The organism is Mucilaginibacter sp., from assembly GCF_028288185.1.
In the GTDB taxonomy this organism is placed as follows: Bacteria; Bacteroidota; Bacteroidia; order Sphingobacteriales; family Sphingobacteriaceae; genus Mucilaginibacter.
The window spans coordinates 115,344-173,014 of the sequence record NZ_JAQBOF010000027.1 but is presented as its reverse complement, the minus strand read 5'-3'; the positions used below and the strand labels follow the sequence as shown (position 1 = coordinate 173,014).

At 39.0% G+C, this 57,671-nt stretch carries 44 protein-coding genes (2 of these 44 cut by a window edge); 22 read left to right on the top strand and 22 right to left on the bottom strand.

Features of this window, described 5'->3' with window-relative positions; all coding sequences use genetic code 11:
* Window positions 1-787: the 5' portion of an OmpA family protein gene (locus JWQ34_RS11075; protein ID WP_299357322.1), read on the bottom strand. Its footprint begins 599 nt before the window's first position; 787 of the gene's 1,386 nt are visible here — the first part of the coding sequence; its start codon is at window positions 785-787; its stop codon lies off the left edge, out of view.
* A 369-nt stretch (window positions 788-1,156) separates the two neighbouring features.
* Here JWQ34_RS11075 and JWQ34_RS11070 point away from each other — a divergent pair, with 369 nt between their 5' ends.
* From JWQ34_RS11070 to JWQ34_RS11055, 4 genes are all read left to right on the top strand, one after another.
* A complete protein-coding gene (locus tag JWQ34_RS11070; protein ID WP_299357321.1) occupies window positions 1,157-2,362 on the top strand; it encodes an MFS transporter in 1,206 nt (401 codons plus the stop codon).
* A gap of 98 nt (window positions 2,363-2,460) precedes the next feature.
* Entirely contained in the window at window positions 2,461-5,487 is a 3,027-nt protein-coding gene (locus JWQ34_RS11065; protein ID WP_299357320.1) for a glycosyl hydrolase, read from the top strand.
* 12 nt (window positions 5,488-5,499) lie between these two features.
* Window positions 5,500-6,927 carry an arabinose isomerase gene (locus JWQ34_RS11060; RefSeq protein WP_299357319.1) on the top strand — a complete coding sequence of 476 codons (1,428 nt, stop codon included), beginning with the start codon at window positions 5,500-5,502 and terminating at the stop codon, window positions 6,925-6,927.
* Between the two features lie 206 nt (window positions 6,928-7,133).
* Window positions 7,134-7,511 (top strand): LiaF domain-containing protein, encoded by a 378-nt coding sequence (locus tag JWQ34_RS11055; RefSeq protein ID WP_299357318.1) that lies wholly within the window; start codon window positions 7,134-7,136, stop codon window positions 7,509-7,511.
* Window positions 7,512-7,535: 24 nt separating this feature from the next.
* Here the strand turns inward: JWQ34_RS11055 and JWQ34_RS11050 are convergent, their stop codons facing one another.
* The 3 genes from JWQ34_RS11050 to JWQ34_RS11040 are packed head-to-tail and all read right to left on the bottom strand — an operon-like array spanning window position 7,536 to window position 10,940.
* The gene (locus JWQ34_RS11050) at window positions 7,536-8,369 is read right to left on the bottom strand and encodes a DUF2911 domain-containing protein (RefSeq protein ID WP_299357317.1); all 834 of its coding nucleotides are present in this window, start codon (window positions 8,367-8,369) and stop codon (window positions 7,536-7,538) included.
* A 43-nt stretch (window positions 8,370-8,412) separates the two neighbouring features.
* Complete coding sequence (locus tag JWQ34_RS11045) at window positions 8,413-9,054, bottom strand: DUF2306 domain-containing protein (RefSeq protein WP_299357316.1); 642 nt, start codon at window positions 9,052-9,054, stop codon at window positions 8,413-8,415.
* Entirely contained in the window at window positions 9,051-10,940 is a 1,890-nt protein-coding gene (locus JWQ34_RS11040; RefSeq protein ID WP_299357315.1) for a WG repeat-containing protein, read from the bottom strand. Before JWQ34_RS11040 ends, JWQ34_RS11045 begins: the two co-directional genes overlap by 4 nt.
* 103 nt (window positions 10,941-11,043) lie before the next feature.
* Between JWQ34_RS11040 and JWQ34_RS11035 the strand changes: the two genes are divergently transcribed.
* Both JWQ34_RS11035 and JWQ34_RS11030 read left to right on the top strand, forming a co-directional pair.
* A complete protein-coding gene (locus JWQ34_RS11035; protein ID WP_299357314.1) occupies window positions 11,044-12,606 on the top strand; it encodes a M20/M25/M40 family metallo-hydrolase in 1,563 nt (520 codons plus the stop codon).
* A 167-nt stretch (window positions 12,607-12,773) separates the two neighbouring features.
* The gene (locus tag JWQ34_RS11030; protein ID WP_299357313.1) at window positions 12,774-15,011 is read left to right on the top strand and encodes a DUF2961 domain-containing protein; all 2,238 of its coding nucleotides are present in this window, start codon (window positions 12,774-12,776) and stop codon (window positions 15,009-15,011) included.
* Window positions 15,012-15,031: 20 nt separating this feature from the next.
* Here JWQ34_RS11030 and JWQ34_RS11025 read toward each other — a convergent pair whose 3' ends face one another.
* The 10 genes from JWQ34_RS11025 to JWQ34_RS10980 form a co-directional block, all read right to left on the bottom strand.
* Window positions 15,032-15,796 (bottom strand): WecB/TagA/CpsF family glycosyltransferase, encoded by a 765-nt coding sequence (locus JWQ34_RS11025; RefSeq protein ID WP_299357312.1) that lies wholly within the window; start codon window positions 15,794-15,796, stop codon window positions 15,032-15,034.
* Between the two features lie 192 nt (window positions 15,797-15,988).
* On the bottom strand, window positions 15,989-16,723 hold the full coding sequence (locus JWQ34_RS11020) for a ChbG/HpnK family deacetylase (protein WP_299357311.1): 735 nt from the start codon (window positions 16,721-16,723) through the stop codon (window positions 15,989-15,991).
* Window positions 16,724-16,791: 68 nt separating this feature from the next.
* The gene (locus JWQ34_RS11015; RefSeq protein ID WP_299357310.1) at window positions 16,792-18,420 is read right to left on the bottom strand and encodes a right-handed parallel beta-helix repeat-containing protein; all 1,629 of its coding nucleotides are present in this window, start codon (window positions 18,418-18,420) and stop codon (window positions 16,792-16,794) included.
* 74 nt (window positions 18,421-18,494) lie between these two features.
* Window positions 18,495-19,664: a glycosyltransferase gene (locus tag JWQ34_RS11010; protein WP_299357309.1), complete on the bottom strand. Its 1,170-nt coding sequence runs from the start codon at window positions 19,662-19,664 to the stop codon at window positions 18,495-18,497.
* Entirely contained in the window at window positions 19,664-20,530 is an 867-nt protein-coding gene (locus JWQ34_RS11005; RefSeq protein ID WP_299357308.1) for a glycosyltransferase, read from the bottom strand. The genes JWQ34_RS11010 and JWQ34_RS11005 overlap by 1 nt, the downstream gene beginning before the upstream one ends.
* A gap of 25 nt (window positions 20,531-20,555) precedes the next feature.
* On the bottom strand, window positions 20,556-21,791 hold the full coding sequence (locus JWQ34_RS11000) for a glycosyltransferase family 4 protein (RefSeq protein WP_299357307.1): 1,236 nt from the start codon (window positions 21,789-21,791) through the stop codon (window positions 20,556-20,558).
* 63 nt (window positions 21,792-21,854) lie between these two features.
* On the bottom strand, window positions 21,855-23,102 hold the full coding sequence (locus JWQ34_RS10995; protein WP_299357306.1) for a hypothetical protein: 1,248 nt from the start codon (window positions 23,100-23,102) through the stop codon (window positions 21,855-21,857).
* A 63-nt stretch (window positions 23,103-23,165) separates the two neighbouring features.
* The gene (locus JWQ34_RS10990; protein WP_299357305.1) at window positions 23,166-24,545 is read right to left on the bottom strand and encodes an MATE family efflux transporter; all 1,380 of its coding nucleotides are present in this window, start codon (window positions 24,543-24,545) and stop codon (window positions 23,166-23,168) included.
* 10 nt (window positions 24,546-24,555) lie between these two features.
* Entirely contained in the window at window positions 24,556-26,883 is a 2,328-nt protein-coding gene (locus JWQ34_RS10985) for a polysaccharide biosynthesis tyrosine autokinase (RefSeq protein ID WP_299357304.1), read from the bottom strand.
* 2 nt (window positions 26,884-26,885) lie between these two features.
* Window positions 26,886-27,719: a polysaccharide biosynthesis/export family protein gene (locus JWQ34_RS10980; protein ID WP_299357303.1), complete on the bottom strand. Its 834-nt coding sequence runs from the start codon at window positions 27,717-27,719 to the stop codon at window positions 26,886-26,888.
* Between the two features lie 426 nt (window positions 27,720-28,145).
* Between JWQ34_RS10980 and JWQ34_RS10975 the strand changes: the two genes are divergently transcribed.
* The 10 genes from JWQ34_RS10975 to JWQ34_RS10930 all read left to right on the top strand — a co-directional run bounded on the left by JWQ34_RS10975 (window position 28,146) and on the right by JWQ34_RS10930 (window position 38,846).
* Window positions 28,146-28,985 (top strand): MOSC N-terminal beta barrel domain-containing protein, encoded by an 840-nt coding sequence (locus JWQ34_RS10975; protein ID WP_299357302.1) that lies wholly within the window; start codon window positions 28,146-28,148, stop codon window positions 28,983-28,985.
* Complete coding sequence (locus JWQ34_RS10970) at window positions 28,982-29,266, top strand: SelT/SelW/SelH family protein (RefSeq protein ID WP_299357301.1); 285 nt, start codon at window positions 28,982-28,984, stop codon at window positions 29,264-29,266. The genes JWQ34_RS10975 and JWQ34_RS10970 overlap by 4 nt, the downstream gene beginning before the upstream one ends.
* A 71-nt stretch (window positions 29,267-29,337) precedes the next feature.
* Window positions 29,338-29,772, top strand: coding sequence for an Rrf2 family transcriptional regulator (locus JWQ34_RS10965; RefSeq protein WP_299357300.1), 435 nt, complete (start codon window positions 29,338-29,340; stop codon window positions 29,770-29,772).
* Window positions 29,773-29,912: 140 nt separating this feature from the next.
* The gene (locus tag JWQ34_RS10960) at window positions 29,913-32,006 is read left to right on the top strand and encodes a HEPN domain-containing protein (RefSeq protein WP_299357299.1); all 2,094 of its coding nucleotides are present in this window, start codon (window positions 29,913-29,915) and stop codon (window positions 32,004-32,006) included.
* On the top strand, window positions 32,003-32,767 hold the full coding sequence (gene cobA, locus JWQ34_RS10955; protein WP_299357298.1) for a uroporphyrinogen-III C-methyltransferase: 765 nt from the start codon (window positions 32,003-32,005) through the stop codon (window positions 32,765-32,767). The genes JWQ34_RS10960 and cobA overlap by 4 nt, the downstream gene beginning before the upstream one ends.
* Window positions 32,745-34,250 (top strand): TSUP family transporter, encoded by a 1,506-nt coding sequence (locus JWQ34_RS10950; RefSeq protein WP_299357297.1) that lies wholly within the window; start codon window positions 32,745-32,747, stop codon window positions 34,248-34,250. Before cobA ends, JWQ34_RS10950 begins: the two co-directional genes overlap by 23 nt.
* Window positions 34,250-34,966, top strand: coding sequence for a phosphoadenylyl-sulfate reductase (locus JWQ34_RS10945; protein ID WP_299357296.1), 717 nt, complete (start codon window positions 34,250-34,252; stop codon window positions 34,964-34,966). The genes JWQ34_RS10950 and JWQ34_RS10945 overlap by 1 nt, the downstream gene beginning before the upstream one ends.
* 83 nt (window positions 34,967-35,049) lie before the next feature.
* Complete coding sequence (gene cysD / locus JWQ34_RS10940; RefSeq protein WP_299357295.1) at window positions 35,050-35,958, top strand: sulfate adenylyltransferase subunit CysD; 909 nt, start codon at window positions 35,050-35,052, stop codon at window positions 35,956-35,958.
* A 64-nt stretch (window positions 35,959-36,022) separates the two neighbouring features.
* The gene (locus JWQ34_RS10935) at window positions 36,023-37,273 is read left to right on the top strand and encodes a GTP-binding protein (protein ID WP_299357294.1); all 1,251 of its coding nucleotides are present in this window, start codon (window positions 36,023-36,025) and stop codon (window positions 37,271-37,273) included.
* Between the two features lie 460 nt (window positions 37,274-37,733).
* The gene (locus JWQ34_RS10930) at window positions 37,734-38,846 is read left to right on the top strand and encodes an AAA family ATPase (protein WP_299357293.1); all 1,113 of its coding nucleotides are present in this window, start codon (window positions 37,734-37,736) and stop codon (window positions 38,844-38,846) included.
* A gap of 58 nt (window positions 38,847-38,904) precedes the next feature.
* On the opposite strand, the gene JWQ34_RS10925 is transcribed toward JWQ34_RS10930, so the two are convergent.
* The 3 genes from JWQ34_RS10925 to JWQ34_RS10915 form a co-directional block, all read right to left on the bottom strand.
* Window positions 38,905-39,966 carry a hypothetical protein gene (locus JWQ34_RS10925; protein ID WP_299357292.1) on the bottom strand — a complete coding sequence of 354 codons (1,062 nt, stop codon included), beginning with the start codon at window positions 39,964-39,966 and terminating at the stop codon, window positions 38,905-38,907.
* A 4-nt stretch (window positions 39,967-39,970) separates the two neighbouring features.
* A complete protein-coding gene (locus JWQ34_RS10920; RefSeq protein ID WP_299357291.1) occupies window positions 39,971-41,374 on the bottom strand; it encodes an MBOAT family protein in 1,404 nt (467 codons plus the stop codon).
* Window positions 41,375-41,766: 392 nt separating this feature from the next.
* Window positions 41,767-44,721, bottom strand: coding sequence for a TonB-dependent receptor (locus tag JWQ34_RS10915; RefSeq protein ID WP_299357290.1), 2,955 nt, complete (start codon window positions 44,719-44,721; stop codon window positions 41,767-41,769).
* Window positions 44,722-45,154: 433 nt separating this feature from the next.
* Here JWQ34_RS10915 and proB point away from each other — a divergent pair, with 433 nt between their 5' ends.
* The 5 genes from proB to JWQ34_RS10890 all read left to right on the top strand — a co-directional run bounded on the left by proB (window position 45,155) and on the right by JWQ34_RS10890 (window position 51,607).
* Window positions 45,155-46,234: a glutamate 5-kinase gene (gene proB / locus JWQ34_RS10910; RefSeq protein WP_299357289.1), complete on the top strand. Its 1,080-nt coding sequence runs from the start codon at window positions 45,155-45,157 to the stop codon at window positions 46,232-46,234.
* Window positions 46,235-46,239: 5 nt separating this feature from the next.
* Window positions 46,240-47,484 carry a glutamate-5-semialdehyde dehydrogenase gene (locus JWQ34_RS10905; protein WP_299357288.1) on the top strand — a complete coding sequence of 415 codons (1,245 nt, stop codon included), beginning with the start codon at window positions 46,240-46,242 and terminating at the stop codon, window positions 47,482-47,484.
* 85 nt (window positions 47,485-47,569) lie between these two features.
* A complete protein-coding gene (mnmA, locus tag JWQ34_RS10900; RefSeq protein WP_299357287.1) occupies window positions 47,570-48,658 on the top strand; it encodes a tRNA 2-thiouridine(34) synthase MnmA in 1,089 nt (362 codons plus the stop codon).
* 110 nt (window positions 48,659-48,768) lie between these two features.
* Window positions 48,769-51,111 carry a type I DNA topoisomerase gene (gene topA / locus JWQ34_RS10895; protein WP_299357286.1) on the top strand — a complete coding sequence of 781 codons (2,343 nt, stop codon included), beginning with the start codon at window positions 48,769-48,771 and terminating at the stop codon, window positions 51,109-51,111.
* Between the two features lie 91 nt (window positions 51,112-51,202).
* The gene (locus JWQ34_RS10890) at window positions 51,203-51,607 is read left to right on the top strand and encodes a hypothetical protein (protein WP_299357285.1); all 405 of its coding nucleotides are present in this window, start codon (window positions 51,203-51,205) and stop codon (window positions 51,605-51,607) included.
* Window positions 51,608-51,681: 74 nt separating this feature from the next.
* Here JWQ34_RS10890 and JWQ34_RS10885 read toward each other — a convergent pair whose 3' ends face one another.
* Window positions 51,682-52,401: a pseudouridine synthase gene (locus tag JWQ34_RS10885; protein WP_299357284.1), complete on the bottom strand. Its 720-nt coding sequence runs from the start codon at window positions 52,399-52,401 to the stop codon at window positions 51,682-51,684.
* A 168-nt stretch (window positions 52,402-52,569) separates the two neighbouring features.
* On the opposite strand from JWQ34_RS10885, the gene JWQ34_RS10880 reads away from it, so the two are divergent.
* The gene (locus JWQ34_RS10880; RefSeq protein WP_299357283.1) at window positions 52,570-53,025 is read left to right on the top strand and encodes a hypothetical protein; all 456 of its coding nucleotides are present in this window, start codon (window positions 52,570-52,572) and stop codon (window positions 53,023-53,025) included.
* Window positions 53,026-53,075: 50 nt separating this feature from the next.
* Here the strand turns inward: JWQ34_RS10880 and JWQ34_RS10875 are convergent, their stop codons facing one another.
* The 4 genes from JWQ34_RS10875 to alaS form a co-directional block, all read right to left on the bottom strand.
* Window positions 53,076-53,765 (bottom strand): response regulator transcription factor, encoded by a 690-nt coding sequence (locus tag JWQ34_RS10875; RefSeq protein ID WP_299357282.1) that lies wholly within the window; start codon window positions 53,763-53,765, stop codon window positions 53,076-53,078.
* A 96-nt stretch (window positions 53,766-53,861) separates the two neighbouring features.
* Window positions 53,862-54,992: a TlpA disulfide reductase family protein gene (locus tag JWQ34_RS10870; RefSeq protein ID WP_299357281.1), complete on the bottom strand. Its 1,131-nt coding sequence runs from the start codon at window positions 54,990-54,992 to the stop codon at window positions 53,862-53,864.
* Entirely contained in the window at window positions 54,989-56,455 is a 1,467-nt protein-coding gene (gatB, locus tag JWQ34_RS10865) for an Asp-tRNA(Asn)/Glu-tRNA(Gln) amidotransferase subunit GatB (protein WP_299357280.1), read from the bottom strand. The genes JWQ34_RS10870 and gatB overlap by 4 nt, the downstream gene beginning before the upstream one ends.
* A gap of 134 nt (window positions 56,456-56,589) precedes the next feature.
* A protein-coding gene (gene alaS / locus JWQ34_RS10860; protein WP_299357279.1) for an alanine--tRNA ligase crosses the window boundary here: on the bottom strand, window positions 56,590-57,671 show its final stretch. It continues 1,603 nt past the right edge of the window; the window shows 1,082 of its 2,685 coding nt (coding positions 1,604-2,685); the start codon falls outside the window, past its right edge — the gene reads right to left on this strand; its stop codon occupies window positions 56,590-56,592.

Genomic DNA, 57,671 nt, shown 5'->3' with positions numbered 1-57,671 from the left:
AGTATTCGTTTTGGATTGATGCAATTGGGTTAGCCCATTGTAAATGGGGTTTTGATTTTGAACCCAAAGAAAACTCTATACCTCCATAACCGTATGAGTAATGGCTGGTTTTAGGATATTGATTAACACCACTAAAGCTGCTGGCATCAATAAAATTCTCATTATAACCTAAGTTAATAGCAACGGCGTCGCTTACTTTAAATTTAACACCTAAACCAATTGGCATAACCAATGCTGATGATTTAAAAGATGAAGACGCTGTAGTAGGGAAATCACTACCGTTATAACCTGTAACGGTAGGCGTATAATAAACTATACCCAAACCGCCGTTTAAATAAAACTGCACCGCATTTTTACGGCGCAAATAATCAACCGTAGCAAAATTTAATACGCCGCTTAAACTAACCTGATTAAATTTAGTGCTAAAGTTTGTGTATCGTTCGCCAGCATTGTTAAAAACATAAGGCACATTTGAAGAAACTCCGCCTTTTACCGTGCCGCCATTATAATCAAGTTGCAAACCAAATGAGTGAACAATTTGATCTCTGATGGATAGGCCGTAGCCAAGGGTTGGTTGCCAATGGTCAAAGGTATTATGTCCGCCGGTTGCCAATATTAATGATGGCAAGCCGGCGTTAATACCAATTGACCAGGTATTGTAAGCGGCAGAGCCGGCAAATGGTTTTACAAATTCATTACTTTCGGAATTATTGGTTTGAGCGAATACACTACCGCTTAACAGTGCTCCTGTTAACATAAGAGCGGCTCTTTTAAAATTTGTTTTCATAATTGTTGTTTTAGTTTGATCTGCGTTAAATAAGGCAAACGTTAACCTGTATGGGCAATACTAATGCCACAAGCAGCAACTTATGCAAACAAGCTATAAACCAGTAATTAATGGACAAACAGGCTCCATAAGCAAAATTTATTATTGTGCTTTAAAATGTACAGTTTGTAAGATATGAAGAGGATTGTTGTGATATAGAATCCATTGCAAATACATCGAACCGATGACTTTAAATAAATTCAGGGGAGATTTACTATTCCATTCTTTACTTCCAGTCCACAAACAACAACCTAGCTATTTGTAAATTTGCCCAACTTTTAAATCCGGTATTTATCGGGTTTATTTATCACAACGGTTGCCATTACAAAAATGCTCAAAGAAAAAAATCAACGTATATCTACCATATTAGCATTTGCATTACTGCCGCTTTCCGGATTCGCTACTGATATTTATATTCCGTCATTACCCAGCATGGGTGCCGATATGCATATCAGCAGTATACAGGTGCAACTTACGCTTACTTTGTTTTTAATAAGTTACGGCACTTCGCAGCTTTTCCTGGGGAGTATTTTAGATGCTTACGGCCGTTACCGCTTTAGTATAGGCGCTCTGCTAGTATTCATTGTGGCGAGCATTGTTATAGCCATCACCCATAATATTTATATTATTTACGCTATGCGGATAATACACGGCATAAGCGTGGCCATTATAGTTATAGCTAAACGGGCCTATTTTGTTGATGTTTATAAGGGCGACAGGCTTAAACACTATTTAAGTATGTTCACCATTATATGGTCGGCGGGGCCAATTGTGGCGCCGTTTGTGGGTGGCTATTTTCAAAGTACGCTGGGCTGGCAATCTAACTTTTACTTTTTAGCGGCTATGGCTGTAATTATAACTATCCTGGAGATAATTTACAGCGGCGAAACGCTGAAAGATCCGCATGTGTTTAATTTAAAGAAAATAGCAGGCTTATATGTAGAAATGATGCAAACGGCAACCTTTAGCTTAGGTATTGTGATGCTGTGTTTTGCCTACTCCATGGTGATCATGTATAACATGACAGGGCCATTTATTATCGAACATCATTTTAAATTTACGCCGGTAGTGGCAGGTTATAGTTCGCTTATTTTAGGTTTGGCCTGGATGATTGGTGGTTTTATAGGGCGAGCTTTAATTAGCAGGCCGTTTTACGGAAAATTATTGGTGAATATAATTTTACAGTTGGTTACAGTAATACTGATGATCATCAGCATAAACTTTATTACCAACATATACACTATGATTTGTTTTGCCTTTATTATACATGTTGGGGCGGGCTTTACCTATAATAATTACTTTACTTATTGTTTGAGCAAATTCCCAAAAAACGCGGGCATGTCCGGCGGATTAACAGGCGGAATGGTGTATGTTATGCTATCAGTGTTAACGTATGTTGTGGTATCAATTATCCCGGCTAAGGACGAACTTAATCTTAGTTATAGCTATTTGGTTTTTATATTACTGTCAGTCGTGGTGATGTATATACTGTTTAGAATGAATAAAAGACCTGGCAAAATGCCGATTACATCTTAAATTCTGTATCAGGGAATGCGATTAGACTGTTAGGGATGGTTATTTAAAATTAACCTGCTATCTTTAAATCCACCAATACCTGATAAACCAATTTCCTGATGTTGCTTGTAAAAAACAAAGTTTTATTAACCGTAATGCTATCGGCTTGCTGCTTTTACGGCTATAGCCAGCAAATTACTAATCCTACTACCAACACTTTAAAAGCAGGATTTATAAATCCGCCTAATACAGCCAAACCTGGCGTGTACTGGTATTTTATGGATGGCAATATGTCAAAAGAATCCATAAAAAAGGATCTGGAATCCATGAAAAAGGCAGGTATTGGTAACCTGATATTTTTAGAAGTTAATGTGGGTATTCCCCGTGGCCCGGTTGATTTTTTAAGCGACCAATGGCAGGAAATGTTTAAATATGCCGTACGCGAAAGCGAACGATTAGGCATCGAAATAACTTTAGGCATCGGCCCAGGTTGGACAGGCAGTGGCGGCCCGTGGGTAAAGCCCGAACAGTCTATGCAGCATTTAGTATCAAGCCAGATAAACGTAACAGGTGGGCAAAAGGATATTAAATTACCCATACCCCCACCCAAAAGCCCCTACTTTGGCGAAGGCGCTTTTAGCCCCGAACTAAAAAAAGAATGGAACAAGTTTTACGAAGATGTGGCTGTACTGGCCTATCCTACTCCGGCTGTTGATGAGAAGATAAAAGACATTGATGAGAAAGCCCTTTACTATCGTGCGCCGTATTCGTCAGCCAAAGGAGTTAAACAGTTTTTACCATTGGTAAGCGATTATACCTCAACGAATCCACAAGCTACTATATCCAAAAACAAAATAATTGACGTTACCAAATATCTGCAGCCGGACGGCTCCTTAAACTGGACTGCGCCCACAGGCAACTGGACGATAATGCGGTTTGGCAGGCGCAATAATGGCGCTATAACCCGCCCTGCCCCTGTCCCCGGATTGGGTTTTGAAGCTGATAAGTTTGATACCGTTGCTTTAAACGCACATCTGGATAATTATGTAGGTAAGCTATTACGTAAGGTTGGTACTTTGGATAAGAAATCAGCAGGAGGTTTAAAACGCCTGCACATGGATAGTTGGGAAATGGGATCGCAAAACTGGACACCGCATTTTAGGGCAGAGTTTATAAAACGCCGTGGTTATGATCCTCTGCCTTATTATCCTGTTTATGCCGGCCATATTGTAGAGAGCCAGGAAATAAGCGAACGCTTTTTATGGGATCTCCGCCAAACATCGCAGGAACTGATATTGGAATATCATGCCCTCGCTGTTAAAAAATATGCTCATAAAAATGGCATGTCCTTATCCATTGAACCATATGACATGAACCCTACCGCCGACCTGGAACTAGGCGCGATTGCCGATGTACCCATGAGTGAGTTCTGGAGTAAAGGGTATGGTTTTAATTCGTCTTTTAGTGTGGTAGAGGCAACTTCAATAGCACACGTTAATGGTAAATCACTTACACCTGCTGAAGCATTTACGGCTCACGGCGAAGACTGGAGACAGCACCCGGGCTCTATGAAAAACCAGGGCGATTGGGCCTTTGCTGCCGGTGTAAACCGATTTGTATATCATACTTTCCAGAATCAATACCTAGCCGACTCACTGCGCCCCGGCGCGACAATGGGCCCCTACGGTGTACATTGGGATCGTAACCAAACTTGGTGGCCAATGGTGGGCGCTTATCATCAATATGTTAGCCGGTGCAGTTATATGTTGCAGCAAGGCGTGTCAGTGGCTGATGTTTTGTATCTAAACCCCGAAGGTTCGCCGCATGTGTTTCGTCCGCCGTTCTCTGCTATGACGGGTAATGATACCATCCCTGATAGAAAGGGTTATAATTTTGACGGATGCGCGCCGGGCTTATTGTATAAAGCCAGCGTTGTTAGCGGTAATATCGTTTTCCCTGGCGGAGCAAGTTACCGTCTGTTAGTATTGCCAGCCGTACCGACCATGACACCCACCCTGCTTGAAAAAATAGCTGCGTTGGTTAGGGCCGGAGCAACAGTTGTGGGTGCGCCGCCATTAAAGTCGCCAAGTTTGGTAGGTTATCCGGCGATTGATAATAAGATCGTTTCTTTAGCTAACCAGATATGGGGGCCGACATCCGGCGTAGCGCAAAAATCTCATACTTATGGCAAAGGCAAGGTTATTTGGGGTGGCGATTTGGCAACAGAACTGGATAACCTTTACCCAAAATATGATTTGACTGCTGCTATTTTAAGTTCAATGCATGTAGTGCAGGATTTTAGATCAGATGGCCCTATCCGGTATATCCACCGCACCACTACAGATAGAGACGTTTATTTTATTGCTAACAAAACGGGCGAGGCAATAGATGCCCAAGCTACCTTCCGCAGTATTAAAGGCACACCCCAGCTTTGGGATGCGGTAACGGGTAATTTTAAAGGCCTGGGCGAGTTTAAAAAGCAAAGTAGCACAACTACCATCCTTATACATTTGGACGCTTACCAGAGCTATTTTGTAGTATTTGCCAAAGATGTAAAAGCAGTACTCACATCGGCCAAAAATAAAAACTTTGTAGCGCCAACTGTAGTGGCCACTTTAAGCGGCCCGTGGAATGTTTCTTTCGACCCGAAATGGGGTGGCCCTAAAAATATTGTGTTTGATGAGTTGACCGACTGGACTTTGAGGCCCGAAGAAGGTATTAAGTATTATTCGGGTATTGCTACTTATCATAAAACATTTAATATTAATCTCGCTCAAAACGGTAACGATAAGCTTTACCTTGATCTTGGCGAAATTAAAAACCTTGCTCGTGTAAAACTAAACGGCAAAGATCTGGGCGTGGTATGGACGGCCCCGTGGCGCGTACAAATACCGGAATCGCTATTAAAAAAACAAAACACGCTTGAAATTGAAGTAGCCAACCTTTGGCCAAACCGTTTAATAGGCGACCAAAAAATAGCTGGCGATGGCCCAACAAGCGGCAGGTGGCCAAACTGGATAACTAAAGGAGAACCAAGACCAGGCAAACGTTATACTTTCACTACATTCGAGCCTTATCGTAAAGATACGCCGTTGCTCAGATCAGGTTTGATCGGGCCGGTAACTATTCAGAAAGGCAATCACTAAATATTTATATAGATGACATCAGCAGGAATTAAAATAGGGCTTTTTGGCATTGGGCTAGATACTTACTGGGATCAGTTTGAAGGATTAGAAAAACGATTGGCTGGTTATGTAGATCTCGTAAGCGAAAAAATTGGCGGCTTTGGGGTTGAGGTGGTAAACCTGGGCCTGATAGATAATGCTCAAAAAGCTTTTGATGCGGGCAGTCGGTTTAAACGTGAGGACGTTGACCTGATATTTTTATACGTTACTACTTATGCTTTATCCTCAACCGTATTACCGGTTGTTAAGAAAGCTAAAGTGCCTGTAATAGTACTTAACCTTGCTCCCGAAGCTGCCATTGATTACACCACATTTAACAAACTAAATAACCGCACCACCATGACCGGCGAATGGCTGGCATCGTGTTCTGCCTGCCCCGTGCCCGAGATAGCTAATGTTTTTAAACGGTCAAATATTCCATTTCACCAAATAACCGGCATGCTCAACAACGACCCGCACGTTTGGCAGGAGGTTGAAGAATGGATAGCAGCAGCAAAGGTGGCGCATACTATGTACAATAACACCCTTGGCGTAATGGGTAATTATTATGGAGGGATGCTGGATATTTACAGTAACCTAACCTTGCAATGCGCCACCTTCGGCGGGCATATAGAGATCATTGAGGTAGACGAATTATCGGCGCTGCGCAGTGAAGCGGATGTTGATGAGATCATGAAAAAGTTTGACACGTTCCATACATGGTTTGATGTACAATCTGATTGCTCGGTGGATGAATTGACAAGGGCTGCTATTACTGCTGTGGCTTTAGATAAACTCGTGGTTAAATATAATCTGGGCTCGCTGGCGTATTACCATAAAGGCACGGGCAATATAAATGCCGATACCATGAGTTCTGTAATACTAGGAACATCATTATTAACCGCGCAACATATCCCAGTAGCCGGCGAATATGAGATCAAAAACGCCCAGGCCATGAAGATCATGGATAGCTTTGGCGCAGGCGGATCATTTACCGAATACTACGCCATGGATTTTAACGATGATGTGGTATTAATGGGCCATGACGGCCCCTGCCATCCCGCTATCGCCGAAGGCAAGATAAAAGTAAAACCATTACAGGTTTATCATGGCAAAGTGGGCAGCGGCCTTTCGGTTGAAATGTCAGTAAAGCATGGGCCGGTTACGTTGTTATCTGTTGTGGAAACCGCCGATGGCAAGATCATGCTACTAACCGCCGAAGCTGAATCTGTTGCCGGGCCGATATTAGAGATTGGTAATACCAATAGCCGTTATAAGTTCCCGCTGGGCGCACGTGGTTTTGTAGAAGCCTGGAACGCGCACGGCCCGGCGCACCATTGCGCTATTGGTAACGGGCATATCGCTTCTAAAATACAGAAGTTGGGTGATCTGTTGGGAGTGGAGTGTGTGAGGGTTTGTTGATCTAAATAGTTTGTCATTCTTCGCTACGCTTAGAATGGCAAACTATTTAATCCTCTTAATACCCATACCTCACCTTATCCATTTGATTACTCAAACACTCACCGACACAATTCCCGCTTTTACCGATAACTTTTCCCTGCCTACGGGCTAAGTCTTTTCCTGGTACTACCATTCGTTTAGTTTTGAAATAACAAAATCAACAACTCATGAACATACTATCAGGAACTATAACTACCAACGAAGAAGATTACTTAAATACCACCACCATATTTGGCGGGGTTAAACGGACAATTCTTTCAAAAGATTTTAAAGGCGGGCACATCCAAAACATATTCGGCAGTACCGAGCTGGATTTTACTTATGCGGATATAACAGGTATTGTTACACTGGATATTTCGCAGGCATTTGGCGAGATAACTATAGCCGTACCGGCAGACTGGCGCGTAGAAGCAGACCTGGTTCATTTCTGCTCTGTAGTGGATGAAGACCGTACTTACAATAACCGTGGCTACAATTCAAGCAAAGTGCTGTTGCTTAAAGGCGTATCCGTAATGGCAGTAATTGATGTGGTGAGCTTTGTATAATCAGGCCCACCACATCAATTAGTTTTATTTTATCGCTCCCGCATCGCGCAGCACTTCTTTATTCATACGGATATATTCTGAATTGCCATCTTTCTCGGCAATAGCCAGCCCCATTTTTGCTGAAGCAATAGCACCTTTTTTATCACCAAGTTTTAATAAGATTCTTCCCATCCAGTATTTTACGTTATAAGCATCGGGTTGTACTTTTTCCATTTCGTTCATCCAAACTAAAGCTTTTTTCATATCCAGGTTATGGTTGTAATACCATACAGCGGCAACGTAATAAGGCTTGTCTTTGCCTTTCATCATTTTATTGATATTGGCTATAACTCGGGCGTTTATATCAGCTTTTAAGTGAATAGCTACACCGGTGTTTTCCCATAGTATTTGGAGGATTCCCCTATCTACATTTACATCAGCAAATTGTATAGTTAGAGTTTCTAACGGCGTGGCCAGTTTATAAGATTTTACTTTAAAGCGCAATACATCCTGTTTTTGATCGTACGAGTATGCTCCCCATTGTTTAGCTGTTTTGTTGATAATTACGGTCCACTCTGCAGCGCCGGGAATGGTGAATAAAGCATATTCGCCCGGTAATACCCTGTGGCCTTCCATGGTAACGGTATCTGTAAGTTTAAGGATAGTAGCAGAGTTTGCACCTGTGCGCCATACTTGCCCAAAAGGCTCAATATTATTAAATATTTTACGGCCCTTTAAGTTGGGACGGCCATAGGTTATACTAATGGTACCGAGGCCAAATTCCTGATCGATGTGTTGGGTTGAACTAAAATTAGGGATCTGTGCTTTAACAGTAAATGTTGCAAGGCAAATAGCAATAAAGGTTAGCGTTTTTTTCATCAGTTAGTGTTTATAGTAAAATAATCAAATGGCCGACAGTCTGTTAATCAACCGTAATCAAATCAAAATGTGTGTTTTTATAATAATTTATTACTTCCACCAATAAAAGGTTTGGTATCCAGCTTAAAAACGAAATAATTATATAATTATTGGCAAACCCAACACCGTTGCCAATAACCGTAAAAATAAATATATAAAACCGCAAAGTAACCGCGCCAAAAGCTAAAGCATAACTCCTGCGCATCATTTTAACATGGCTGGTTACATTTCCTCTCCGTATGACTAACCAGGCGGCCAAAGTAAAGCCTATCCATAAAGTATTTTGTAATAAAAAGGAAATCGTAACCCATTGCCCCCTATTTATAAATACCGTCATTAAGTAAGCGCCTGGTGCAGAAATAAATAAAACCCCAAACACATAAATTTTACCTAATATTTTATGCAGCAGGCGATTATTATAAATTCGCTTAGAAAACTGAAGATAACCGATCAGCAAAATTATGCTACTACCTATTATATGGCAATAAAATGCCGGCAAATACCATCCTGTTTTAATTGCAGCTCGCTTTAGGTCTAAAAAGACACTATGCGTCCTAAAATCATAATACTGCAAAAATGTGCCTGCGCTTAAAACCAACACCCAGAAAAAAGCAAAGTACCAAAGTGCGCGCTCTATTATCTTCATTTAGCAGCGATAACATTGGGCCTGACGCCCTTTAATTTTTGATCGATAAAGTTGATGTTGTATTTGTCTATTACTGTAAGAGAATCGTCAACATTAGCATTAGGTGGTTGCACCCTGTTGCCAAAGGCTATATTATCATCTGTCAGATCTGAGAAAATGTCTCTCCAGCGTTTATCTTTAAAATGATACCTATAATCGGCGTAGATCTCATTTTTCATATAAAGCAACATATCATCTGTGACGTGATCTATCGGCCTTTTAACTTCTGCTAATTCATAACAAGCCTGTAGATAGGCATCATCCATTTTAACATACTTAGTAAAACCGAAATCCCTCCTGTTTTTTAATTCAACCAGTTTATTACCCTTTACAGCCAGGTAATAATAATATGGCCCGCCTACAACTGACTTCGTCGAATCATAAAGCTGTATAGCAAGTATAGATCCGGACCGTACTTCAAACAAGCTATCATTAATTGCTTTAATGCTATTGAAATCACAAATTGTTTTTGAAGTGCTTCCGCCCTCTTCATTGCCATGATCAGTATAAAAATCGGCGGTAAGTATTTTATTAGACCTTTTATCAACAATTATTAAGTTCTTCTTGTCATAAAACTCTGCCCGGCCGCCCAAAAAATAATCCCTTATATTATAAAAGGCAGACTCAAACCAGTTGTCATTACCGGTAGTGTGTTCTGCTGTCTTCACTATATAATTGGTACTTACATCTTCATATTCAATATTCTTGCGTAATGGATTTTTGAAGAATTTTACAGCTGGTAACAAATTAAGATCAACCAAATACGATGGTGTGATATAAACAGTACCATGCGCAATTCGAGAATTATGTTCGGTTATAATTTCGGTGTCCGAGTTATCCATCGTAAACGAATTGGTTTGTTTTAGCCTTGGCAAGATATCCACTATTTTAAGGTCGACCCTCTCAGAAATAGTGAGATCTTTTTTCAAATAATAAAAATCGGCGGCTGTTTGTAGTACCGCTAAATTTGCATCATCATTAATCGGGAAAATATGATCATAATTAACAGGAACAACAACTTTACCTGTTAGATTATAAAAGCCTTTTTTATGTTCTTTTTCAACTTCCACCAAATCATTAAATGTTCCGCTGATGTTATGGACAAGATCAAAATCAGCAGGTATGATTTCTTTCAGATCGGGTCCAACCAAACCCATTTTATAGGTTTTTGTCGAATCTCTTAAAATACCACCTGGCGAATAAATGTCCCATACGCCTTTTATTACATAGAAATAAGTCTTTGCGTTAACATGCGCAAACCAAATAACACTGTCGTATCTGGTTTTTAACTGCGTTGCTGTTATAAAAGCTTTTAATGTTACCGCCGCGTAAATCTCAGAGTCAGTGTACATCTTGCTCCTGATATAATTTTCGTACGCAATGAGGTCTATTAAAAACATTTTCGCATCTGCCTGTACTATCTTTAACTGATGTGCATCATTTTTTTGCAGCCTTAATATAAGTGTCGAATGTTTAGAGGGTAATGTGTCATTTACAAACTTGACAGGAATGTTGGTTTCAGTAAGCTGTGGGTTAATGAATTTTATTTCGCTGTCATCAACATTCAAGCTAATATTTGCAAGCGGTTTAGCAACCCCGTTTGCGCTGGTTAAATGGGCCAGTATAGTAATTAGCTTTTCTAAGCCCGGCGATTTTCCATCCGTGTCAAAATAAACGCGTAATGAATCTATGTTACCTTTACCTACTTGTTGACTGAAAGCGGTTAGGAACTCTTTTACTTCAGATTTTTCAGACCTGTTGGCATTCATGCCGCGCACTAAGAAAAACACGCTTGCAAGTAAAATAACACTCGCCAGGCTGATAAAGATGATATGTTTAGTTTTCATTATATCAAATATATAATTTTAAACTAATCTATAATTATCACCTGCATTTTTCAGACATTAAAATAAATTAGCATACCTCGCCCCAAACTTTTAAATTAGGTTCATGAAAACTGAACTCACTCACCGCTTTACCAGCCGGCTTAAAATCGCTATGTCTTTTGCCGGCTTAATGTTTACCAGCAGCCTTGTGTTTGCGCAAACGCCCAATAAGTCTGTCATAGATGGGATAATGAACGAAGAGGCTACCAACTCACAATTACAACCATTAGCTCATGAGCTTTTTGATGGCGTAGGCCCACGATTAGTAGGCACACCACAAATGGTAAAAGCTGCCGACTGGGCAATAGATAAATATAAAAGTTGGGGTATACCTGCCCATAAAGAAAACTGGGGCGTATGGCGTGGTTGGGAGCGGGGAATATCTCATATAGATATGATATCGCCACGCATAAAATCACTTGAGGGCACGCAATTGGCCTGGAGCCCCGGGATGGGCAAAAAAACAATTACAGCCGAAACCATCATAATACCAGATCTGGCCGACTCCATCGAATTTCAAAAATGGCTACCCCAGGTAAAAGGTAAAATTGTATTGATATCCATGTTACAGCCAACAGGCCGTCCTGATGATAACTGGACCGAATTTGGTTTAAAAGAATCTATAGAAAAGATGAAAGCCGATCGTGTAGCTCAAACAACAGCCTGGGCCAAACGGATCAAGAAAACCGGCTATACGGGCCGCACCCTACCTGTCGCTTTAGAAAATGCCGGTGCTGTAGGGATAATTAGTAATTATTGGTCGGCGGGTTTTGGGGTTGATAAAATATTTAGCGCTTATACCAAAAAGGTACCTACTGTTGATGTTGCGTTGGAAGATTATGGTATGTTATACCGCTTAACAGAGTTTGGCACGCCCCCTACTTTAAGTTTGCATACAGAATCGAAAGAACTGGGCGAAGTACCAACCTTTAACACCATTGCCGAAATTAAAGGCACTGAAAAGCCGGATGAATATGTAATGCTATCTGCTCACTTTGATTCGTGGGATGGCGGCACTGGCGCTACTGATAATGGTACCGGCACACTAACCATGATGGAAGCTATGCGTTTGTTAAAGAAATTCTATCCTCATCCAAAACGTACTATATTAGTTGGGCATTGGGCCAGCGAGGAAGAAGGCTTGAATGGCTCTCGCGCTTTTGTAGAGGATCATCCGGAAATTGTAAAGAATCTGCAAGCATTATTTAACCAGGACAACGGTACCGGCCGCGTGGTTAACTTATCAGGCTCTGGTTATACCGATGCCGGTGAATTCTTGTCACGCTGGCTATCAGCTGTGCCTGATACTATTAAGAATCGCATTAAAACTAATTTCCCGGGTTCACCCGGCGGTGGCGGATCTGATTTTGCATCGTTTGACGCTGTTGGCGCTCCGGGTTTCTCATTAGGATCACTTAACTGGGCTTATTTTAGCTACACCTGGCATACAAACCGGGACACCTACGATAAAGTTGTATTTGATGATCTGCGCAATAACGCGGTATTAGCCGCGATAATGGCCTATATGGCGAGCGAGGATCCCGCGAAAACAAAAAATATAAAAGTTCAGGGTGTTAAATGGCCTGAACCTGTTAAGGCTATCCGCCGTGGTGGATTGGATAAGTAATAGAGATCACCATAAAAAAGCCGCCTTATATGTTGAGCGGCTTTTTTTATGTTTTGTTGTGAATGGCAACATAGTATTATAATTAGCTATTTATTTAAAGTTTTTAATTAGGCATTGTTATTTCTTTGTAGTAATATCATAAACCAATTGTTATAACCTGCTTAATTATGAAAGCTTTGACCTATCGGCTAATACTATTGCTGCTTTGTTTAGCTATGCAATCATTTGCGCAGCGCACAAAGCAAGCTAACGCTACTGCGTTACCAATTATACCTATTGGACTGGATGCGTATAGAATGTGGGATAAATGGCCCATGCAACGCATTGGTGACCGAGCTTATATGCGAAGCACTTATGACCGTGAAGGCGCCAATCAATCTGCCGATGCCAGTCATTACTTGTTTGCAAATCAGGAAGATTATAATGTAGCGCTGGATGTTAAAGGAAAGGGTGTTTTTTATTTTTTCAGGGCCAATCACTGGCATGGTAGCCCGTGGCATTTTATTGGTGACGGAAAAGACAATTTAGTTCAGGAAACCGCTACTGCTGATCGGCTTAATGCGTTGAGTAAGTTTAAAACATCAACTATTTTTATACCCGATATTGCATTCCCAAAACCGCTTAACTTTACCTGGGCAGATACTAAAGGTGCCGACCTGATCTGGACACCTATGCCTTTTAAAGATTCGTTTAGAATAGCTTATTCAAAAACTCATTATGGCACGGGGTATTTTATTTATCATTTATATGCTAATCCCCAAAATCTTTCGCAGCAAATAGACTCGTGGGATATAAACAAAGCGCCAGATAAAGATGTGCTTGACCTGGTAGATAAAGCGGGAACAGATGTCGCTCCAAAAAACATAAAAAAGGTCAGCGGGGATTTAAAATTGAACAATAACAAAATATTAATAGCCAATATCAAATCCATAGCCTCATCCGTCAGAGCGTTTAAATTAACATTGCCCTTAGACAAAGCTGCCGAGCTGGAGCATTTGCGTTTATTGGTTACCTGGGATGATGCAAAACAACCATCTATAGATGCACCACTGGCTTTATTTTTTGGTGCCGGTACTTTATATAATCGGGATGAGCGCGAATATTTGGTAAAGGGATTCCCAATTAATATTCGTTACGATTATCCTAATAAAAAAATAGAACTGGCTTGTTATTATCCTATGCCGTTTTTTAAATCGGCCAAATTTGAGTTGGCAGATATAACTCCAGGTGATACCGAAATCAATTATGAAATAAGGTATGAGCCTTTAAAAATAGCACCAGGTTTAAGTAGTTATTTCCATGCTACTTATGCCGATATGCCCCAGCCTGAGCCTGGCAAGGATATGACATACCTGGATACCCGCGGCATAGAAGGACATGAGGATTGGTCGGGTAGTTTTGTAGGTACGTCATTTATATTTTCTCACAATGCTAACCTGGGGACTTTAGAAGGCGATCCGCGTTTCTTTTTCGATGACAGCGAAAGCCCGCAAGCTTACGGTACCGGTACCGAAGAATGGGCCGGCGGCGGCGATTACTGGGGTGGACAAAACATGACATTGGCTTTTGCCGGGCATCCGTTAGGCGCACAAGGTAAAAACACTTCTAAAAATGATAAGGACCTCATAGAGTCTGCTTATCGTTTTCTGTTAGCTGATATGATGCCCTTTGGTAAACGTGCTGTTATTAAGTTTGAGCATGGCGGCGAAAATTTAAGCACAGAGCATTATGAGTCTGTAACTTATTGGTATGGCCTCCCCTTCCCTTCCTTAATTAAAACTGATGAAATAGATATCGGCAATACAACAAGTGAAACAGCGCATAATTATTCTTCTCCTGGTGCGTCATCTGTTGAAAATATCACTTCAAGATATGAACAGGGGATAGATACGTTCCCAAATCTGAAATCATTAGGAGATGCAGCAGGTAAAGAAGTTTATCCCGCGCACGAAGAAGATGGCAGATATACTCGTGGAAGTTCAGAATTTACTGTAAAACTTGCAGCAAACAACCAGGGAGCCTTGTTGCGGCGTACGCTAGATTATAGTTTCCCTAATCAAACTGCCGAAGTATATATTGCAGATACTGGTAAAAATGCCGATTGGAAGTTAGCCGGTACCTGGTACCTGGCAGGTTCTAATACCTGTTTATACTCTGATCCTCCGGGAGAGTTGGAAAACCGGTTACTGCGGACGCAAACATCAAACCGCCAATTTCGTGATGATGAGTTTTTGATACCGCTAAGTTTAACTGCAAACAAATCGACTATCCGTGTAAAAGTTAAATTTGTACCGAATAACCAGGAACTGTTTCCGGGATTTCCGTTCCCTAAAAAGAGCGCCTGGAGCGAATTGAGATACAAAGTGTATAGTTATATAGTACCAGAATTTAATTTAACTAAATGATATAGTAAACCGGTAAATTATTAAACACCTGTAAAATTGGCAACTTTGGCTTTAAACAGCTCGTATAAAAATGCCGGGCCATAATATAAATATCGTTTAGACATACGTTTGGGTTCTTTGGCTAACCGTACCGCCCACTCCAAGCCCAGGTTTATCCAAAATTCGGATGGACGGGTAATAGTTTCTGCATAGAAATCAAAAACGGCACCTATTGGGCAAATAATAGTAGCATCTAACTGGTCTTTGTATTTAAATGACCATTTTTCCTGTTTCGGGGCGGTCATTCCAACAAACAATACGTTGGGTTTAAATTTATTTACCACGGCTATCATTTCGGCATCTTCTTCGGCAGTAAACTCGGCTTTGTAGGGTGGTGAAAAGGTACCAACTTTAACTTTAGGATATTCTTTTGACATCCGTTTCCTAATGGCTGCCAATGTTGTTTCTGAAGCGCCCAGGTAAAAGCAGCTTCCACCTTCCTGATTTAATTTTTGTAACAGGTGTTTGTGGATATCAGCCCCTGCAATTTTTTTTATAGTATCGCCATTTAACATTTTTGCAGCGGCAACAATACCAACCCCATCAGCCAGCAAAATATCAGAGCCCATTAATGCCTCTTTGAAATCTTTATCTTTCTCTGCAACCATGTATGAATACTGGTTTACAGTACTTATAAGGCATTTAGTATCAAAGCTTAGTTTGCTAAGGCTGCTGTTAAAAATAGAATAATCCAAGACATCAACGGTAGAATAATTGAAGACGTTTTTAAGATTGAAAGCTGCCATTAGTTATTTTAAACTTCGATACAAGATAGGCAATTACCGCGCCTAAACAGAAAACAAATATATAACAGCTATAAATAGAGGTTTAGATATTAATTTAAGCCAAACCTTTACAACTTTGGGAATATTTAGAAAGGGTGAATACTCAAAACGGGGAATTATTTCCATTTATAATTATGTCGCTAACTATTTAGGTTAAACATTTTCATTTATATAAGATATCCAATTATCCATAGAACTTGGGCCTAAATGATCTATCAATTCTCCTGTAGCATTAAAATCTGGATGAACCATTATTTCGACTGTCTTACCATTTAAGACCCGATCTTTTTGAGATAAGAATACATTAACCGTTTCAAAAAGATCTGTATAATTAATGCTGTTTTTTATTATTTGATTATTGATAAGTTTTCGATAAAAAAATTTGATGTAGCTATTTTCCTTATAGGTTTGTGCGAGACGCAGTTTTAACTTATGCTTCTTTGCAACGTTTATAAACAGATTATAAAAAGCAGGTAAAGTATGTAAATGCAAGTGAGAATCTATATGATTAATTTTAATATCTGCTTTCAAAGCTTTTTCTATTTGCGCATTAATTTCATATAAAAATGACGCGTAGGTTTTCTTATTTAAAAGCTGTAACGAACCGCGGGTTCTGTCAATGTTCCAGCTACCATCTGAGTTTAGAAATTGTTGATGTTTAAAATCTGTTACAGGCTTACCCTCTGCAAAATTAATATGTACCCCAATATTAGTTATAACAGGGTTTTTATGGATGAAATCAACTGTTTCATCGAAACAATCCATATTAGTTAATAAAGATGTGCTGTTAATGTATCCTTGTTCAAAACAATATAAAATGGCTTTGTTTATAGAAGGTCTTAAACCAATATCGTCTGCATTTACAACTATTAAAGAGGGGATTGACATGCTAAGTTACTATGAATGATGCTATGCCATATGTGATCACGCATCGTCAACTAAAATACTTATTTAAGTTAAAAATTATTACCTAACCTGGTTTTTATAATGAAGGCTTTTAAATTAACAGTAGCGCCATAAACCCTATTATTGGTTAAAGTTATACCGCTTATGGGTATGGTGCTACCTGATATTGCGTAAACCAATAAATTGCCGGCCATTATATTGTTGCCATTAAACTGGTTTGCATTAATTACTGTATTGTTTGTGCCTATTTCAAATCCATACTCTACTCCCGATCCTCCACTTGCTGTGGCATCGTAAGTTACGATGTTGTTGTCTAATGTGATTTTTTGATTGCGCGCATTTTTTAAGCTGGTGTATGATTCGAAAGCTTTTCTTACTTGTGTGTTTGGTATTGTGAATGATATTTTGTTATCAGATGCATTAATGGTATATGATGGTGAAGCACTATCTACATTTATACCTATAAATATCGGGTTAATAATAGTATTATTGTTTATGTTAACATTTGGCGAATAATTGCCAAAAATCACAACGCTTCTGTAGCAGCCTGTTATTGTATTTGATGTAATGGTCATTACATTACTATTGCGCACGGGTGTAGCACTTTTAGATTTGGGGCCTGTAAAATTGCCAATAATGCCTATAGCCTTGCCTTGTGTGTCGGTTATTATATTACTATCAATGGTGTTTGTCCCTCCAACTTCAATGTAATAGATAGGGGCATCTGTAATTTTATTACTTACAACCCTGGTATTAATACCAACAGCTGATATACCAATACCGTCTTTTTGCTGGGCAGGGTCTTTACCTACTCCGGTTATAATATTGTTTTTAATTAAAGTGGCGTTTACGTTTCCCCAATCCTCTACCCCCATTAAACCGGAGTTTTCAATTACATTATTTATTACGATATTGTAATTACAATAAATGTCAGAGTTTCCATGAGCGCTTAAACCATCATTGGGGGCATGATTGATATAATTTCCATCAACAATTGTTGAACTGGCGCCACTCTCTGCATATTCAATCCCGACAGATGTTAATTTGTTATTTTTAATAATATTATTGGCAGATGAACTGCCGCTTACCCATACACCAGCCAATCCGATTTTAGCATAAGGTAAATCAAAGTTGAAAACATTATTATTAACAACGATATTATTACTATTTATAATGTAAACACAAGCATTACCCCAAGCCCCTAAATTAAACGGCTGTGTTGATTTCTGAAAATTGATATTACCGATTAAACAGTTGGCTGTATTGCTGACATAAAAATACATTCCTCGTGATAGCAGGGTACCTTGCATATTATCTCCTGCTTTAATAATAGCGCCGCCTGCACCATACAATTTAACACCTGGGCGCATATTTAAAGTGTTATTTATTAGGTATGTGCCAGCAGGCAGCATTAAAACAGTTTCAGAATTTAAGGCTGCTTGTATATCATTGGTATCATCATGCGCTCCATCGCCTATAGCACCAAATTTTTTTACACTGACAGCGTTTGTTGGGGGGATAGTATCAACTAAAAAACCAGTGGTATTTATTGCATTAGAATAGAGAGCAGTATTAAATGATAGTGCTTGCTGCCTGCTGATAGTATTTGCATTATCTGCCTTTTTACAAGAAAAAAACAACATGAAAATCGCACCAAGCATAAGGGGATAATATTTCATTTAAATTAACAAGTATAAGGCTTTATACTGTTAATATGGTGTTAAAGTTACGTATTAATTGAATAATAAACAGCTTATTTATTCCAGCTTGATATGTTATATCTCCCCCGCCATAAGCTCATGAAAAGGCCACCAAAAAAAGTTGCCTTTTTAGGTTTTTGTACAGCCATTTTATTTAAGACGGTAAGCAACTCAATCCCCATGCGTTCATAATTCATAGTATTAATTATTTGTAATGATCTATCAGACATTATTTTTTTGGCTGCCTCATCAAGATTTATAAATCTTAAAATTTTATGTGATATATCTACACTATCATTTGGGTCAAAACTAAAACCATTTCCTCCTTCTTCTAATAGCTTGGTGGCGGCGTTTATTTTTTTACTTAACAGTATGGGTAATCCGGCTGCCATAGCCTCATTTACAACCAAACCCCAACTTTCGGCAAAACTTGCCAAAACAAAAGCGTCTGAGTTAAATAAGTACATCGGGATATCTTTATTGGCTATAATACCGGCAAATTCTAATCTTCTTAAATTAAGATATGAACTTAATTGTTTTAAATGATCTTTTTCGGGCCCTCCTCCTATTAGCAATAATTTATAAGTATCATTTTTAGCTTCAACAAGTTGCCACGCTCTTAATAAATTATCAAGATTTTTAATATCAACCAACCTTGCGACACATATTATAGTATTATGGTTAACCTCTTTTTCGGCATTAATTTTAAATAATTTATTATCAATGGTATTATACCCATGAAAGATCCATGACTTATCAAATACACCTTCATATTCAACATCGTAATCTTTTGATGGCAGCCAAAGCGCATCAGACTGACGGGTAATAGTGTCTTTTGTATATTTGACTAAAAAATTCCGTTTAATTGCAGACGGTTTACCATCATCAAACATTATAAAGTGCTTGTCGTGCCGCCTGCACCATCGTATACCCAACGCACCCGAAAAGAAAACAATAGAACCGCCAATAATAATATCGGGATTAATCTCGTCCAATTTTTTATATAGTTTAGCCTTAATTTCACCCTTTGTTAATTCATCATAACTGTTATTAGGGAACAAACAGTTATCGCTATCGTAAGGATCAAAGGCATAAGGCGACCCCTTACCAAAAAGTTCTATTGCATATAGATTGATATTATGTTCTGCTAAAAAGTGACGTAAATATTTTATCCGTCCTTTCCAGTAAACGCGCAGATCATTATGTAATATTACAACCTTCATCAATCCTTTTTATACTTATCATAAACTACCGGTAGTAAAGTCTTTAACCATAATTTTATAACCGCTGCCGGGTAATTTAATGGAAAGAATTTTCGGATATAACGTAAATAACTTTTTGATTCGATACCTTTTGGGCTATGCATATAGGCAATGCGTTGCTTGAGTGTATGCTCTGATGATAACCATGGCTTTCCATGATCGTATTCGCACGAGCCATAAAAGCCTGGCGCTACCCAAACTTTAACTCCGTGCCTTTTGGCATTAAGTGTATAATCAAAATCTGCAAAGCTATGTATATAGCGTCCTGATAATATGCCTATTTTATCAACCGTGCCTTTATCAACCAACATAATATTAGCATTACCTAAATCACATTCCTTTAATTCATTTGCATCAGGCTCTACCAATGCCGCATCGCCATTATAGCCATTTAAAAGCTTTCGGCCACCGTAAGTTATTTTTGTATGATCGGGATTTTGAACTGTACCTATCAGCACATTATCTTTAAATGTTGATTTATGGTATGCTGCCAATAGCTTGTCAATCGCTCTGTCAAACAACTTAACATCGTCATTTAATAAAATAAAAAAATCGTACTCAGCAGTGTTTACCACATGGTGCCAAAGCATTCGCATCCCTCCTGCCCAAAACAAGGAACCTGTGCCATTAATGATATCTACAGATGGGAAACACTCACGCACATAATTGGCTGTTCCGTCTGGCGATTGATCATCCAGCATATAAATATCAAGTGTGTATCCCTCCGGAATATACTGAGTGGTAAGGCTTTTTAAAAAAGCTTTGGTTTTTTCTAACCTGTTGTATGAACAGGCCAGTGTTGCTATTTTTAAAACTTGAGGCGCCACTTTGTATTTATCAGTTAAAGATCAATTAATTATTTGCAACAGTGTTATAAATGGCTAACAAATAAGTTGTTATGGTTTCTATGTTATGTCTGACCAAACCTCTTATCCGGGCATTTTTACCAAGATCAATAGCTAACTCTATATTTTCATTCAGTTCTATTATAGTACCCGCCATTGAGTATGGGTCGCCATCTTGTATTAGTATGCCGTCTTTACCGTCATTAACCAGGCTGCTTGTACCACCAGCGCTTGTAGCAATACAAGGCATACCCAGTAGTAAAGCTTCGCATAAACTGTTAGGGCTGTTTTCTATGTGCGATGTCGCTACATATATATTAGCTTTCAATAAGGCATCAACTAACGTTGCTTCATCCAATTTACCTAAAAATACGATATTATCTGATAATGGCTTACCTGTGCTTTTTGCAGCAATGGTTACTATTTCATCCGTTTTGCTTAAACCGGCCACGCCCCATTTAAAATTTATATTATTTAGGTCTAATAAATATGCACAATAAATTAATGTCTCCATACCTTTATAAATGTCGGGGCCGTTAATAGTCATTAAATTTAATTGTGTGTCAGATACATATTTCCATTCGGACGTATAAAAAGAATCACGTAATATTTCATCATTATGAAAGTATCTGGCTTGCGGCGCCAGTACCCGCGATACTCTTCTATCCCAAGCTGTGCGACCAATAAGATTTTTTGTATGATTAAATATATCCATTTCGCGTTTGCGCACTTTTGCAAATCTAAAAAAGGTGTTTATTGCCGTACGGAAAAATAAAAGGTTTTTAAGTTTGGCATTTCTTAATATATCAAAGAAAGTAACCTTCGAAAAATATTTGTACTTATATACTGTTACTATCCCTTGCAATGATACTACAGTTGGAATATTAGTGAATTTTTGAATTAAACCAAATGAAAACTCCGTACCATGTACATGTATAACATCAGGTTTAACTTCGTTTATAATTTTAACAAACTCTTCAATATCCTCATCCGGCTCAAGTGTATTGAATATACGGCGGCCCATTTTTGACCACTCGCCGTTTATAAACCTTATAACAGGGTAATATTTGCTTTGCCCTAAGGTAAACGGCTCCATTTTTTTTTCGAAGTAAAACACTACAGATAAGTCAACTTTTGATTGCACGCTCTTTTCTAACGATTTTATCCAACCGCCGCCGGTAGGCTTATTATTTATATAAGACTCGCTTAATGAAGGTGTAAAACAAAACCAAAGTACTTTCAATCTTTTATTTTTTAATTTATGCTATAATATATTTATTTACTCTAAAAGGAGTAATTGTAATAACTAGGCCACGTAGTTTAATTCAGCTTCATCTATATCGGCTTCCTCGTCTTCTTCTGTTTCTTCGGGTTGTGTATACTGGTATAAGAAAAAAAATGCTGTAGTTAATGGCAATACAAATATTGACTCACCAAAACCTAATATCAGTATTAATAAAACACCATAGAAGGCTTGTTCAAAATTAAAGGTGAAGGTCCTGAAATACATGTACGCCCTATATAGTAAAAAAGATAAACCAATAAAACCAAATTTGCCGGCAAACTCAAATATCCCATTTGATAGACTGATGTTTTTTAAAATAGGTTCTGTTTCGTTAAAAATATTTGACATACCGAAAATTAATTTATCTCCAAATAGTTGGTATAAGTAAATTGCGCTTGCAAAGCGGTTTAGTGCAAATGTTTCGCCGGTTTGAATGTAATACTTACTCAGAAATTGAATATTTTTTAAATTAAACAAATCGTATTTATAGGTTTCAATAATTTTATCAGCCAGAAAAGGTAGCTGGAAAACCATGATGAAAAGTATAGGTACGGCAAACGTAAGTAACTTACTAAGCGGCATACCTTTGGCCCTAAAGTAAAACAAAAGTACCAGTATTAAAGCTATATATGATGTGGTGGAAACTGTAGTCACAATTGCCAAAATAAGCCACATCGCCCTCTTGTCTATTTTAAAACCATTATACATAAAATGTAACATCAGGCCAATATTTAAAAAGAACCCGTACGCGCCGGGCTCCCATGCAAAACCGGCATTTTGATAGTGATGGAGTTTGATATAAACAAAGACAATAAAATTTGTATAGTCATAACCAGTAACATCCGGGGGGATACTAAGCGATTTACCAATATTAAAAAGTATATCACCGGCTACTACTTGTATCAGAAAAAATGGTATTGAAATTATTGCCAGGTCAATTATTACTCTTGAAAGATAATGCAGCGCTTTATCCTTTAACAAGGCACAAAACAGAAAACTTGGCAGTATATATTTAAATAAATATATAAAGTCGCTGATAAAATAATTTAAGGGTAAATTATTAAGGAATGTTGAGCGAAAAACACAATAACTTATATAAATAACGGCAAACTGTACAAAAAGCCTGATGTCTCGTTTATTAAACAGATCATACTCAATGCCGATCCATATATAAATCAAGTCTATAATAAACCAGTCTATATTAAAGAACGGAACAAAAGTTCCGTTTGCTGATAGTAGTAAAAAAAGTAATGTTGCAAAATAATACATACCAGGTTAATAGAACATTGAATATTACATTCGATTTGGTTGTTTATTGATATAATGCTGCAATTAAATTACGTCACTTACATCTAATTTATTTGTTTTAGTATTTAATATAATACCAATTTCCTTTTTCCATAATATAACTTGTATTACGGTCCATAATATACTTGCATATATTATAGAGTTTAAGCCCAGGTGCAAATACCTGATAAAAAACAGCACCACCGGTATATGCAATACAGCAGTTATTATGGATATTATAGATTGCATTTTAACCTTACCTGTCCCGTTTAAAACAACAGTATATACCAAAGTAAACATTGTAACACTAAAATAAACGGCCATGCCAATACTTAAAGTAAATGGTACCTTTATTTTGTCGCCTACCCATATTTTAAATACCGGTCCGGCTAATAATACCTGCAAAACAATAACTATTAGAAAAAGCGCGGCTATTTTTAATAGTTTGGTAATACTTGATCTTATCCATTCAATATCATTTAATGCAAATGCATTGGTAAATGCGCTCCAGTAGGTAGCTAAAACTATATTAAGTATTATGCTGGTGGCCGAGTAATATTTATATAACGAAACATATATGGCTACATCGCCGCCGCCAAATTCGCGGGCCACAATTATCTCGGTTGTTGAGTACAGAAAGACGCCCGCTATTTGAACAATAAAAAAAGCAATGCTTAGTTGAAATAAAGATTTGCTCTTTTTTAAATCAATCCGCTTTATAGAAGGCGCAATATCAGCATAGCTCTTTTTAAATAATATTATGGTGTAGATCAATAGCACAATAACAGGTAAAAGCGTTTGTGCAATAGCCAGGAAAAACATTGATCCCTGTAAGTATTTACCTAAAAGAATAATGGGGATAAGCGGTACAAAATTACATATCAATTGAATTTGATTGGATTTGTATATTTTTTGGTCGCCTTGTAATATAGACGAAATTGGCTTCAAAATAAATTGAAAAGACAAACCGGTAAATACGGTTATTAAAGTATATAATAATTCTTTCTGATCTAAAGTTGTTTTAAATACGCTGTTCCAATTTATAAAGGGTGCGGCGATAGAAAATATAGCAGCAATAGGCAATATGATCAGCAATAAAATGGCATAGGTTGACGACACGGCTATTTTAGCCTGATCATATTCTTTTTTAGCTATATATTCTGCAACCTTGTTTCGTAACCCATTTGCCAAGCCAATATCCAATATACTTATCCAGCTTACAGTTGATGATATGGCCAGCCAAATACCATATTTATTGGTATCCAACAATTTTAGCGAATATGGAACTATTAAAAACGATATAATAATACTTATACCCCTTAAAGCAAATGAAACTGCTATATTAAAATTCACCTTGCCCGTTAAGGCTTTGTCACTCCCAATTAATGACCCCCAATATTTTTTTGCAGATTGTATAATGCTCATTAATTATTGTTTATCCTTTTGTGGGGAAATACTCTTTGTACCCATCTCTAACCTGGTCAACACCGTTAAATACGATACTCATATTAGGCAATTGCTGGTCTGCATATAACTTATTAATAAACGGTATCTGCGTTTTTGATGTAAAACTTTTTCTGATCACATACAAGGTAATATCGCACAATCTTGATACAATATTAGCATCGCCAATAACCTGTAGTGGCGAAGTATCAATTATTATATGATCATAGTGCAAACGCAGCCAGTCTAATAGTATCTCTATGCGTTTACGATCAAGTAGTTCTGAAAAATTTGGTATAAACTGACCGCTGGTAACTACATCCAAATTACGGTAAGTAACCGAATTTTGAATAACTTCTTCTTTTAATGATTCCCAGTTTAAGTAATTACTCATACCCGGATGCGATATTGGCAGGTTAAAAATATCGGCCATTATCGGGCGGTATAAGTTCAATTCTAAAATTATAGTTTTCTTTCCGGATGTTGCTAATGCTATACCCAGGTTTGATGCGATAAAGCTCCTGCCCTCGCCAGCAACACTTGATGCAATTAAAGTGACCCGGCCTTTACTTTCATTGTCATGCAGGTAATGAAGCTGGGTACGCAAACTCCTAAACTGTTCAACAAGCATGAAGTTAATTTTATCATTCACCGCATCTGTAACAATGGGCGATCTTAATTTAATCTCTTCCAGCTCTCCGGCTATGGGTATAGCTAAAGTCTTCTCAATAGTGCGCCTATTAGTGATTTGGTTTTTAATGGCGTCTCGCAGATAGATTAGCCCTGCGGGGATAAGCAACCCCAATGCCAACGCAACTATAAAAGGCAGCATTGCCTTTGATTTTTTTGGCGGTGTGGCATAAGCCAGGTCAACTAAACGCGCGCTGCTTGCAATTGAAGCATAACTTAAAGCGGTTTCTTCGCGCTTTTGCAGTAATACATTATATAACGACTCCTTACTGGCTTGTATTCGTTTTAAAGCCGCCAATGCTCTATCCTCGCCCGGTATGTTTTCAATAGACGATTTAAAGCGTGAGCCGTAGGTTTCCATTTCATTACGGGTAGTTAGTAACGATGTTTTAATATTGTTTATATTTTCTTTTATAGCAGCCCTTGTTGCAGCAATTTGTCTGTTCAAAGGATCAAACGCTGGGTTTTTCTCTGGTGTTGTTGCAGATAAACTGGCACGCTCGCGTTGCAGGTCTGTATAGCTTTGCACCAGTGTCACCAAGTTTTGATCGCCAATATTAAGTGTCGATGGGACTGTCCTGTCTGTAACATTTGGCGCATTGATATAATTGTCTATTTCGTTAATAACCTTTAACTGAATATTTATATCATTTAACTTAACATCATTTGATTGCGCGCCTTGTATGTACACTTGCGATTGCGCGTTAACATCTGTTAAGCCATGCGAGCTTCTGTAATCCTCAATATTTTTTTCGGCTAAGTTTAATTGTATTGAAAGTGAATCAAGGCGCTGATCTATAAAATCAAGCGCGCCTTTTGTTTTTTTGTTCTTTTCTTCAATTTCGTTTTTATTATAAACCGTAATTAAATAATTTACAAAGTCCTGCCCTCTTTGTGGTATCTGGTCTTTAACAGCAATATCAACTACCGAAGATTCCATTTTATCTTTTAAGGTAACATCAAGTGAGCTCAAATAATTATCAGCAACACTTTTTGGATCACTTAATTCAACAATAATGGTCGAGCCTATATAATTTTTAAGATTGGCCGTAGGTTTCAACTGCCAGTCGCCCAAAGTGTTTGATACGGTGCTTGAAAAATTATATTCTGTACCCGATGTTTCAGGATCATTAGATGTTTTAAGCGAAAAAGTATTCCCATTTTTAATTTCAATAGTAATTTTTTGATAAGGCTTACTACCTGTTTTAATTAAGCTAAAAAGTACGGGGGTGGTGTTTTTATAAAGGTTCTCTTTTAAGTGGTTAACAATTATCTGATAGGATATCCATAAATGAAGATCATTAACAACACTATCTACAAGGCGCCTTGATTGTAAAATTTCAACATCGTTTTCAATTTTTTTAGGCGCACTGGTAATACCCATTTCCTGCAATGATGCCTTAATGTCACTGGTGTTTTTTTCATCCTCTAAAAGCATTGTTGCCTTAATATCATATACAGGCTTGGTAACCATGTGGTAGGCATAGGCACCTATTATTGTTATTATGGTGAATAACAAAAATACCGGCCAGTAAAGCACATATTTTATAAGTATTTCGCGCAGATCGAAATCATCATCCACAGCCGGAGTACGCTTTTTAGGATATGTGTTGGATTTTTGTGCACACATAGTTACTTACTGTTGTAATATAAAAAATATGCAGAGAACACAACACTTGCCGCCGAAATCGATGACAGTAATAAGCTAAACGTACGATACCCCCTATCAAGCGGAGCGTATTTGGTGCGGTCTGGCTCAACGTATATCACATCATTATTTTGTAAATAGTAATATGGTGATGTAAATATTTTTTTAGATGTAAGGTCAATAGGCATGTATTCTCTTTTGCCATCATATTCTCTTATCAGCAATACATTTTTTCGTTTGGCTGTTATATTCAAATCGCCGGCTAAGCCCAGCGCTTCAATTATAGTTATACGTTCATTCTGAACAGTAAATATATCAGGCCTCAATACGTCTCCTATTACTGATATTTTGAAATTTAATATCCGTACGTTAACAATAGGTTGTTTTAAATATTGTTCTAATTGAGGTGTTAGCTTAGTAGCCAGATCATCTGTGGTAGTTCCTATTACTTTGATTCTACCAATATAGGGCAGATTAATTTCGCCGGCAGTGTTTACCCTATAACCAAAAACAGGGTTGCTGTTTGTGTTTTCTGTACCAAGCGGGATATTTGTTTTGCCGTTTCCGTTGCTACCATCGCTACCTCCATTAACCCGGGCATTGCCAGAGCTAAATTCGTTGTTCGTGCTTAAACTAGTTACGTTTATTCCTAACAAATCGCCTGCCTGTATCTTAAGTGGAGAAAAATTATCGATACTCTCCTGTGATATTTTTGTATGATCAAGATCTTGAAAATAAGGTATGGTTTGATAAGTTGAGCATGATATATTAAAGAACATTAATGCTATAAAAAATACTTTCTTTAAATTAGATATCATTATTTGCGGTCTTTAAATAGTTGTTTCGAAATTAACAATTACTTTGGAAAGCCGAAGCGGGTAGTTATTAACAAATACCTGTTTAGTTAACAATATTTCACTATTACTAATCCGAAATATAATTTGCAATTACGGGAGTCGAAGGTACAGTAGGTTAATATTATAGCTATTTTCCATCGCAATATATTTACAATAATTGTGCAGGAAGCCACATAACTGGTTTTTATTTATAACATTTACTAACTATCATAGTCAAATTATTAACAAACAATTACTTATGTTTTTCTGTGCTCATTTAAAAAAGCACTGTTTTTACCAAGCACCAACGAGTGTTGTAGAAATTAATTTATAGTGCGTATGTATTTCCCCATAAATTGCAACTAATAACTATACGAATAATAACTTTGTTATGTATTAAAATTACACATGTTTCAAATTAGCGAGTTATATATTTATCCGATTAAATCATTAGGCGGCATTAAGCTTAATAAAGCAACTATAACCGACAGGGGTTTTAAATATGATCGCAGATGGATGCTGATTGATGATAATAACAGGTTTATTTCGCAACGCGAATGCGCCGTGATGGCTCTTTTTAAAACAAGTATTTCAGGTGAATTTTTAATGGTTACCGATACCCGTACTAAAACTTCAATTAACATATCATTAGTCACTGTAAATCAGAATATTAAAATTGTAAAAATTTGGGATGATACTTGTATCGCACAATCGGTTTCTAACGAAGCAGATGCATGGTTTACCATGGCATTGGGAATGAATACACGCCTAGTATACATGCCAGATGATACTAAACGTTTTACCGATCCTGAATACACATCTGCCGATAACCTAACGTCTTTTTCGGATGCTTATCCGTTTATGATAATAGGGCAATCATCATTAGATGATCTGAACATGCGCTTGAAAAACTCTTTGCCAATAAACAGGTTCAGACCCAATATTGTATTTACCGGCGGTAAGCCCTACCAGGAAGATATAATGGATAGCTTTACTATAAATGATATTGCATTTAATGGAGTAAAGCTTTGTGCCAGGTGTAATATTATTACTATTGATCAGTATAACGCATCAACAAGCAAAGAGCCGACTAAAACACTTTCATCCTATCGAGTAAAAAACAATAAATTATATTTCGGTCAAAACTTAATTCATTTTGGAACTGGTACAATTTCAGTCGGCGATGAATTATTATTATTGACAACGCATGACCAGGACAGATTTATTATTTCCCCAAAAACGATATGAAACCCAGCATAACTATTGAATATTGCCCAAAATGTAACTGGTTATTACGGGCTGCTTATATGGCACAAGAATTATTAACCACATTTGAGGATGACTTGCAAGGCGTAACGTTAAAGCCAAGCGAAACAGCAGGCCGATACACCATTAGCATAAATGATCAAACTCTGTTTGATCGTAAACAACAAGGGCGCTTCCCCGAAATAAAAGAATTAAAGCAGTTGGTACGTGACAAGGTAAATCCTGATAAAAACCTGGGACACTCGGATAATATTGTAAAATAAGTATATTAAATCGGTATTTTTTATTGGTTTACAATTCTTTAATTATATTTGTTAGTTATCAACTTTATAAAATGCTATCAAAAAAGACTAAGTACGCAATTAAAGCATTAGTGATTCTCGGGAAGAATACGGACAAACCTCCCATGCAGATCTCAAAGATTGCAGAACAAGAACGCATACCCAAAAAATTTTTAGAACAGATACTATTAGATATGCGTAATGCCGGTTTTTTGTACAGCAAGAAAGGCGCCGGTGGTGGTTACGCATTAAATAAAGATCCTAAAGATATTTACCTGGTAGCTATAATGCGCATTACAGACGGCCCAGTAGCTATGCTGCCTTGTGCCAGTTTAAACTTCTATCACAAATGCGACGAGTGCCACTCTGAAGTAACATGCGGTATACGCGATGTGTTTATTGATGTGCGCGATGCAACGCTAAAGATTTTGTCAGAGACTAGCATTGCCGATGTTATCGCCAGAGAAACCACACTTATCAACAATTAAAATCCTTTATTCATTTGATTGTTAAAATTCACCTTTTTTAAACAATATTCTACCAATTCCATATACTATGTATATCTTTGGTAGAAATTGATTCTCTTTGAACAATTAAAGAGGTTTTTTATAAATATTAAGTATAAGATATGCAGAGCTTCAGAACAGAGCTTGAGAACCCTATTGTTGAGAAAGATATTATAGATCTTGAAAAAAAGATAAGGGAGTTTCGTGAAGGAAAAATAGATGACGAGAAATTTAGAAGCTTACGTTTAGCACGAGGTGTTTATGGCCAACGCCAGCCGGGTGTGCAAATGGTACGTATAAAACTACCATTTGGTAAAGTGACTTTTAAACAATTATTACGCATAGCTGATGTGTCTGACGAGTATGCTAGCCGAAACCTGCACTTAACAACCCGCCAGGATATACAAATACATTACGTTAGCCTGGACAGGACCCCGCAATTATGGGCCGACCTGGAAAGAGACGACGTTACCCTGCGCGAAGCTTGCGGTAATACTGTGCGTAATGTTACCGCCTCTCCTACCGCTGGTATTGATCCCTTGGAACCTTTTGATGTGTCGCCTTATGCACAAGGCACTTTTGAATATTTTTTGCGTAATCCGGTAAATCAGGATATGCCGCGTAAATTTAAAATTGCATTCTCATCAAGTGATGAAGATACCGCTTACTCATACGCGCATGATCTTGGCTTCATACCGAAAGTAAATGCTAAAGGCGAGCGTGGTTTTAAAGTATTGTTAGGTGGAGGTTTAGGTGCCCAGCCTATATTAGCCAATATAGTTAGTGAGTTTTTGCCCGAGGACCAGCTAATTCCATATATAGAATCTACCATCCGTGTGTTTGACCGTTATGGCGAACGTAACAACCGTAATAAAGCAAGATTTAAGTATGTTATCCAGAAGTTTGGTTTAGAAGAAGTTTTAAACTTAATTAAACTGGAAAGAGTAGCTAACAACGTAAAAACCTATCAAATAAATACCGAGGCTGTTGATCAGCCTACTTTGCCTGAGCCAATAAAATTTGGTGATGTACAAGTTAGCAACCCACTGGGTTATGAGCAATGGTTGGCTACCAACGTATTCGAACAAAAGCAAAAGGGCTTTTATGGCGTGTATATTAAGGTACAAACCGGCGATATCCCTACGGAGCAGGCACGTAAACTGGTTGCATTACTTCAGCCTTTAGCTGGCGATGAGATACGTATTACCCAAAACCAGGGCCTATTATTAAAATATATCCGCAAAGAAGCATTTACTACTTTATACAACGGTTTGGCCGCCATAGGTATGGCGGCACCGGGTTTTGATAGCGTAGCTGATGTAACCACCTGCCCTGGTACAGATACTTGTAACTTGGGTATATCAAACAGCATGACATTTGCGCGTGTATTGGAAGATTTGATCTACAATGAATATGAAGACCTGATTTACAATCGCGACATTAAAATAAAAATTAGCGGATGTATGAACTCATGCGGTCAGCATAGTATGGCGCATATTGGCTTCCATGGTAGTTCACTAAAGGCAGGCGCTAAAGTATTACCATCAATGCAGGTAATGCTGGGTGGGGGTACTGTTGGCGATGGTGTTGGCCGTGCGGGCGACAGGGTGATAAAGATCCCTGCAAAACGCGCAACGCAAGTTTTAAGAGATATTTTAGATGATTATAAAACCAACTCTATAGAAGATGAGGTTTTCCATAACTATTATGACAGGCAGGGTAAAGACTATTTTTACCAGATGTTAAAGCCATTGGCCGATCTGACAACATTAACCGATGAAGATTTTGTTGATTGGGGCCATGTTGAAAGCTACGAAAAAGCTATTGGTGTTGGTGAGTGTGCCGGTGTTGTTATTGATTTGGTTGCAACATTGTTATATGAGTCTGACGAGAAAATGGAATGGGCAAATCAATCATTCAGTGCAGGTGCCTGGGCCGATGCGATATATCACTCATATAACGTATTTATTAACTCGGCCAAAGCATTGTTATTAGATAAAGGAATAAACAGCAGCACACAGGTTGGTATCATCCGCGAGTTTGATGCGCAATATGTTGCTACCGGCGAATTTGAATTGAATACCAGCTTTAATGACCTGTTATTACAAATTAATCAAAATGAACCATCAGAAGAATTTGCTACCATTTATGTGGCTGCGGCTGCTGAGTATTTGAGAAATGTTAAAGCCAAAAGAGAAGCCGTATTACAGTCATGAGTAAGTACCCCAAAATAACGTTAGTTGGTGCGGGTCCTGGTGATGCTGACTTGATAACATTAAAAGGCATTAAAGCATTACAAACCGCGGATGTGGTTTTGTATGACGCTTTAGTTAATGAAGAGTTATTAGATTTTGCCAAAAATGCCGAGAAAATTTACGTTGGCAAACGCTCAGGCGATCACTCCTATTCACAAGATGCTGTAAACAAATTACTGGTTGATTATGCTATTAATTATGGCCATGTTGTAAGGCTAAAAGGTGGTGATCCGTTTGTATTTGGCCGTGGTTATGAAGAGTTGGATTATGCAGCCGCGCATAATATACCCGCACAAGTTATTCCGGGTATATCAAGTTCCATTTCTGTTCCGGGTTTACAGCATATCCCGGTTACGCATCGTGGTTTAAGCGAGAGTTTTTGGGTGGTTACCGGCACAACAAGCAACGGCAATATATCAAACGATCTGTATGAAGCTGCACGCAGCCGGGCTACAGTTGTTGTTTTAATGGGATTAAATAAGCTGGCAGAGATTATAGAAATATTTAAAAAAGAAGATAAAAACAAACTACCGGTAGCGGTGATCCAAAACGGGTCGACCCCGCAAGAGAAATTAGCTATCGGTGTTGTAGATAACATAGTAGAAATTGTTAAGGAAAATAATCTCACCTCGCCTGCTATTATCATACTTGGCGAAGTAGTAGCATTGCATCCTTTATTCCAATCACGTAGAAAAACACATGACGTTGTTACCGGAAAATAATGAACTTACTACAGTTCAGGATGAAAATACCGGCGGCAATCAATTGTTTCCTGTTTTTTTAAAACTGAATGAATTGCATACTGTACTTATTGGTGCCGGTAATGTTGGCTTAGAAAAGCTAAATGCTATTTTGCATAATAGCCACGATGCAAGAGTTACAGTAGTAGCTAAAACTGTGATTCAGAAAATTAGAGATCTGTCTATAACTTACCCAACTATTAAGATCATTGAAAAAGCTTTTACCAATAATGACTTGGATAATGCAGACTTGGTAATTGCTGCTACTGATGATTCAAAACTGAATCAATATATTAGGGAATCAGCACATCAGCGTAAGCTATTGATAAACGTAGCCGACAAACCTGAGTTGTGTGATTTTTATTTAGGATCTATAGTTCAAAAGGGCGACCTTAAAATTGGCATATCAACTAACGGTAAATCGCCTACTATTGCTAAACGTTTGAAAGAAGTTTTAAACGAAAGCCTACCGGCCGAACTGGATATATCGTTACAGCAAATGAGTAACCTCCGCAACACATTAAGCGGTGATTTTGCAGATAAGGTTAAAAGACTGAATAAAGTAACATCTGTTCTGGTAGAACAAAAAGCCGAACGTAAAAACTTAAAGTGGCTAATTTGGTTATCTATCATATTTTCTATTGGTGTGGCCGTAATCGCTTTATGGTTTAACGAGCCTGAATTTAGGACTTATGCACAAGAGATCAATCCTATATTTTATTATTTCTTAGGGGCCGGGTTTGTTTTTGCCTTAATTGATGGTGCTATAGGTATGTCTTATGGCGTAACATCTACCACATTCTCTTTGTCCATGGGCATCCCTCCTGCTTCAGCTAGTATGGGCGTGCATTTATCAGAGATACTTAGCAACGGCATAGCCGGCTGGATGCATTACCGCATGGGCAATGTTAACTGGAAATTATTTAAATTGTTACTAATACCTGGTATAATAGGTGCTGTACTAGGCGCTTATATACTATCATCATTAGAGCATTATAGCCAGTATTCAAAACCTGTAGTTTCTTTATACACCCTTATTTTAGGTGTTGTAATATTTTCGAAAGGACTTAACTTAAAACGTAAACGTGTAGGCGGCAAAATCAAAAGGATATCATTTTTAGGTTTTGGTGGTGGTTTTATTGATGCTGTTGGCGGCGGCGGTTGGGGATCTATCGTATTATCTACCTTAATTGCTGGTGGCCGTAGCCCTCGTTTTTCGTTAGGTACTGTAAAACTATCAAGGTTTTTTATCGCCCTAATGAGCTCTCTAACATTTATCACCATGTTAAATGGCGCGCATTGGGAGGCTGTTGCGGGCCTGGTTTTGGGCAGCGCATTAGCATCACCAATAGCGGCAAAAATATCTAACAAAATATCCACCAAGGCAATAATGATGTCGGTAGCTGTAATAGTTATATTGATAAGTCTTAAAAGCATTATTACCTTTGTAACTAAAATATTGTAATGAGTACCCAGGTAGAAGATATAAAGCAATTAACCGCGGGACTAGATCCTGTAACGGCTTTAACTAAATTAGCCGAACACTTTCCGGGCGAGATCGTGTTTTCTACCAGCTTTGGCTGGGAAGATCAGGCAATCACTCACATGATCTTTACCAACAATATCCCCATTAAAGTTTTCACACTGGAAACGGGCCGCATATTTCCGGAAACGTACTATGTTTGGAACCGTACCATGGAAATGTATGGTAAACCTGTTTATGCCTACTATCCGCAAAATGAGCCGTTGGAGAAAATGCTGAACGAAAAAGGCCCGAGCAGTTTTTATGAATCTGTAGAGAATCGTAAGGAGTGCTGCGGTATCCGTAAGGTAGAACCTTTAAAAAGGGCTTTAGCAGGCAATAAATGCTGGATAACCGGTATACGTGCAGAGCAATCTGTAAATCGCCATGAGATGCATAATGTAGAATGGGATGAGGCACATAATCTGGTTAAGTTCCACCCTATTTTTAGCTGGACGTTGGACGAAGTAAAAGAATACATAAAAAAACATAACGTACCTTATAATACCTTACATGACAAAGGCTTCCCAAGTATTGGGTGCCAGCCATGTACAAGGGCGATTAGAGAAGGCGAAGATTTTAGAGCAGGACGCTGGTGGTGGGAAGACCAATCAAAAAAAGAATGCGGCCTGCACGAGTTAATAATTGACAATAAATAATTACTAAATTAATGAATGATTGAATTATTGATTACAATCGAATAACAACTCACTCATTCACTAATTCACTCATTCACTAATTAATGAACAAACACAACCAACTGGATTATTTAGACGAGCTTGAAGCAGAAGCGATACATATTCTGCGTGAGGTAGCCGGCCAGTTTGAGCGCCCTGCGCTTTTATTTTCGGGAGGAAAAGATTCTATTACACTGGTACGTTTGGCCGAGAAGGCTTTTCGTCCGGGTAAGTTTCCTTTTCCACTGGTACATATTGATACCGGCCATAATTTTATAGAAACTATTGAATACCGCGATGCTATGGTTAAACGCCTGGGCGAACGACTAATAGTTGGTAACGTACAAGATTCAATAGATCAGGGCAAAGTAGTAGAGCAAAAAGGCAAGAATGCCAGCCGTAACGCTTTGCAAACCGTAACCTTGTTAGACACCATCGCCGAGCATAAATTTGATGCCTGTATAGGTGGTGCACGTCGTGATGAGGAAAAGGCCAGGTCTAAAGAGCGCATCTTTTCGGTACGTGATGAGTTTGGTCAATGGGATCCCAAACGCCAGCGCCCCGAATTATGGAATATCTACAACGGCAAAATACATAAAGGTGAAAATGTGAGGGTGTTCCCTATCAGTAACTGGACCGAATTAGACGTTTGGAACTATATCCGTAGAGAAAAAATAGAACTTCCGAGTATATATTTTGCGCACGAGCGTGATACTATTGTACGCAATGGCCAGTTAATGGCAGCCTCCCCTGTTTTAAATATGGACAAGGATGATATTATTGAACGCAGAACAGTACGCTTCCGGACTGTTGGCGACATGACCTGTACTGCAGCTGTTGCATCGGACGCTTTTTTAATTGATGATATCATTAATGAGATAAGCGAATCAAAAATCAGCGAACGTGGCGCCCGTATGGATGATAAGGTATCAGAAGCAGCGATGGAAGACAGAAAGAAAGGGGGATATTTCTAAATTTCGAATCTTTAATTATGGATCTAAATCCGAAATCGAAAATCCGAAATCCGAAATTATAATTATGGATATTTTAAAATTTATAACTGCAGGTAGTGTTGATGATGGTAAAAGTACCCTGATTGGTAGATTGCTGTATGATAGCGACTCTATATTAGCAGATCAACTGGAAGCTTTACATTCATCAAACCGTAAGAACGATGATGGTAGTATTGACCTTGCTATTTTAACCGATGGCCTTAAAGCCGAGCGTGAGCAAGGTATTACTATTGATGTTGCGTACAAATACTTCCAAACCGAAAAACGCAAATTCATTATTGCCGATACTCCGGGACATATTCAGTATACCCGTAACATGGTAACCGGTGCTTCTAACGCCAACCTTGCAATCATTTTAATCGATGCACGTAAAGGTGTTATTGAGCAAACTATACGTCACTCGTTCCTGGTAGCATTATTAGGTATAGAGCAGGTGGTAGTTTGTATCAACAAAATGGATATGGTTGATTATAGCGAAGATGTTTATAACAACATATTAAAAGACTACAATACCTTAGCCGGTAAGGTTGGATTAAAGAACGTCCATCCTATTCCCGTAAGCGCACTTAAAGGCGATAACATCGTAAACAACTCATCCAACATGAGCTGGTATAAAGGCGAAAGTCTTTTGCATTTCCTGGAAACTATTGATGTAAGTGTTGATAACAGCACAGAACACGCGCGTTTGCCCATACAATGGGTTATACGCCCTCAAACGGATGAACTGCATGATTACCGTGGTTACGCGGGTCGTGTGTCTTCAGGGTCATTTAAAGTGAATGATAAGGTTACGGTATTGCCATCGGGTTTTAAATCAACCATTACAAAAATTGAGTTGTTAGATAAAGAACCCGAAGAGGCTTTAGCCGGAATGTCTGTAACCGTACATTTAAAGGACGAGATCGACATCAGTCGTGGTGACCTATTGGTAAACAGTAGCTATCAGCCTGAAGTATCGCAACTAATTGAGGCCGATCTTTGCTGGATGGATACCCGCGCGTTAGATACCAGCCACACTTACTTTATACAACATAATAGTAAAGTAACCCGTTGTAAAATACAAGAAACACTTTATAAGGTTAATATCAACACACTTGAAAAAGAACAAAGTGATGATTTTAGACTAAACGATATAGGCCGTATCATTATCAAAACCGCAGATCCCTTAGCGTTTGACCGCTACCAGGATAACAAAGCTAATGGTGGCGCTATTATTATTGACAGCCGCACTAATGTTACCGTAGGCGCTGTAATGTTGCGTAACGTGGCTGATTAATAGATTTAGATATACTATACAAAGGCGACTAGGGATCACTCTCAAGCCGCCTTTTTGTTGTTGGGTGATCCAATTAAAAAAATGGATCACCTGGATCATCTATTTTCTATAATTAATTGTAAATAAATCAATTAGCTTTTAAAGCGGATCACACTGGATCACTTGTAATACTTTAAGTTAATTATAATAAATATTTGATAATAAGCCGTTTATGTTATTTTGGCTTTTTGCTGAAATTTTGATTGGATCACCTAAAGTGGATCATACCTAAGATTCTTATGTATAGCTTTATTTGTCATTGCGAGCGAGGAACGAGCGCGGCAATCGCACGCTGCTAAGTCTACGGTTTTCTCCTTGCGATTGCCACGCTTCGCTCGCAATGACAAAAAAGTTACTGACAAACTACTGTCACCATAACTTTTAGCAAATCGCCGTACCTTGCAGTAATCCCAATAATTTTATGAACAATTACGACAGACCCGATCATTATTATGAGCGGCCGTTAGAGATCGAACTGATCCGCTCCGCTGCTCGTGGCACCATCACGGCCAAACAAACCAAAATATTAAATAACCTGCTGCGAAGCCCGGCTGACAGCAAAGATGCGTTCCTAATTAAACCTGCTGCCGATTTCCTGCAAATAGCCGACAGTCAACCGCAGGCCGGTATGCTTTTCGGCGATTTTTGGTATGAGGGCGAGCTTTGTATTTTATTTGCCGATACCAACGTAGGCAAATCCATACTGGCCGTGCAAATTGGCGATGCCCTTAGCCGGGGCACTCCTATCCCCCGTTTTACCATGAAGCAGCAAGCATTAACCGTTTTGTATTTTGATTTCGAGCTAAACGACCGACAATTTGCCAAGCGTTATACCAGCGACCTGCACGGGCAGCACCAATTCGGTGATAATTTTTACCGCGTGGTTATTAACCCCGATGCCGATGGTGCGCATAAGTTTGACAGCTATCATGCTTATATCAGCAACGCGCTCGAAAACACTATCATAACCAGTAAGGCGCGTATCGTTATTATTGATAATATTACCTGCCTGCGCACCGGCACCCAGGCCGCGGCTACTGCCGTTAGCCTGATGCAAAACCTGCAAACGCTTAAAAATAAATACGGCCTATCGGTATTGGTACTGGCGCATACGCCCAAACGTAACCCCGCCAAGCCCGTTACCCGTAATGATCTGCAAGGCAGTAAAATGCTGCTCAACTTCGCCGACAGCGCATTTGCCATTGGTGAGAGCCAGGCACAAACCGATCTGCGTTATCTTAAACAGATCAAACAGCGCAGCGGCACACAGGTTTACGGTGCCAATAACGTGTACCTCTGCCAGGTCCTAAAACCTTATAACAATTTACATTTCGAATTTATTGGCCCCGCCACGGAAGCCGACCACCTGCTGCACTTTACCGAACAACAACGCAAAAGCACCGAGGACCGCATTATCCAACTGCATCAACAGGGCCGCACCACGCGCCAGATAGCCGCCGAAACCGGCAGGCCCTATACTACGGTGTTTAGGTTGGTGAAAAGATTTGGTGGAGAAATTGAAGTGGTGAATTAGATCGCCTGTTTGTCGTGATAATACCGACTACAGGCTAAATATTAAATTGTAGTTATTATTAATTGAGCGCCATCTTCCTGTTAAATTCATTTAGCCACACCATACTTCCAAATCTGGTCCAGTGCGTATCTGAATGCTGATAAAGCTTGTTTTTTTCCGGACTGTTTTTAAACAGCTGATAAATGTCAAAAACTTTTAATTTTAATGAAGGGTCATTTTCTAATTTTGGTATCAACAGGTTGTACTTTAATCCTTTGTAGTTGGGGTAAAGGATAGTAGCCGGGTTGGGTATTATGGACAGGTAAACTTCATCAAAACCCAACCGCCTGTAATGATCATAAACTTTATTCAAGGTTGTTATAATTGCTTTTAACTCTGTATCACCTATTGGTCGGTATGAGCTTTGTAAAAACGAAGTATCAACCGTAGATTGATATAACAAGTATTTACCATCCGGCGACACCAATGCATCCACATAGGTTCTGTTAAACCAGTTAAAGGTGAGCTTTGCTTTTAATTGTTTTAGTGGCCTCAAAAAACGATAATCCCAGATATTGGTCTCGTAATCGCCATCTAAATTCTTGATATTGAAGTGAAAATGAAAATTATGCGCTCTTTCCGCTGCCTTCGTTTCGTTTATTTTTTTTTCTGAAACAGTAATAAACCGTGTTAAATATGAGGTGTCAGCCAAGCTTGTTCTAACGTTTCTTTCCACACATTCTATCATCACAATGTTTTTCTTTGTTCTATCCAGGTAAACGGGCAGCACGTCTCCATTATTTGAAAACGCATAGCCACATTTACCCGCCCCGCAGAAATAATCGGGATGTTTAAAAATATCTTCGGTATAACTATCCGTCAACGCATAGATGTTGTAGCTTTTGATAGCGCCACTACAATCAGGCTTTCTAAGTACAGATGTGTCCTGAACGTTAAATTGAGGTAGGCAGGTAAAGCCGTAAAGATCGCCTGTGCCGCCCTTGTCTGACCCCCACCAGTGTTTAAGGGCAGACGGTTTGCGCCTCAACTCGAAAAAAGAGTTGGTAAGCTCGCTAACAGCGCTAACGATAAATATGATGCTTGCAAAAATCAGTATGGAGATCCCGACTATCTTTTTCATATTATTAAAATTGAAAGTAGATAAACTGCTTATTGTTAAATACACCGAAGAAGTAGCAGCTAAAAACGATTATCGAAAACAAAATAATGAACGAGAGATTTTTTTTGGTTGGAATAATTAGATAAAATCGCTCCTTTAAACAAAGCAGTACGATAAGGAATACGGAAAACCATATTTCGTTATTATTTAAAGAAAATTGAACGTGATCATTAAAATTGATGTGAAAGATGCTTTTTACGATATAGATAGCATCCGAAACGTAAGTCGCCCTGAAAAATATCCAGGCAACAGATACCAGTAAAAAAGTAAATATAACCTGTAACAGCGTTTTTAAAGGGTTAGGTTTAAACTGATAGCCCCAACGTTGCAACAGTTTATTACAGGCAATGTGTACAATCAAAAATGTACCGTGAAGTGCTCCCCAAACAATGAAGGTCCAATTGGCGCCGTGCCAAAAGCCACTGATGATAAAAACAATCATCAGGTTAAAATACCACCTGCTAACCCTTACCCTGTTACCCCCTAAAGGTATATATAAGTAATCACGAAACCAGGTTGACAGCGATATATGCCAACGCGTCCAGAATTCATTTACCGAACGCGAGAAATAAGGGGCCCTGAAATTATCCATTAAGGTGAATCCCATTGTCCTTGCTGCCCCGATCGCTATATCCGAATAGCCTGAAAAATCACAATAAATCTGGAAGCTGTAAAAAAGAGTCGCAATTAAAAGGGTTATACCAGATTGTGTTCGCGGATGCAGATAAGCGCCGTCTACAAGAATAGCAAGCCGATCTGCAATAATCACCTTTTTAAAGAAACCTGTAGCCATTTGCATTAATCCCGCCTTTAGATTATCATAGTTGAACGGATGTTTCTCATAAAACTGATGGATGATGTTTTGGGGCCTTTCAATTGGCCCGGCAACCAGTTGAGGATAAAACATTACATATAAGGCATATATCCCAAAGTGTTTTTCCGCCTGCTGATTGCCTCTGTATACTTCTATGGTATAGCTCATGGCCTGAAAAGTATGGAACGATAAGCCAATGGGCAGCAGTATTTTGAGGTATAGCAAAGCGCCGTGACCGTTGAAAAGCTGATTAACATTGGAAGCAAAAAAGTTATAATACTTAAAAATGGCCAGTACACCAATGTTGGCTACTAAGCTAAAAATCAGTAAGCGTTTTCTTTTTTTCTTATCAAGTGTTTTTTCAAGCGCTAATGCAACGTAATAATCAACAACTATGGTAAAAGCTATAATTAATAGGTACGCCGGAACAAAAGTGATATAAAAATAACAACTGGCAATAAGCAGCAATATCCAACGCCGGGTATCTTTTATCAGAAAAAATAATGTGGTAACTATTAAGTAAAAGAAAAGGAAAGGCAATGAATTAAAAAGCATGCAATTTTAATATAAAATATTTGATAGGATTAAGGCAGTATCAGTTTAAATAGTAAAAAAATGGCATATTTAAGTAAACCAATCTAAAACCATCAAATCTATAACTTTACAAGTTAAGACAGCAACATTTTCCTTGAAAGATTACAAACAGTAGAAAAAAGACTACCTGTTAGTTCGGATTTACAGTAAATCTTCCGAATACTCCTAATTACAAATCCGAACTAGCAATAATATAAAGTCTTTTTGTGATTGTGCTTGTGTTACGCTTTCTCTACTTGTATTTGCGATTGCAGCGCTCGTTTCTTCGCAATGACAAAAAAATGTAAAACCAAAAAAGCGGGCCAGAAGAACTCTGAACCCGCTTAACCAATTATAAACCTAAGATGAAAAATCTATTTGCTTAACAAACCGTCAAGCGTTAAAGATGCATAGTATAGCGCGCCGATAGTTGGGCCACCAGCGTATTGTATAAAGCGTCTGTTTAACAAGTTAGTTCCGCCAAATTTAAAGGTGGCGTTGTACACCGGTACTTTGTAGCTAATCTGCGCATCAAATGTATGGATGACAGGTACCTGGCCGGTAACCAGCGGGCTCTCCCATAAAAATGCTGCACTCCATTTGTAAACTACGTTAAAGCCTAAGTTTTTAACAACCTCGCGGTTACCAAAAGAGAAGTTGCCAGACCATTCTGGTGTATTAAAGCCGGTAACAAAAATATCGGTGGCTGTTTGCGCTTTCATTTTGTTATAGCTTACGTTACTTGATATGGTATATCTTTTATAAAAGTTATAACTGATACCACCTGATGAACCTACGTTGTTATAGATATTTTTGGCGTTGGTATAAACACGATATCTTGACTGGCCTAAACTTGCCTGGTTATTTGCTGTTGTAGTTGTAGGGTCGCGGTTAACATCAAGCATAGCTAGTACAGCTGCATCAGTACCTACTGTCGCGCTGTTAGGTACAAATACCTGCACTTGTCCCAGGAAACCATTATAACGGTTAGCGTAAGCGTCAATATCAACAAACACCTTGTTATCAAAGAAAATACCTTTATAACCAACTTCGAACGAAGTGATCTGCTCCGGGCGTGCCTTAGGCAGGTCAGCGACTTGTAATATGCCTCTGTTAGCTAAAGCTGTAGCATCTGTACCACTTGCAGCACCCGGGGCCGCATTAACCGCCGCATTGAAGGCCACTACCGATTGCTGGGTATAGCTATTGCCTAAATAACCCAGTCCCTCATTAATAAATGGTAAGCTGCCCACACGTTTAACACGGCCATTATTTACATAAGATAAAGCTTCGAACAATGACGGGAAACGATAACCGTTCTGGAAAGTAAACCTGAAGTTATGGTTCTCGGTAGGCGAATAAACAGCTGCTAAACGAGGTGTAAACTTAGGATCGTAATATGGATTATAATCTAAACGTACAGAACCAAATATTTTCAATTTCTCATCAAAAAAGGTTTTAGTTACCTGTGTAAAGCCACCAAACTTTTTGTAGACAACGTTTTCGCCAAAACTGCCATTGGCTAATGGCGTGTTTCTGTCTGCAATTGATCGGGTAAAATCAACAAAGTTATTTCCATCTGGGATGATGTTATAAACACGGGCATCTGCTCCTACCAATAGGTCAATCACTTTTACCTTATCAGTCAGGTCCCATTGCGCATCAGCATTAAACATGTGGCTTTTTTGCTCAAGAGCGGCGCCACCGGTAACAGGCGCGTTAGGTATTAAGCTTGATTTAATATCCCAGTTGTTAATACCTATAATGGTTTTCTTTAATGCATTAAATGCCGCGGTGCCGGGTTCTACTCTGCCTGCATCGGCAGCCGCCCTTGCAGCATCATTAGCCGCGGCTAAATTTGCCGATGTTAAACTACCGCCATGACTACTAGCGTAAGCAGTAAGCGCGTTTTTATAGAGTGTACCCCATGCAGAGTTGCTGGCATGGTTCAGATCAAGATTATCAGCCAACGGTTTTACGTTGTAAGAGTTACCTGTATTTTCAATAGACTCGTAAGCCCTAATTTCAAACGTCTTACCTTTTAAATCGATAGCGTGATTTTGAACTGTAGCCCCGTTTAAAGCAATTTTGTTACCCCGTTGAAACACACCGTCCATTTTACCATAACGATAAGTATAGCTCAACAAAAGGTTCTTGTTTAGTTTATAAGCTAACGTTCCGTCAAATTTTAAGTTACTAACTTTAGGATCAACCAGGTCAACCTCATTATAACCTGTACGGGCCACGGTTAAATTTGGCCTTGCAACGCCATCAACGGTAATACCTTTTATAACTACGGTATTACTGCCTGCAAGCGCATCATCGCCATATTTGTTCCAGCCATCATAGGCTGCGTTGCTGGTTCCGTTTAATTCAGGATAAGCTGGATTAGCGGTCTTTAAATTGCCGGGGTTCTGGTCTTTCCGGGTATCAGACTGCCAGTCCTGCCCTTGCAGGTAACTAAAATTAACTTTAAAGGCAAACTTATCATTAAACGCTTTTGCATATCTAAAAGCATCCTCGGTAAGTACGCTTGGCCTAACACCAATGCCATCAACATGGTTAACGCCTGTACGGTGGTAGTAACTTAATCCCTGGTATCTAAACGGATCTTTAGTTAACAAGTTAGATAATCCGTTTATAGCATTTGTGCCATACAAGGCAGCAGCAGCGCCGGGTGTAATTTCAATACTCGCAATGTCCAGTTCGGTGGGACCAATTGCATTACCCAGTGGCACACCTAATGTTGCCGATTGCATATCCACACCGTCAACCAATTGCATAAACCTAAAATTGTTAGGGCTGTTAAAACCACGGGTATTAGGCACTTTTAGGGTTAAGCTGGTGGTGGTCATTTGTACGCCTTTTACGTTTTCAAGCGCGTCATAAAAACTTGGGCCGGGCGATTGTTTAAGCGAATTGATATTCAACTTCTCGATAGCCACCGGCGAGCGCAATAGTTTTTCTTCTTTACGCGATGCGGTAACTACCACCTCATTAACCAATAAGGCCTGTGTTGATAGCTTTACATTTAAAGGATCATTTAAGTTTTTAATCAAAAACTCCTGTGGCGTAAAGCCAACAGATGTAAAAACTAAAGTATAAGGCAATTTAACATTTGTTGTTAACGAAAAATGGCCGGTACTATCAGTTGATGTACTATTCTTTGCTCCCTTTATAGAAACAGTAGCGCCGACTAGTGGCTTGCCGTCTTCACCATTTACTTTGCCGCTTAATGCGTAATTACCATTAAGCTGGGCGCTACTTAATAAGGGCGAAAGCAACAATAAAATTGTGGTAAGTTTAAATAGATGTGTAAAAAATTTCATGAGGTGTTAGTTGTGAATAATTAATAATGGACTGTTGAATAATAGAAAAAAATCAACAGCAACAGCAGGCAGTAGAGCGCTGCATTATTGTTTGGTTGGATGTAGTTTTAATAAATAACATAAAGTCTATAGAATAAGTAGACAAATGTATTAAAAATAATTAAAGTGCAAATTATTTTTTTGAAAAAAGTTTTCTTTAGATTTTTTGAGATTCTTTTTGATATACTTACCCCCCATCAAAAAATCAATCTCTATTTACTATTTATGGTAGATTTTATCCGGTTTTATATAGTTTTCGGGTTATTGTTATCATTTTTCACATGCAAAGCATTTGGAATGACTAATTTCTTGTCATTTTATCTCATTTATATACAAAAAACGAATTGAAACCATTAATTATGGCGATATTTACACCAATTTCTATCGCATACTAATGTCATTTACTTATAAACGCATCGTAATAAAAATTGGCTCTAATGTTTTAACGCAAAGCAATGGCCTCCCCGATCAGCATCGCATAAGCCAATTGGTTGAGCAAATTGTCGCTATTAAAAAGCAAGGTGTGGAGATTACGCTGGTATCATCAGGCGCTGTTGCAGCGGGTAGAAGCCTGATAACTGTATCTGATAAATATGATGCTATTGCCGCCCGTCAGCTACTGGCATCCATAGGCCAGGTTAAACTGATCAATACCTATGCGCAGCTGTTTGAGAAACATGATATACTATGTTCGCAAGTATTAGTTACTACCGAGGATTTTAAAGGCAGGCAGCATTATCTAAACATGAAAAACTGCCTGGAGATATTGTTACAGCACCAGGTTATCCCGATAGTAAACGAAAACGATGTGGTATCGGTAACGGAATTGATGTTTACGGATAATGATGAGCTTGCCGGACTTATAGCCTCTATGCTAAATGCGCAGGCATTAATTATATTAACCAACGTTGATGGGATATATGACGGTAACCCCAATGATGAAGGTTCATCCATTATTACCGAAGTTGCAGATGCCGGTATTGATTTTGCATCATTTGTAACTTCGGGTAAGTCGCAATTTGGACGGGGTGGTATGATCACTAAATCGCACATGGCGCAAAAGACAGCTAAACTGGGTATAGCGGTTCATATTGCAAATGGGACAAAAGATAACATATTAATTAACGTATTAAATAATACAGCGCCGCATACGCGTTTTGTTCCCAACAAAACATCATCCGAAAAGAAAAAATGGATAGCCCATTCAGAAAAATCGGCTACAGGTGTTGTGCAGGTTAATGAAGGTGCTAAAACGGCTCTTGTATCTAATAAAGCTACCAGCCTCTTACCAATTGGAGTGGTAAAGATTATATCCGACTTTAAAAAAGGCGAGATTATTAAACTGGTTGATGAACAAAATGAGTTAATAGGTTTAGGTATCGCCGAATACGGTGCCGATAAAGCCAAAGAAAGCATCGGCCAGAAAAACCAAAAGCCATTGGTGCATTATGATTATCTTTATTTATTAAGCTAACTAAAATGAGCTACACCTCCTACTTTGAAAACGCACTGTTAGCTGCTCGTAATTTAAATATATCGGCAGGAACCATAAATGAGGTTTTAAAGGATCTTGCTGCAGAAGCCATTGCACAAACTAATTACCTGCTTGCGGAAAATAAAAAAGACCTGGATAGAATGGATACCAGCAATCCAAACTATGACAGGTTAAAGCTTACCCCTACCCGCATACAAGATATTGCTAGGGACATTATTAATGTATCTCAGTTGGAAAATCCCTTAGGGCATATCCTATCAGAAAAAACAATGCCTAACAGATTGCATATATCAAAGATCAGCGTGCCGTTAGGGGTTGTAGGCGTAATTTATGAGGCCCGGCCAAATGTTACCTTTGATGTATTTGCTCTTTGTTTTAAAACCGGTAATGTTTGTATTTTAAAAGGTGGCAGCGATGCTTCTTATTCTAACCTTGCTATTATCAGGACTATCCATAAAATATTAATTAAACATAACATTGATGTCAATGTTGCTGTGTTATTGCCTAAGGAGCGGGAAGCTGCCGAGGCTTTAATGCAGGCGGTGGGTTATGTTGACGTAATTATTCCGCGCGGTAGCCAGGGATTAATAAATAGTGTACGGAAGAATAGCAAAGTACCCGTAATTGAAACAGGCGCTGGTATTGTACATACTTACTTTGATGAATTTGCTGACTTAAAAAAAGGAACTGATATCATCTTCAATTCAAAAACCCGCAGGGTGAGTGTATGTAACGCTTTGGATTGCGCGATCATACATTCGGCACGATTAAAAGACCTGTCTGAATTGGCTAAACCTTTAGGCGATGCCGGGGTAACTATTTATGCTGATGAAACGGCGTATACAGCTTTGCAAAGCACCTACCCGACCCAGTTATTACATAAAGCCGGGCCGGAACATTTTGGCACTGAATTTTTATCTATGAATATGGCAGTTAAAACTGTTGATACTTTTGAACAGGCGCTTGACCATATCGCAACCAATAGTTCAAAACATAGCGAGGCAATTATTACCGAAGATGCAGTTCGGATGGAAATCTTTTTAAACCGGGTTGACGCTGCGGCAGTTTATGTAAACGCATCAACAGCTTTTACCGATGGCGCGCAATTTGGTTTAGGGGCCGAGATCGGTATCAGCACACAGAAACTACATGCACGCGGCCCAATGGGCTTGCAAGAGCTAACCAGTTATAAATGGCTGGTGAGAGGTGATGGGCAAATACGTTCATAGCTTATCTATTGCCTCACTCCTTTTTACCCTTAACTGACTAACACCTGATCAACATAAAATTGAAAGCCGTATCTTTGCCGCCAATATGAGTAAGCACGGAAGGATATTAGTGGCAATGAGCGGTGGCGTTGATAGTTCGGTAGCGGCAGTAATGCTGCATGAGCAGGGCTATGAGGTTATTGGGCTTACCATGAAAACCTGGGACTATGCATCCGCCGGAGGCAGTTCTAAAGAAACCGGCTGTTGCAGCTTAGATAGCATTAATGATGCACGCGCATTAGCTGTTGGTTATGGCTTCCCGCATTATATATTAGATATACGCAATGAGTTTGGCGATTTTGTTATTGACAATTTTGTTGACGAATACCTGGCCGGCCGTACACCTAACCCCTGCGTTTTATGCAACACCCACATTAAATGGGAGGCCTTATTAAAACGCGCCGATAAACTGGATTGTGAGCATATCGCTACAGGGCATTATGCCAATATCCGTTTACAGGATAATGGCCGTTACGTAATATCAAAAGGTAAAGACGAAAATAAAGATCAATCTTATGTGCTTTGGGGGGTATCACAACAAAATCTGGCACGTACTAAATTCCCGTTAGGTAGTTTCTCTAAACCGGAGATCAGGCAAATGGCTATGGATATGGGCCAGATAGAACTTGCCGGAAAAAGTGAAAGCTATGAAATATGCTTTGTGCCCGATAACGACTATAGAGCCTTTTTAAGGAACAAAGTAGAGGATCTGGAGCAACGTGTTGCCGGTGGTAATTTTACGTTAACAGACGGCACTATAGTAGGCAAGCACCAGGGTTATCCTTTTTATACCATAGGTCAGCGCCGTGGTTTAGGTATAGCGTTGGGCCATCCAATGTTTGTTACCAGTATTGATCCGGTTACCAATACCGTAGTATTAGGTACCGAGGATGAGTTGCAACGCAAACAAGCCTGGGTTAAAAACTTAAATCTGGTTAAATACGAAAGTATTACCGAACCTTTAAACGCCATCACCAAAATAAGATATAAAGATGCCGGTGCAGAAAGTACCATTGTACAAATGGGCGAACACATGAAGGTTGATTTTACCCATATGGTATCGGGTATCGCGCCGGGCCAGTCGGCTGTTTTTTATGAGGGCAATGACTTGCTGGGCGGTGGCTTTTTAATGTAATATTCGCGCTTCTATTATTACATTTCCCGTTAAAAGAAAAAAATTAAACTCGGGACAAAATTTGCGTTTCGTTTTCTTTATCCTTTATTTGCAAAAAATAACTATGCTACATGGCTAAAAATTTACTAATTGTAGAATCACCGGCGAAAGCTAAAACCATTGAGGGATACCTGGGAAAAGACTTTACTGTTAAGTCGAGTTACGGGCACATCCGCGATCTGGTTAAATCAGAAGACGCGATAGATATAGCCAACAACTTTAAACAAACCTACGAGGTACCTGCTGATAAAAAGCAGATAGTTAGCGAGTTAAAGAAACTAGCAAAAGAAGCCGACATGGTTTGGCTGGCTTCCGATGAGGACCGCGAGGGTGAAGCCATATCATGGCATTTGTTTGATACCTTAAATTTAAAAGACGCTACCACCAAACGTATTGTTTTCCATGAGATAACTAAACCGGCAATTATGGCGGCCATAGATAATCCCAGGAAAATAGATTATAACCTGGTAAATGCGCAACAAGCACGCCGTGTGTTAGATAGATTAGTAGGTTTTGAACTTTCACCTGTATTATGGAAAAAGGTTAAACCATCATTATCAGCAGGCCGTGTACAGTCTGTAGCCGTACGTATAATAGTAGAGCGCGAGCGAGAGATCAATAAATTTCAATCAGAAGCAGCATTTAAAATTGTAGCTATTTTTGGTAAAGGCAAACAAGCCTTTAAAGCTGAATTAGCCGAGCGTTACAGTAAACAAGAAGATGCCGAGAAATTTTTAACTGATTGTATTGGTGCTGATTTTAACGTTAAATCGTTAGAAACTAAACCTGCAAAACGTTCGCCTGCCGCGCCGTTTACTACTTCTACCCTACAACAGGAAGCCAGTCGTAAATTAGGTTATTCGGTTTCACGTACAATGCAAGTGGCGCAAAAGTTGTATGAAGCCGGGCATATTACCTATATGCGTACAGACTCTCTTAACTTATCCGAAACCGCGTTACAGGCCGCACAACAACAAATTATATCTGCCTACGGCGATAAATATCATCAGCATAGAAAATATAAAACTAAAAGCGCAGGCGCACAAGAAGCTCACGAGGCCATACGCCCTACCTATTTTAGTAACCATACTATTGAAGGCGACGGAAGCGAAAAACGCTTATATGAGTTGATCTGGAAACGTGCCATCGCTTCACAAATGAGTGAAGCCCAGTTTGAGAAAACAACGGCAAAGATCAGTATATCAACCCGCAAAGAAGATTTAACCGCCAATGGTGAGGTGATGAAGTTTGACGGTTTCCTGAAAGTTTACCTGGAATCGGATGACGATGAGGATGATACCCAACAAGATGGCGATAATGCTATGTTGCCGCCGTTAACAAAAGGTCAGCGTTTGGATCTGGAAGAAATGACGGCTACCGAACGTTACTCTCGCCCACCGGCAAGATATACCGAAGCTAGTTTGGTTAAAAAATTAGAAGAGTTAGGCATTGGCCGCCCGTCTACGTATGCCCCTACCATTTCAACGGTACAAAACCGTGGTTATGTAGTTAAGGAAGAGCGCGAAGGCAAGCAAAGGAAATTCAGAGTATTAACGCTGAAAGATAAAAACATAGCTAAAGAAGAACGTACAGAAAATACAGGTGCAGAGCGGGGCAAGCTATTCCCTACGGATATTGGCGCTGTTGTAAATGATTTCCTGGTACAACACTTTAAAGGTATTGTCGATTTTAATTTTACCGCTAAAGTGGAGAAGCAGTTTGACGAAATAGCCGCCGGACTGGAAGAATGGACAACCATGATCGGCAATTTTTATAAGCCTTTCCATGCAGATGTACAAAGCACTATTGAAACCGCGGACAAAGCTACAGGTGTACGCGATTTAGGTGTTCACCCGGAAAAAGGCGAAAAAGTATCAGTACGTATTGGTCGTTACGGCCCCTTTGTACAGGTTGGTGAAAACGCCAGTGATGATAATAAAGATTACAAACCATTATACGCCAGCTTACGCACCGGGCAAAGCATCGAAACCATTACGTTAGAAGAAGCGCTTGAACTGTTTAAGCTGCCAAAAGTAGTTGGCGAGTTTGAAAGCAAACCAATGAAAGTTGCTATAGGCCGTTTTGGCCCGTACATCAGCCACAACAGCGCGTTTGTATCCTTACCAAAAGAGATTGACCCGCATGACGTTACCGAAGAACAGGCTATTGAACTGATACTGGAAAAACGTAAAAAAGATGCCGAGAAGCTGATAAAAGCGTTTGACGAGGACCCGACCGTTAAAGTATTAAATGGCCGTTGGGGACCTTATATAGAATTTGGTAAACAAAACGTTAAGATACCAAAAGATATAACAGACCCGCTTACGCTAACGTTCGAACAATGCAAAGCATTAGCAGCGGCGGATGCCAAAGCGCCTAAAAAAGGCGGTAAGAAATTTGCTAAGAAGAAGTAGGCGACGTTTTACGTTAATACGTTGTAAGTAATACGTTTTAGATTATTTCATACGTACAACGTAGAACGTCCAACGTATAACTTATGAAATAATGATTAAAGATCTCCCCGAAAATAACGTAACTGATATTGCTGTGGCTGTAGCTTTAGAGGGTGAGAATGCTGAAAGCAAAATTTGGCATGTCTATCTTATCAACCTGAAAAAAGAGCCTATTGAAAATGTGCTGATAACTTCTAAAGGTTATGGTGAAAAAGATGGCGAGAGGGTTAAAACCTCTACCCTGCGCCACATGTTCCCGGTTATTGCGAACGGTACGTATAAGCAGATCGAAATGATTGACGAGCAAACCTTCGGCTTAAATAATGAGTACTGGGTTAGCTATTACATAGGTACCCAGATTTACGATAAGAAATTCATCTTCCTGCCCGAAAGTATAATTGACTCTAATTTTATTAAGTTACCTGTTGTGAATAAGCCGGGGGTAATGATAAAATAAGTTAGCAGTTTTTAGTTGGCAGTTGGTAAATTTATCCTCGTTATTACTGCAACCCGCCAACTAAAAACTGCTAACTAAGAGTCAAACTTCTCCAACAACTTCAACAACGTTTCAAAGTCCTTTGGATATGGGGCGTGTATGGTGATGGCTGTGCCATCCATTTTTTTAAAGGTAACCTGATAAGCATGCAGGGCAAAACGCTTCATGATAGGCAGCTCTTCCTGATCCTTGCCTAAATGATATTTGCGCTTGATGGCTGATAGGAATACTGGTTTACCTTTATACATTTCATCACCGGCAATTGACGCACGCTGGGTAGCTAAATGGATCCGAATTTGGTGCATACGGCCGGTTACCGGGCGGCACTCTACCAATGTATAATGTTTAAAGAATTTTATGGACTGAAACCAGGTTTCGGCACGTTTGCCTTCCTGCCTGCTGATAGTTACATTGCCTTTACCAACGTTTAGTATCGGCAGATCAACCAGTAACTTGTCAAATACATGGGTGCCGTCAATTACCGCGTGATATACTTTATTAACCTGGCGTTTCTCAAACTGCATAGATACGGTGCGGTATGCTTCCGGGTTCTTAGCTATTATTAAGGCTCCAGAGGTCTCTTTATCCAGTCGGTGGCATATCTGTGCATCGTCTGAATATTCTTTAGCCAGACGCAATATATTAACCTCGCCTCCCTCCCGTTCATCAAGCGAGCTGATAAAGGCTGGCTTGTTAATTACTATCAGGTCATCATCTTCGAATAAGATCAGGTCGGCAAATTTTGGAATTTTCATGTATTAAATTGTAGTCGGCAAAAATACGGTTATTAATTTAAATCGCTGTTTACGACTTACGAAGTTTTAAAAACTTCGTAAGTCTGCTCATTTTCTAAAAACAAACTTCAATTGGTCTGGTTATTGTATTTGAAAAACATATTACAAACATCTAACTATAAAAACATTATGAGTACTAAAGCAACCAAACCTGAAGAAAAAGGATTTTTCGAAAAGGTTAAAGAAACCATTGAGGAGCTTTGGGATGGTACCAAAGACAAAGCCGAAGATATAAAAGATGCAGCCGAAGATAAGATCAGTGATCTAACTAAAAAAGCAGCACCTGCAAAAAAAGCCACGACTAAGAAAGTAAGTGCTGCCAAAACATCGGTTAAAGCTAAAGTAGCAAGCACTACCGCAAAAGCAAAAACTGCTGTAAAAGATGCCAAAGCCAAGGTTGCCGATGTTAAAACAAAGGCAGATGCCGATGCAAAAAAGATCACCGCGAAAGCAAAAACTGCCGCTGCTGATGTAAAGGCAAAAGCCGATACAAAGGCTAAAGCTGTTACTGCGAAAGCAAAAACCGTAGTTGCCAACACTAAAAAAGCGACTGCAACTAAAACAAAGAGAAAACCAGTATTGTAACTTTAAATCTTACAAAACAACAAAGGCCCTAATTATGGGCCTTTTTGTTTTTATGCTTCAAATTTGTAACCTACTCCTTTTACGGTGGCCACTATATCATCGCCTAGTTTTTCGCGTAGTTTGCGTATGTGTACATCTATAGTACGGTTGGTAACAACTACCGAGTCCTCCCAGATGTTTTTTAGTATTACCTCACGGGTATAAACCTTACCGGGTTTTGAGGCCAGCAAGTATAGTAATTCAAATTCTTTTTTGGCTAAAACAACTTTCTGACCCTTTTGGAAAACCAGGTATGCTTCGCGGTCGATAACCAATTCGCCAATTTCCAGTTTGTTATCAGAGATATCTTCGGCAGGCGCGTTTCTGCGCAGTATGGCGTTTATGCGGCTAACCAAAGCACGTGGCTTAATAGGTTTAGCTATATAATCGTCAGCACCAACATTAAAACCTGCAATTTCAGAGTACTCCTCGCTCCTTGCGGTTAAGAATACCATAAAGGTGTTTTTAAATTCGGGCATGGTGCGCATTATACGGCAAGCTTCAATACCGTCCATTTTGGGCATCATAATATCAAGAACGATCAGATCCGGTAATGATCTTTTTGCTTCGGTAACCGCCTCCTGGCCATTACGTGCCGTGAATACCTGGTAGCCTTCTTTTTTTAAGTTATACTCAATAAGCTCCAAAATATCAGGCTCATCGTCAACTATTAAAATTTTCTGTTTGTTTAAGTTGCTCATGAACGTTTTAATTTTGTTATAAAAGTATGTACTTAAAAAAAGCTTACAGTAAACTTAATATTAACAAATTGTTAAGTAGTGCTTTATCTTAACATATTATATATGCTTATTAAATGTTTTGTTTAAAAAGTCTTCAAGCGCAGCGCCGGTAACATTTTTGGCAACTATAACTCCTTGTGGATCAATAATAAAGTTTGATGGTATAGCTTCTATATGATACAAATGCTCGGTCGGTCCATCAAATCTTTGCAAATCTGACGCGTGAGCCCAGGTTAATTTATCAGCATTTATAGCTTTTTGCCAATCGTCTTTAGTAACATCAAGCGATATACCTAAAATATTAAAGCCTTTATCTTTAAAAGCTGCATAAGCTTTAACTACGTTTGGGTTTTCGGCACGGCAAGGGGCGCACCATGATGCCCAAAAGTCAAGCATTACATATTTACCTTTATAGTCTGATAGTTTAACTTGTCTACCATCAAGGCCGGCAGTAGTAAACTCAGGCGCTTTATGACCTATAGATAACGGTTTGATCAGCATCATCTGATTTATAAAACGCTGTACACCAGGGTTATCAGTAAATGAATTTTTATCTTTTAATTCATCCGCATAACTAACCATTTGCTGCTCGTACTTCATAGGCTCCAATGATGACATGGCGTAAAATGCAGCCAGCGATGTTTTATTATCATTAACAAACTTTAAAACCGCGTCAGCATAACCATTCATGTTTGCAATAAACATTGGCCTGTATACAGCAACTAATGAGTCTGACTCTTTACCTAACGCTTCAACTTTCGACTGGTATTCATCGGCTACTACACGATTCTTTTCGCCCCAAACATTACTTAGTTTGTTAAATTCCTGTATTTTTTCAGAGCTTTCTGATCCTTTTATTTCATAAGCATGTGCTTTATCAGATTGATCTGACGAGAACTCAATATCATCGCCGTTCTTGGCTATCAGATCATATATACCGGTGCCTATACGCAGTTTATATAAGTTAGCATAAGGTGCAGCATGTTTAAATTCAAATTTACCATCGCTGCTAACAGCAACCGAGTCGACCACGCTTATCTGTACACTATCCGCTTCGAGCAAGTAAACCTTTTTTACCTTATCCGGATTTTTTAATGTACCTGATATTTTAAATACCGATTTATCTTTACATGAAGCTAGTACCAAAACTAAAGCTATGGCGCTATAAATTATTGAACGTGTTTTCATTTAGATTCTAATTCTTTAATTAATAATTGATTAGTGGCTTGCGGGTCAATCTTGCCTTTCGAGCTTTTCATGATCTCGCCCATAAACAAACCCAAAACGCCTTTTTTGCCTCTTTGGTACTCGACAACCTTATCCGGATATTTAGCTAAGGCATCCTGTATATATTTACTTACATCATCGCCATCGGTGGTAATTAATAAGTTTAGTTCGGTTGCAAGTGCTTCGGCAGTTTTACCGGGTGATTTTAATAGGGCCGGGAACAACTTGTGCGAAGCATTAGTATTATTGATAGCGCCCGCATCAACCAGCTTAATTAAGCCGGCGAGTGTTGCAGGTTCAATATGCAGATCGGTAATATGCAAACCGGTTTCGTTTAAGTGTGATTTAACGGCACCCATCATTAAGTGCGCTGCAGCTTTATAGTTGGCGGTGTGTTTTATCAGTTCTTCAAAGTATAAGGCTACTTCCTTATCAGCCGTAATTACCGAAGCGTCATAATCTGATAAACCCAGATCTATATATTTGTTATATAATTGATTTGGTAAAGCAGGTAATGTTTTACGGATATTTTCCACATAAGCACTATCTAAAACTAACGGCATCAGATCAGGCTCGGGGAAATAACGGTAATCATTAGCCATTTCTTTAGAGCGTAGCACCGATGTTTCGCCGGTATCAGCATTAAAATTTAAGGTATTTTGATCTATTCGGCCTCCAGCTTCAATAACTTTTATCTGGCGGGCAAACTCATGCTCAATGGCGCGTTGTACGTTACGGATAGAGTTTAAGTTCTTCACCTCGCAGCGATTGCCATATTCGGTAACGCCTTTTAGCCTAACGGATATATTGGCATCGCAACGCATACTGCCTTCTTCCATGTTGCCATCGCAGATATCCAGGTAACGTAACAGCTTGCGGATCTCGGTTAAAAACTGGCCGGCTTCTTCGGCACTGCGCATATCGGGTTGTGATACAATCTCTATTAGAGGCACCCCTGCCCTGTTCAAATCAATCAAAGAATCTTCATGGTGATTATCATGCATGCTTTTGCCAGCATCCTCTTCCATGTGGATATGATGGATAGCAAGGTCTTTCGTAGTACCATTAGCTAACCTAACTAAAACAGAACCGCCTAAACAAATAGCTGCCTGATCTTGTGTTATCTGGTAACCTTTGGGCAGATCGGCATAGAAATAGTTTTTACGGGCAAAGCTGTTTTTTAGGTTGATGGTGCAATTGCAGGCCAAACCCATTTTAACCGCGTACTCAACCATACGTTTGTTTATCCGCGGTAAAGTACCCGGATGGCCCAATGAGATTGCACTGATATGATGATTTGGCTCGGCACCAAAAGCGGCAGAATCAGACGAGAAGGACTTGCTCAAGGTAGATAACTGCGCATGAACCTCTAATCCAACAACTAATTCATACTTTTCGGTTATTTCTACTGGTAGAAGTGTCATAAATTAAAAGATGAGCAATATTCGCTTATCAGCGTCAAATATATAAACTATTTAGATTTGACAACTTTTAAAAAGTTGTCAAATCTGTTTGGAATAACCTCATTGCGAGCGTTCGCAATGAGGTGTGAGTAATGTTAAGCAATAAAACTTTTCGCCTTAACCAATACAGCATCCAGTCCGCTAATATCCTTGCCACCCGCGGTAGCAAAAAATGGCTGACCGCCACCACCACCCTGTATCTCTTTAGCCAACTCGCGCACGATGTTGCCAGCGTTAAGGCCTTTTTCTTTTACCAGGTTGTCGGCTACCATAACGGTAACGTTTGGTTTGCCATCGATAATAGCAGTTAATACCAGGTAAAGATTTGGTACAATGTCTTTTAAATTATAAGCCAGGTTCTTGATAGCATCAGCATTGGGCAACTCTACTTTTTGGGCGATGAAATTAACACCGTTTATAGCTATTGCCTGTTTAGCTAATTCATCTTTTAAGCCTGATGATTTTTCTAAAATGCTTTTCTCTATCTCTTTCTTTAAACGGTTGTTCTCTTCTAATAATCCTTCTATGCTTTTGGCAATGTCTTTAGGGTTCTTCAATAATTCTTTAACCTGGTAAACTAACTTGGTTTGCTCATTAATAAAGTTCTCGGCACCTAAGCCGGTAATAGCCTCTATACGGCGCACACCGGCAGCAACCGCGCTTTCTGATACAATTTTAAAGTAACCGATAGCGCCGGTAGCTTTAACGTGCGTACCGCCGCAAAGCTCTTTGCTAAAGGTTTCATCAAAAGTAATAACCCGTACAAAATCACCATATTTCTCACCGAATAGAGCAGTTACTCCACTGTTGATAGCTATGTCATAAGGTACATTGCGTTGTTCGTTTAGGGCGATATTCTCGCGTACTTTTTCGTTTACTATGGCTTCAATATGGGCCAGCTCCTCATCAGTTACTTTAGCAAAGTGCGAGAAGTCAAAACGCAGGTAATCACTGTTTACCAATGATCCTTTTTGGTTTACGTGTGTGCCTAAAACCTGTTTCATGGCGGCATGCAGTAAGTGCGTGGCGCTATGGTTATTCATGATATTATTACGGCGATCTTTATCAACAATAGCGGTTAAAGCATCGTCAATATCCTCTGGTAGTTTATCTACATAATGTACAATAAGTCCGTTTTCTTTTTTGGTATCGGTTACATTAACCACCTCGCCATCCG

Coding starts and splice junctions, on each gene's coding strand:
- JWQ34_RS11070 (WP_299357321.1), top strand. CDS start 1,157: ATGCTCAAAGAAAAAAATCAACGTATATCTACCATATTAGCATTTGCA.
- JWQ34_RS11065 (WP_299357320.1), top strand. CDS start 2,461: ATGTTGCTTGTAAAAAACAAAGTTTTATTAACCGTAATGCTATCGGCT.
- JWQ34_RS11060 (WP_299357319.1), top strand. CDS start 5,500: ATGACATCAGCAGGAATTAAAATAGGGCTTTTTGGCATTGGGCTAGAT.
- JWQ34_RS11055 (WP_299357318.1), top strand. CDS start 7,134: ATGAACATACTATCAGGAACTATAACTACCAACGAAGAAGATTACTTA.
- JWQ34_RS11050 (WP_299357317.1), bottom strand. CDS start 8,369: ATGAAAAAAACGCTAACCTTTATTGCTATTTGCCTTGCAACATTTACT.
- JWQ34_RS11045 (WP_299357316.1), bottom strand. CDS start 9,054: ATGAAGATAATAGAGCGCGCACTTTGGTACTTTGCTTTTTTCTGGGTG.
- JWQ34_RS11040 (WP_299357315.1), bottom strand. CDS start 10,940: ATGAAAACTAAACATATCATCTTTATCAGCCTGGCGAGTGTTATTTTA.
- JWQ34_RS11035 (WP_299357314.1), top strand. CDS start 11,044: ATGAAAACTGAACTCACTCACCGCTTTACCAGCCGGCTTAAAATCGCT.
- JWQ34_RS11030 (WP_299357313.1), top strand. CDS start 12,774: ATGAAAGCTTTGACCTATCGGCTAATACTATTGCTGCTTTGTTTAGCT.
- JWQ34_RS11025 (WP_299357312.1), bottom strand. CDS start 15,796: ATGGCAGCTTTCAATCTTAAAAACGTCTTCAATTATTCTACCGTTGAT.
- JWQ34_RS11020 (WP_299357311.1), bottom strand. CDS start 16,723: ATGTCAATCCCCTCTTTAATAGTTGTAAATGCAGACGATATTGGTTTA.
- JWQ34_RS11015 (WP_299357310.1), bottom strand. CDS start 18,420: ATGAAATATTATCCCCTTATGCTTGGTGCGATTTTCATGTTGTTTTTT.
- JWQ34_RS11010 (WP_299357309.1), bottom strand. CDS start 19,664: ATGAAGGTTGTAATATTACATAATGATCTGCGCGTTTACTGGAAAGGA.
- JWQ34_RS10995 (WP_299357306.1), bottom strand. CDS start 23,102: ATGTATTATTTTGCAACATTACTTTTTTTACTACTATCAGCAAACGGA.
- JWQ34_RS10990 (WP_299357305.1), bottom strand. CDS start 24,545: ATGAGCATTATACAATCTGCAAAAAAATATTGGGGGTCATTAATTGGG.
- JWQ34_RS10985 (WP_299357304.1), bottom strand. CDS start 26,883: ATGTGTGCACAAAAATCCAACACATATCCTAAAAAGCGTACTCCGGCT.
- JWQ34_RS10980 (WP_299357303.1), bottom strand. CDS start 27,719: ATGATATCTAATTTAAAGAAAGTATTTTTTATAGCATTAATGTTCTTT.
- JWQ34_RS10975 (WP_299357302.1), top strand. CDS start 28,146: ATGTTTCAAATTAGCGAGTTATATATTTATCCGATTAAATCATTAGGC.
- JWQ34_RS10970 (WP_299357301.1), top strand. CDS start 28,982: ATGAAACCCAGCATAACTATTGAATATTGCCCAAAATGTAACTGGTTA.
- JWQ34_RS10965 (WP_299357300.1), top strand. CDS start 29,338: ATGCTATCAAAAAAGACTAAGTACGCAATTAAAGCATTAGTGATTCTC.
- JWQ34_RS10960 (WP_299357299.1), top strand. CDS start 29,913: ATGCAGAGCTTCAGAACAGAGCTTGAGAACCCTATTGTTGAGAAAGAT.
- cobA (WP_299357298.1), top strand. CDS start 32,003: ATGAGTAAGTACCCCAAAATAACGTTAGTTGGTGCGGGTCCTGGTGAT.
- JWQ34_RS10950 (WP_299357297.1), top strand. CDS start 32,745: ATGACGTTGTTACCGGAAAATAATGAACTTACTACAGTTCAGGATGAA.
- JWQ34_RS10945 (WP_299357296.1), top strand. CDS start 34,250: ATGAGTACCCAGGTAGAAGATATAAAGCAATTAACCGCGGGACTAGAT.
- cysD (WP_299357295.1), top strand. CDS start 35,050: ATGAACAAACACAACCAACTGGATTATTTAGACGAGCTTGAAGCAGAA.
- JWQ34_RS10935 (WP_299357294.1), top strand. CDS start 36,023: ATGGATATTTTAAAATTTATAACTGCAGGTAGTGTTGATGATGGTAAA.
- JWQ34_RS10930 (WP_299357293.1), top strand. CDS start 37,734: ATGAACAATTACGACAGACCCGATCATTATTATGAGCGGCCGTTAGAG.
- JWQ34_RS10925 (WP_299357292.1), bottom strand. CDS start 39,966: ATGAAAAAGATAGTCGGGATCTCCATACTGATTTTTGCAAGCATCATA.
- JWQ34_RS10920 (WP_299357291.1), bottom strand. CDS start 41,374: ATGCTTTTTAATTCATTGCCTTTCCTTTTCTTTTACTTAATAGTTACC.
- JWQ34_RS10915 (WP_299357290.1), bottom strand. CDS start 44,721: ATGAAATTTTTTACACATCTATTTAAACTTACCACAATTTTATTGTTG.
- proB (WP_299357289.1), top strand. CDS start 45,155: ATGTCATTTACTTATAAACGCATCGTAATAAAAATTGGCTCTAATGTT.
- JWQ34_RS10905 (WP_299357288.1), top strand. CDS start 46,240: ATGAGCTACACCTCCTACTTTGAAAACGCACTGTTAGCTGCTCGTAAT.
- mnmA (WP_299357287.1), top strand. CDS start 47,570: ATGAGTAAGCACGGAAGGATATTAGTGGCAATGAGCGGTGGCGTTGAT.
- topA (WP_299357286.1), top strand. CDS start 48,769: ATGGCTAAAAATTTACTAATTGTAGAATCACCGGCGAAAGCTAAAACC.
- JWQ34_RS10890 (WP_299357285.1), top strand. CDS start 51,203: ATGATTAAAGATCTCCCCGAAAATAACGTAACTGATATTGCTGTGGCT.
- JWQ34_RS10885 (WP_299357284.1), bottom strand. CDS start 52,401: ATGAAAATTCCAAAATTTGCCGACCTGATCTTATTCGAAGATGATGAC.
- JWQ34_RS10880 (WP_299357283.1), top strand. CDS start 52,570: ATGAGTACTAAAGCAACCAAACCTGAAGAAAAAGGATTTTTCGAAAAG.
- JWQ34_RS10875 (WP_299357282.1), bottom strand. CDS start 53,765: ATGAGCAACTTAAACAAACAGAAAATTTTAATAGTTGACGATGAGCCT.
- JWQ34_RS10870 (WP_299357281.1), bottom strand. CDS start 54,992: ATGAAAACACGTTCAATAATTTATAGCGCCATAGCTTTAGTTTTGGTA.
- gatB (WP_299357280.1), bottom strand. CDS start 56,455: ATGACACTTCTACCAGTAGAAATAACCGAAAAGTATGAATTAGTTGTT.